Source organism: Mucilaginibacter sp. P2_A5, from assembly GCF_056404995.1.
Genome location: NZ_JBFUCY010000039.1, coordinates 1 through 57671, shown reverse-complemented (window position 1 = coordinate 57671; position 57671 = coordinate 1). Strand labels below are relative to the sequence as shown.

The 57671-nt window shown below is 43.3% G+C and carries 49 protein-coding genes (1 of these 49 running past the window's edge); 25 read left to right on the top strand and 24 right to left on the bottom strand.

The features are described from left to right. A protein-coding gene (locus tag AC1DXF_RS25825; protein WP_477451585.1) for a DUF433 domain-containing protein crosses the window boundary here: on the top strand, positions 1–32 show its 3' end. It extends 175 nt beyond the left edge of the window; 32 of the gene's 207 nt are visible here — the last part of the coding sequence; its start codon lies off the left edge, out of view; the stop codon is at positions 30–32. Between the two features lie 70 nt (positions 33–102). On the opposite strand, the gene AC1DXF_RS25820 is transcribed toward AC1DXF_RS25825, so the two are convergent. Further along, entirely contained in the window at positions 103–330 is a 228-nt protein-coding gene (locus AC1DXF_RS25820) for a hypothetical protein (protein ID WP_477451584.1), read from the bottom strand. A gap of 192 nt (positions 331–522) precedes the next feature. On the opposite strand from AC1DXF_RS25820, the gene lpxK reads away from it, so the two are divergent. Genes lpxK through AC1DXF_RS25805 form a run of 3 tightly spaced genes read left to right on the top strand, consistent with a single transcriptional unit; the run spans position 523 to position 4458 of the window. Beyond that, entirely contained in the window at positions 523–1563 is a 1041-nt protein-coding gene (gene lpxK / locus AC1DXF_RS25815; protein ID WP_477451583.1) for a tetraacyldisaccharide 4'-kinase, read from the top strand. Continuing rightward, positions 1547–2362: a purine-nucleoside phosphorylase gene (locus AC1DXF_RS25810; protein WP_477451582.1), complete on the top strand. Its 816-nt coding sequence runs from the start codon at positions 1547–1549 to the stop codon at positions 2360–2362. Before lpxK ends, AC1DXF_RS25810 begins: the two co-directional genes overlap by 17 nt. Then, positions 2362–4458, top strand: coding sequence for a putative porin (locus AC1DXF_RS25805; protein ID WP_477451581.1), 2097 nt, complete (start codon positions 2362–2364; stop codon positions 4456–4458). Before AC1DXF_RS25810 ends, AC1DXF_RS25805 begins: the two co-directional genes overlap by 1 nt. 388 nt (positions 4459–4846) lie before the next feature. Here the strand turns inward: AC1DXF_RS25805 and AC1DXF_RS25800 are convergent, their stop codons facing one another. Then, the gene (locus AC1DXF_RS25800; protein ID WP_477451593.1) at positions 4847–6028 is read right to left on the bottom strand and encodes an asparagine synthetase B; all 1182 of its coding nucleotides are present in this window, start codon (positions 6026–6028) and stop codon (positions 4847–4849) included. A gap of 337 nt (positions 6029–6365) precedes the next feature. On the opposite strand from AC1DXF_RS25800, the gene AC1DXF_RS25795 reads away from it, so the two are divergent. Together AC1DXF_RS25795 and AC1DXF_RS25790 are read left to right on the top strand one after the other, a co-directional pair. Further along, the gene (locus tag AC1DXF_RS25795; RefSeq protein WP_477451580.1) at positions 6366–6803 is read left to right on the top strand and encodes a peptidylprolyl isomerase; all 438 of its coding nucleotides are present in this window, start codon (positions 6366–6368) and stop codon (positions 6801–6803) included. Positions 6804–6885: 82 nt separating this feature from the next. Next, positions 6886–7404: a DUF5606 family protein gene (locus AC1DXF_RS25790; RefSeq protein ID WP_477451579.1), complete on the top strand. Its 519-nt coding sequence runs from the start codon at positions 6886–6888 to the stop codon at positions 7402–7404. A gap of 231 nt (positions 7405–7635) precedes the next feature. Here the strand turns inward: AC1DXF_RS25790 and AC1DXF_RS25785 are convergent, their stop codons facing one another. From AC1DXF_RS25785 to rlmH, 3 genes are all read right to left on the bottom strand, one after another. Next, complete coding sequence (locus AC1DXF_RS25785) at positions 7636–8046, bottom strand: Dabb family protein (protein WP_477451578.1); 411 nt, start codon at positions 8044–8046, stop codon at positions 7636–7638. Positions 8047–8721: 675 nt separating this feature from the next. Continuing rightward, complete coding sequence (locus AC1DXF_RS25780) at positions 8722–9654, bottom strand: cation diffusion facilitator family transporter (RefSeq protein ID WP_477451577.1); 933 nt, start codon at positions 9652–9654, stop codon at positions 8722–8724. A 231-nt stretch (positions 9655–9885) separates the two neighbouring features. Continuing rightward, complete coding sequence (gene rlmH / locus AC1DXF_RS25775; protein WP_477451576.1) at positions 9886–10359, bottom strand: 23S rRNA (pseudouridine(1915)-N(3))-methyltransferase RlmH; 474 nt, start codon at positions 10357–10359, stop codon at positions 9886–9888. A gap of 66 nt (positions 10360–10425) precedes the next feature. Here rlmH and AC1DXF_RS25770 point away from each other — a divergent pair, with 66 nt between their 5' ends. After that, complete coding sequence (locus tag AC1DXF_RS25770; RefSeq protein ID WP_477451575.1) at positions 10426–12234, top strand: MutS-related protein; 1809 nt, start codon at positions 10426–10428, stop codon at positions 12232–12234. A gap of 419 nt (positions 12235–12653) precedes the next feature. Here the strand turns inward: AC1DXF_RS25770 and AC1DXF_RS25765 are convergent, their stop codons facing one another. The 6 genes from AC1DXF_RS25765 to AC1DXF_RS25740 all read right to left on the bottom strand — a co-directional run bounded on the left by AC1DXF_RS25765 (position 12654) and on the right by AC1DXF_RS25740 (position 21587). Then, complete coding sequence (locus tag AC1DXF_RS25765) at positions 12654–15200, bottom strand: TonB-dependent receptor (RefSeq protein WP_477451574.1); 2547 nt, start codon at positions 15198–15200, stop codon at positions 12654–12656. A 130-nt stretch (positions 15201–15330) separates the two neighbouring features. Next, positions 15331–16278 carry an acyltransferase family protein gene (locus AC1DXF_RS25760; RefSeq protein ID WP_477451573.1) on the bottom strand — a complete coding sequence of 316 codons (948 nt, stop codon included), beginning with the start codon at positions 16276–16278 and terminating at the stop codon, positions 15331–15333. 316 nt (positions 16279–16594) lie between these two features. Then, on the bottom strand, positions 16595–16819 hold the full coding sequence (locus AC1DXF_RS25755; protein WP_477451572.1) for a cysteine-rich CWC family protein: 225 nt from the start codon (positions 16817–16819) through the stop codon (positions 16595–16597). Positions 16820–17026: 207 nt separating this feature from the next. Further along, positions 17027–19399 (bottom strand): ribonucleoside-diphosphate reductase subunit alpha, encoded by a 2373-nt coding sequence (locus AC1DXF_RS25750; RefSeq protein WP_090645134.1) that lies wholly within the window; start codon positions 19397–19399, stop codon positions 17027–17029. Positions 19400–19668: 269 nt separating this feature from the next. Continuing rightward, complete coding sequence (locus AC1DXF_RS25745; protein ID WP_274212393.1) at positions 19669–20640, bottom strand: ribonucleoside-diphosphate reductase small subunit; 972 nt, start codon at positions 20638–20640, stop codon at positions 19669–19671. A gap of 575 nt (positions 20641–21215) precedes the next feature. After that, entirely contained in the window at positions 21216–21587 is a 372-nt protein-coding gene (locus tag AC1DXF_RS25740; protein WP_477451571.1) for a methionine-R-sulfoxide reductase, read from the bottom strand. Positions 21588–21739: 152 nt separating this feature from the next. Here AC1DXF_RS25740 and AC1DXF_RS25735 point away from each other — a divergent pair, with 152 nt between their 5' ends. Then, positions 21740–22300, top strand: a complete 561-nt coding sequence (locus AC1DXF_RS25735) for a hypothetical protein (protein ID WP_477451570.1) — start codon at positions 21740–21742, stop codon at positions 22298–22300. Between the two features lie 308 nt (positions 22301–22608). Here AC1DXF_RS25735 and AC1DXF_RS25730 read toward each other — a convergent pair whose 3' ends face one another. Next, complete coding sequence (locus tag AC1DXF_RS25730; RefSeq protein ID WP_477451569.1) at positions 22609–24153, bottom strand: serine hydrolase domain-containing protein; 1545 nt, start codon at positions 24151–24153, stop codon at positions 22609–22611. Between the two features lie 181 nt (positions 24154–24334). Here AC1DXF_RS25730 and AC1DXF_RS25725 point away from each other — a divergent pair, with 181 nt between their 5' ends. After that, complete coding sequence (locus AC1DXF_RS25725) at positions 24335–25228, top strand: HNH endonuclease (protein ID WP_477451568.1); 894 nt, start codon at positions 24335–24337, stop codon at positions 25226–25228. An 11-nt stretch (positions 25229–25239) separates the two neighbouring features. Here AC1DXF_RS25725 and AC1DXF_RS25720 read toward each other — a convergent pair whose 3' ends face one another. From AC1DXF_RS25720 to AC1DXF_RS25695, 6 genes are all read right to left on the bottom strand, one after another. After that, the gene (locus AC1DXF_RS25720) at positions 25240–25485 is read right to left on the bottom strand and encodes a UPF0175 family protein (protein ID WP_477451567.1); all 246 of its coding nucleotides are present in this window, start codon (positions 25483–25485) and stop codon (positions 25240–25242) included. Between the two features lie 131 nt (positions 25486–25616). Next, entirely contained in the window at positions 25617–26495 is an 879-nt protein-coding gene (gene sucD, locus AC1DXF_RS25715; protein ID WP_274212389.1) for a succinate--CoA ligase subunit alpha, read from the bottom strand. 256 nt (positions 26496–26751) lie between these two features. Next, positions 26752–27081 carry a hypothetical protein gene (locus AC1DXF_RS25710; protein ID WP_477451566.1) on the bottom strand — a complete coding sequence of 110 codons (330 nt, stop codon included), beginning with the start codon at positions 27079–27081 and terminating at the stop codon, positions 26752–26754. A 170-nt stretch (positions 27082–27251) separates the two neighbouring features. Beyond that, a complete protein-coding gene (locus tag AC1DXF_RS25705; protein WP_477451565.1) occupies positions 27252–27650 on the bottom strand; it encodes a hypothetical protein in 399 nt (132 codons plus the stop codon). Positions 27651–27917: 267 nt separating this feature from the next. After that, entirely contained in the window at positions 27918–29183 is a 1266-nt protein-coding gene (gene dctA, locus AC1DXF_RS25700; RefSeq protein WP_477451564.1) for a C4-dicarboxylate transporter DctA, read from the bottom strand. A 128-nt stretch (positions 29184–29311) separates the two neighbouring features. After that, a complete protein-coding gene (locus AC1DXF_RS25695; RefSeq protein WP_477451563.1) occupies positions 29312–30100 on the bottom strand; it encodes a hypothetical protein in 789 nt (262 codons plus the stop codon). 344 nt (positions 30101–30444) lie between these two features. On the opposite strand from AC1DXF_RS25695, the gene leuS reads away from it, so the two are divergent. The 3 genes from leuS (at position 30445) to AC1DXF_RS25680 (ending at position 35250) form a co-directional block, all read left to right on the top strand. Then, positions 30445–33282, top strand: coding sequence for a leucine--tRNA ligase (gene leuS, locus AC1DXF_RS25690; RefSeq protein ID WP_477451562.1), 2838 nt, complete (start codon positions 30445–30447; stop codon positions 33280–33282). A 916-nt stretch (positions 33283–34198) separates the two neighbouring features. Beyond that, positions 34199–34705 carry a hypothetical protein gene (locus tag AC1DXF_RS25685; protein WP_477451561.1) on the top strand — a complete coding sequence of 169 codons (507 nt, stop codon included), beginning with the start codon at positions 34199–34201 and terminating at the stop codon, positions 34703–34705. Continuing rightward, a complete protein-coding gene (locus AC1DXF_RS25680) occupies positions 34705–35250 on the top strand; it encodes a GNAT family N-acetyltransferase (protein ID WP_477451560.1) in 546 nt (181 codons plus the stop codon). The genes AC1DXF_RS25685 and AC1DXF_RS25680 overlap by 1 nt, the downstream gene beginning before the upstream one ends. Positions 35251–35352: 102 nt before the next feature. Here AC1DXF_RS25680 and AC1DXF_RS25675 read toward each other — a convergent pair whose 3' ends face one another. After that, positions 35353–35931, bottom strand: coding sequence for a fasciclin domain-containing protein (locus AC1DXF_RS25675; RefSeq protein ID WP_477451559.1), 579 nt, complete (start codon positions 35929–35931; stop codon positions 35353–35355). A 431-nt stretch (positions 35932–36362) separates the two neighbouring features. Here AC1DXF_RS25675 and AC1DXF_RS25670 point away from each other — a divergent pair, with 431 nt between their 5' ends. From AC1DXF_RS25670 to AC1DXF_RS25635, 8 genes are all read left to right on the top strand, one after another. Beyond that, on the top strand, positions 36363–36758 hold the full coding sequence (locus tag AC1DXF_RS25670; RefSeq protein ID WP_477451558.1) for a hypothetical protein: 396 nt from the start codon (positions 36363–36365) through the stop codon (positions 36756–36758). 115 nt (positions 36759–36873) lie between these two features. Beyond that, positions 36874–37254: a hypothetical protein gene (locus AC1DXF_RS25665; RefSeq protein ID WP_477451557.1), complete on the top strand. Its 381-nt coding sequence runs from the start codon at positions 36874–36876 to the stop codon at positions 37252–37254. A gap of 63 nt (positions 37255–37317) precedes the next feature. After that, positions 37318–38457 carry a 5-(carboxyamino)imidazole ribonucleotide synthase gene (locus AC1DXF_RS25660; RefSeq protein WP_477451556.1) on the top strand — a complete coding sequence of 380 codons (1140 nt, stop codon included), beginning with the start codon at positions 37318–37320 and terminating at the stop codon, positions 38455–38457. 226 nt (positions 38458–38683) lie between these two features. Beyond that, positions 38684–39343 carry a hypothetical protein gene (locus AC1DXF_RS25655; RefSeq protein ID WP_477451555.1) on the top strand — a complete coding sequence of 220 codons (660 nt, stop codon included), beginning with the start codon at positions 38684–38686 and terminating at the stop codon, positions 39341–39343. A 112-nt stretch (positions 39344–39455) separates the two neighbouring features. Then, positions 39456–39947 carry a 5-(carboxyamino)imidazole ribonucleotide mutase gene (purE, locus tag AC1DXF_RS25650; RefSeq protein ID WP_477451554.1) on the top strand — a complete coding sequence of 164 codons (492 nt, stop codon included), beginning with the start codon at positions 39456–39458 and terminating at the stop codon, positions 39945–39947. 290 nt (positions 39948–40237) lie between these two features. Further along, entirely contained in the window at positions 40238–40927 is a 690-nt protein-coding gene (locus AC1DXF_RS25645) for an ABC transporter ATP-binding protein (RefSeq protein WP_477451553.1), read from the top strand. A 3-nt stretch (positions 40928–40930) separates the two neighbouring features. Beyond that, positions 40931–43489 carry an ABC transporter permease gene (locus AC1DXF_RS25640; RefSeq protein ID WP_477451552.1) on the top strand — a complete coding sequence of 853 codons (2559 nt, stop codon included), beginning with the start codon at positions 40931–40933 and terminating at the stop codon, positions 43487–43489. Positions 43490–43508: 19 nt separating this feature from the next. Beyond that, positions 43509–44213 (top strand): arylesterase, encoded by a 705-nt coding sequence (locus AC1DXF_RS25635; protein WP_477451551.1) that lies wholly within the window; start codon positions 43509–43511, stop codon positions 44211–44213. 45 nt (positions 44214–44258) lie between these two features. On the opposite strand, the gene AC1DXF_RS25630 is transcribed toward AC1DXF_RS25635, so the two are convergent. The 3 genes from AC1DXF_RS25630 to AC1DXF_RS25620 form a co-directional block, all read right to left on the bottom strand. Continuing rightward, positions 44259–45389 carry an IPT/TIG domain-containing protein gene (locus AC1DXF_RS25630; RefSeq protein WP_477451550.1) on the bottom strand — a complete coding sequence of 377 codons (1131 nt, stop codon included), beginning with the start codon at positions 45387–45389 and terminating at the stop codon, positions 44259–44261. 159 nt (positions 45390–45548) lie between these two features. Then, positions 45549–46829 carry a serine hydrolase domain-containing protein gene (locus AC1DXF_RS25625; RefSeq protein ID WP_477451549.1) on the bottom strand — a complete coding sequence of 427 codons (1281 nt, stop codon included), beginning with the start codon at positions 46827–46829 and terminating at the stop codon, positions 45549–45551. Positions 46830–47044: 215 nt separating this feature from the next. Continuing rightward, a complete protein-coding gene (locus tag AC1DXF_RS25620) occupies positions 47045–47809 on the bottom strand; it encodes a hypothetical protein (protein ID WP_477451548.1) in 765 nt (254 codons plus the stop codon). Between the two features lie 267 nt (positions 47810–48076). Here AC1DXF_RS25620 and AC1DXF_RS25615 point away from each other — a divergent pair, with 267 nt between their 5' ends. Then, the gene (locus AC1DXF_RS25615; RefSeq protein ID WP_477451547.1) at positions 48077–49384 is read left to right on the top strand and encodes a PQQ-dependent sugar dehydrogenase; all 1308 of its coding nucleotides are present in this window, start codon (positions 48077–48079) and stop codon (positions 49382–49384) included. A gap of 2 nt (positions 49385–49386) precedes the next feature. After that, the gene (locus AC1DXF_RS25610; protein ID WP_477451546.1) at positions 49387–49839 is read left to right on the top strand and encodes a c-type cytochrome; all 453 of its coding nucleotides are present in this window, start codon (positions 49387–49389) and stop codon (positions 49837–49839) included. Positions 49840–50005: 166 nt separating this feature from the next. On the opposite strand, the gene AC1DXF_RS25605 is transcribed toward AC1DXF_RS25610, so the two are convergent. Continuing rightward, positions 50006–50527, bottom strand: coding sequence for a tetratricopeptide repeat protein (locus AC1DXF_RS25605; protein WP_477451545.1), 522 nt, complete (start codon positions 50525–50527; stop codon positions 50006–50008). A gap of 672 nt (positions 50528–51199) precedes the next feature. Between AC1DXF_RS25605 and AC1DXF_RS25600 the strand changes: the two genes are divergently transcribed. Both AC1DXF_RS25600 and AC1DXF_RS25595 read left to right on the top strand, forming a co-directional pair. Further along, a complete protein-coding gene (locus AC1DXF_RS25600) occupies positions 51200–51772 on the top strand; it encodes a Crp/Fnr family transcriptional regulator (protein WP_477451544.1) in 573 nt (190 codons plus the stop codon). Between the two features lie 83 nt (positions 51773–51855). After that, the gene (locus AC1DXF_RS25595) at positions 51856–52296 is read left to right on the top strand and encodes a carboxymuconolactone decarboxylase family protein (protein ID WP_477451543.1); all 441 of its coding nucleotides are present in this window, start codon (positions 51856–51858) and stop codon (positions 52294–52296) included. Between the two features lie 129 nt (positions 52297–52425). Here AC1DXF_RS25595 and AC1DXF_RS25590 read toward each other — a convergent pair whose 3' ends face one another. Next, positions 52426–54999, bottom strand: a complete 2574-nt coding sequence (locus AC1DXF_RS25590) for a phosphoenolpyruvate carboxylase (RefSeq protein ID WP_477451542.1) — start codon at positions 54997–54999, stop codon at positions 52426–52428. Between the two features lie 282 nt (positions 55000–55281). Here AC1DXF_RS25590 and AC1DXF_RS25585 point away from each other — a divergent pair, with 282 nt between their 5' ends. Continuing rightward, the gene (locus AC1DXF_RS25585; RefSeq protein WP_477451541.1) at positions 55282–57432 is read left to right on the top strand and encodes an FUSC family membrane protein; all 2151 of its coding nucleotides are present in this window, start codon (positions 55282–55284) and stop codon (positions 57430–57432) included. Positions 57433–57671: the final 239 nt, after the last annotated feature.

Genomic DNA, 57671 nt, shown 5'->3' with positions numbered 1-57671 from the left:
TTGATAAACAACAGCAATTAGATTTTACCTAAGCTGTTTTGTCCAACATCCTATCGTAACGCTGCAACAAATAGCCTTTAAATTTTTAGATTTGTTTCTTCTTTAAAAGGATAAATGAATAAACCATCGATTCCATGTTATTGCAAGGAACAAAGCAATTGTAAGCAACGTATTGCAAGCCTGCACAGTTTGCAATTGCCAGGGTACGGTACTCATGATATAGGTGGCAATACAAACACCGGCGTTGAACGCAGGCGAAGACTCACCCGGCGAGGCTGCGCCCGCCACCCTCTCTCCGGCTTCGCCGCAAAGAGGGGCTTGAAATTTCATTATTTTAGTTTTTTCAATAACGTGCTATCCATCGTTCAAGCCCCTCTTTCCACCGCAGGTGAAGAGAGGGTGGCGGGCGCAGCCTCGCCGGGTGAGTCTTCGCCGCTATGCGATATCCCCCATTTCCGCTTTAGAACTTCGCAAAATTCCATTTACTCCTAAACAAATGAGGCCTAATACTATTTATCCCATATGAAACTCCTCCGCTGGCTTCTATTCCCATTTTCACTCGTTTACGGCCTGGTTGTTACCATACGTAACTGGTGTTATGATGCGGGGATATTTAAAAGCACCGGTTTTAACCGTCCAATTATTGTGGTAGGTAACCTTGATGTTGGCGGCGCGGGTAAAAGCCCGATGACAGAGTACCTGGTACACCTTTTCAAGAATGATAAACCAACCATCCTTAGCCGTGGCTATGGGCGCAAAACCAAAGGCTTTTTGCTGGCCGGCGATAAACCCCAGGCATCGGTTATTGGCGATGAGCCGGCCCAGTTTAAACATAAATTCCCGAAGGTTACCGTTGCCGTGTGCGAAAAACGGGTTGAGGGCATACGGCAGTTAAAAGATAAATACAGCCTGGTAATTTTAGATGATGCCTACCAGCACCGTGCGCTTAAGCCTGGTTTTAGCATCCTGTTGTTTGATTATAACCGCCTTAACCAACCGCGTTTGGTGTTGCCCGCCGGCAACCTGCGCGAGCCGTTTAGTGGCCGCGATAGGGCCGATGTGATTGTCATCAGCAAATGCCCGGCTATACTGGCAGATGCTGAAATGGCTCTGATAAAAAAACATATTAAGCCCCTGCCCCACCAGGCATTGTTTTTTACAACTATAAACTACATGGCCTTGCGCAATATGGAAGGCACAACCGTTTATCAAAACATTGATGAGCAAACTACGGTGTTCCTGCTCACAGGCATTGCCAATCCGGCGCCTTTATTGTCGCATTTAAAAAAGTTCACATCACTTGTCAATCACCATAATTATCCCGACCATCACGAGTTTAGCTTAAAAAATATCAGTAAACTTGCCGATGATTTCTTTGCCTGCACATCACAAAAAAAGTTAATCATCACAACAGAAAAGGATGCGCAACGTTTAGGGGAACAGGAATTGCAATCAGCCGTAAAAAAGCTACCTGTTTTGGTACTGCCAATAGGTATCAGTTTTTTAAATAACGGCAAACAGCAGTTTGATAATTTAGTAACCGAATATGTTAGACAATATTGAAAGCACCGCCCGGTATATAAAAAACCGCATAGGCGATTTTGAACCCGAGGTTGGTATAATTTTAGGCACAGGCCTGGGTGGCCTTGTTAAAGAAATTGTAGTTGAAAAACAACTCATGTACTCCAACATTCCCGATTTTCCAATCTCGACATTGGAGTTTCATTCGGGCAAATTAATATTCGGTACGCTGGGTGGTGTAAAGGTTGTGGCCATGCAGGGCCGCCTGCACTATTACGAAGGCTATAACATGCAACAAATCACCTTCCCGGTAAGGGTGATGAAATACCTGGGCATCAAAACATTGTATGTATCAAATGCCAGTGGCGCCCTTAATCCCGATTTTAAGAAAGGCGACCTGATGGTTATTGCCGATCATATTAACCTGCAACCGCAAAACCCGCTTATCGGCAGAAATTACGAAGAGCTTGGCCCACGTTTTCCGGATATGAGCCAGCCTTACAAACGCGCGTTAATTGACAATGCTTTAAGTATTGCTGCGGCAAACAATATTACCTGCCATAAAGGAGTTTATGTTGCTGTAACCGGTCCTAATTTAGAAACCAAGGCCGAGTACACTTATTTAAGGATCATTGGCGGCGACGCTGTTGGCATGAGCACCGTACCCGAAGTTATTGTGGCAAACCATATGGGCATACCTGTATTCGCCATATCGGTATTAACTGATGAAGGTTATACCGATGTGCTGGAGCCGGTATCATTAGAAGAAATTATAAGAGTAGCCGAAGAAGCAGAACCAAAACTGACCCTGATACTCAAAAATCTGATAGCGGGTAATTAATGCATCATAAGCTCAAATATATTTTATTATTCCTGCTATGCTTTGGCATACAGTCGGCTTTTGCGCAATATGGTCAAACAAACCGGGCAAGGCCGTTATCAACACGCGATACGGTAAAAACTCAACGAAAAGTCAGCGATGATGAACTGCTGGATAGCCTGCGTAAAAGAGAAGACAATAAAAAAGACTCGGTAGTTTTTAGTTCCAAATTTATCCGCGTGACGATGGAACGCTTCCTGAGCGATAGCACACAAACTTTTGCGCTGGATACCGGCCTTTATAATTTTGAAAACTTCAGCCCGTTGGTTGATCCGCGCCATCCGCGCATTAGCCTGGGCTACAATGGCGTATCACAACGAAGCATGCTGTTTGAGCCCGACCAAACCATTGGTTTCAACACAGGCCTGCATTCGCTGGATGTATATGCCCTAAAACCACAGGATATTAAATATTATAACGCCAGGGTGGCTTTATCCAACCTAACGTTGTTTAACGCCTTTGGGAGTTCGGCCGAGCAGGTTTTTAAAATCCTTCATACACAAAATATAAAACCAAACTGGAATGTTGGCTTTAACCTTAACTTCAACGGATCGCGCGGGTTTTATAGTACAAGCAGCGTTTTGCAGCAAAATGTAAGCGATGTAAATGCCGCGCTTTTCACCTGGTACCAATCGCCAGGCAAGCGTTATAACTTGCTGGCCAACATCATTTACAATAACTTAAAAGCCCCCGAAACAGGATCTATCCTCAACGATACCCTTTTTACAGGCCAAAGTAACTCTCTGTTTTTCAAAAATTCGGCTCCGGTAAGGCTTCAAAACAGTTACCAGCAATGGACGGATAGAAGCCTGTATATAAAACAATTTTACTACCTGGGCCGCATCGATAGCTTAAATAAAGGCAAGGATAATTCAAAAATTTTGCCTACCCAGCGTGTGGCACACACCTTATTTGTTCAAAACAGTTCTTATAATTACCTGCAAACAAACCAGCCCGATACCTATAATGTATTCCCCGACTATTATTACAGCTATAACCGGTCAAGAGACTCGCTGGCAGTAACACATATTCAAAACGAATTTTCATACAGTTTTTATCTCCGGAGCAAATCGGTAAAGTTTGTAAAAAACGAAGTAAAACTCGATCTGGGCCTGGTGCATGACTTATATAATTACGCGCAATATGTAAGCGATACTACGCTAAACCAGTATGGGTATAAATATATCCATCAAAATAAAATGCAGAATAGCACCTTCCAGGATATCACCCTGAAAGCTAAATTCAGTTATCGTTTTAGCGACCGGCTCGGTCTTGAGGGCGATTTTAGGCAGATAGCCCAGGGCCGCGATTTCGGCGATTATTTTTATGGCGCAAGGCTTAATGTTGCGGGCAACGATAAAGCAGGTAAAATTATTTTAGAAGCATATTCGCAAAACAGCTCGCCTCCGCTCATTTATACCAACTGGATAAGTAACCATTACATTTTTCATAATAGCTTCAAAAACCAAAAAACAACCAGCGCGTCGTTCACCTATATCAATAACCCCTTGCAGCTGGATATCAAGGCCGAATATTTTTTAATTGCCGGGTACATGTATTTTACCGCGCAGACCGGCGGTATCGACGCCCACCCGGCCCAGTTGAGTAATGATATCAACCTGCTTAAAATAAGCCTTGGTAAAAATTTAAGCTACCGCAGCCTGCACTTTGATAACTACATAGTTTACCAGAAAACAGATTATCAATCAACCCTGCGCACGCCCGAGGTTTATACGTATAGCAACCTGTATTTCAGCCAAACGCTTTTCAATGTGCTTAAATCAAACTTTGGGGTGAGTGTAAGGTATAACACACCGTATGTAGCACCTTCATACGCGGTAGGCATTGGCCAGTTTTACAACGGGCCCGACGTTACCTTTACATCGTATCCTGTAGCATCGGTTTACTTTAAAGCCACCCTGCAACGCACCAACCTGTTCCTGATGTATGATTATGCCAACCAGGGCCTGCAAAGCAGAGGTTTTTACACCGTAAACCGCTACCCCATGCAAGATCATTTGCTAAAGTTTGGCGTAAGCTGGACGTTTTATAATTAGTTGTTCAGTTTGCAGTGGGCGGTTTGCAGTGGGCAGTAATTAGCAAAGTGCGGTGGGCAGTTTGACCGTAAGCAGCCTGCATAGATTATCTGGGGCGTATCCCTGCGGGCCGGGCTAACCGCTCATACTGCACAGGCATTAGGCGCAGGGCCGGTATCCGCTTTTATCCCTTACGCATTTGTCTGAACCGGGATTCATCTGATTTGTTGGATTATTTGGATTATGAATGGATTGATAAAGATGTTTACTAATCCACGATGACCGCATACAAATCAAATCCAAATAATCCAACAAATCAGATGAATCCGAGTTCAGACAAAATCACCTGCACATCTATAACCTGCACATCAAAAAGTCTTGATACTTGATACTAACTACTTACTACTGCCTAAGTTTTTTGTTTCTTCTTTTTAGCGGCCGGGAAAAGCACATTATTGAGGATCAGCCTATACCCTGCCGAGTTTGGGTGCAGCTTTAAGTCGGTTGGCGGATCGCCTACGGCGTGTTGAAAATCTTCAGGGTCATGGCCGCCGTAAAATGTCCATTGGCCTTTACCGTATTCGCCGTGGATATAGCGGGCTTCGTTGGCTGTTTTCATTTCGCCCATGATGGTTACGCCGGGTTTCAGCATACTTTTATTGTAGGCTGTGGTGAGGCCCATAAAGCCTTTTATCACTTTATCATGATCCTGGGTGAGCATGCTGGGCACTACATCCCATTTGGCCGAAAAATCAAACAGTGTAAAAAAATCACGTGCACGTTCAACCTGGCGGGTAGTAGTTACGTCAATGTTGCTAAACTGGTGCGACATAGGGTTCATATCCAGCGTAAAATTCTGGAAAGCGAAAGTCTGTGTAAAATCCAGTTTCGATTGGGCATCCGGGTCGGCCGCATCGCCATCAAACATCCGTTCGCAAATATCAGTATTGGATGCGGCCAGCGCAATATCAAACGTGTCTGTACCTGAGCACATAGCAAACAAAAAGCCGCCGCCGGCGCAAAAATCGCGAATGTTTTTGGCCACAGCCAGTTTCATTTGCGATACCTTTTTAAAACCAAGCTTATGGGCCAGTGCTTCCTGCCCTTTTACATCATCATTATACCATTGTGCAAACCTAAAGGCGCCGTAAAACTTGCTGTACTGCCCGGTAAAATCCTCGTGATGCAGGTGCAGCCAATCATATTTAGGCAGGTCGCCCCTGATCACTTCTTCATCATAAACCACATCGTAAGGGATCTCGGCATACTTTAAAACCAGCGTTACGGCGTCATCCCAGGGCAGTTTATTTTTTGGCGAATAAACAGCCATCTTAGGTGCCTTCTCCAACTTAACCACATCCATATTTACCGATGGATCGCTTACCTCGGTAATAATCTCGCTCACCTTGGCATCGGCCAGCACCTGGTAGCTTACCCCACGGATTTTGCACTCCTCCTCCATCTTCTGGTCGTACTTCATCATAAAGCTGCCGCCGCGATAATTAAGCAACCAATCAACTTCCTCTCCATTTTTTAAAGCCAGGAAAGCGATGCCATATGATTTCAGGTGATCCTTTTGCTCGTCATCCATAGGGATAAGGATAGAGGCAGCTTTTGCGAAGAAAGGTAAAAGGAGAAAGGCGAAAAGCAGGAATATAGGTGAAAGGCGAAAGGTGAAAGGCGAAAGGTATTTTTTATGTGGCTGATTATGCACCATTCGGTATGTATGTTAAATTGATTCGATTTATCAAATGTAACGAATAAACGGGTAATGTATTACCATGCAACCTAGTTCCTTTTATCCTTTGGAAATTACGTTTCAGTCGCGTTGCCCTTTACCTTTCGCCTTTACCCTTTTGCCTTCAAAATCCTTTTCCCTTTCACCTCAAATCATTACCTTTGCCAACTGTTTTCAAAAAAACAAAGAAATGAGCAAAGCAATAATCAAAACTGAAAAAGGCGACATGACCGTAGAATTTTACGATCAGGATGCCCCAAATACTGTAGCTAACTTTAAAAAATTAGCAAAATCAAACTTTTACGATAACGTTATCTTTCACCGCGTTATCCCTAACTTTATGGTACAAGGCGGCGATCCAACCGGTACCGGTGCTGGTGGCGCAGGCTACAAAATTGATTGCGAGTTGACAGGCGAAAATCAATACCATGACCGTGGAGTGCTTTCAATGGCACATGCCGGCCGCAACACAGGCAGCTCACAGTTTTTCATCTGCCACAATCGCACAAACACCGCTCACTTAGACCGTAACCACACCGTGTTTGGTAAAGTGATTGAAAACGTTGACATTGTTGACGCTATCCGCCAGGGCGATAAAATTTTAAGCATCGAAGTAATAGAAGAATAATTAGTTAAGAGTTGGGAGTTTTGAGTGATGAGTTAAACCTTTCACTCAAAACTCAATACTCAAAACTCACAACTGATAAAACATGAATTTACAAGGAATTGTAGCTGTATCTGGTAAACCGGGCTTATGGCGCGCTTTGGCCCAAAACAAAACCGGGTATGTATTGGAAAGCCTGGATGCCCAGAAAACAAAACTGGTGGCTAACCTATCAACAGCTAAACTGGCTGCCCTTACCGAAATAACTATTTTCGGCGTTGAAAATGACATCAGGCTTACGGATATTTTTGAGCAAATGAAAGCTGCTGCAAACGTACCCGACGCTAAAGCTGATGGTAAAAAAATGCGCGCCTTCTTTTACGAAGTAGCCCCGCAGCACGACGAAGAGAAAGTATATGCATCTGATATGAAAAAGATCATCGCCTGGTTCCAGATCCTTAAAGATCTGCCATTATTTAATGAGCCCGACCCAACCCAGGCGCCAACTCCCGAGGCCGAACCAGCCGAAGTTGAAGCGCCCGTTGCCGAAGCTGTAACCGCCGAACCGGAACCAGCTCCCGCCCCAAAGGCAAAAGCTAAAAAAGCCACAAAAAAAGCCGGGTAACCGGCTTTTTGCTTTTATAGGCAATCTCTTTTTCTGCTGTCATCACAACAACCATGTCATTGCGAGCGCAGCGCGGCAATCGCGAACTGTGCAAGTCCGCCCTGTATAGTTCGCGATTGCTTCGTTCCTCGCAATGACATAGACTGCATTAAAAACACCTCTAATAATCAGTGACTTACAAACACATCAATTTAAGGAACGAAGCAATGAGGACTTATTTAGAATCTTCACCTATGCTTCCACAGCGTCATAAACGATCACCTTTTCCCAAAGGTGGCTGCAATTTTTGATGAATTCCAGGTGTAAGGGATGGGTTTGATAAGTTGCCTGCCCGGCCAGATCGCTGAAAAACATCAGTTCAGATACTCCCCAGCTGTTATCAACAACGTCGCGCTTTTCGGTGCTGGCAACAACACCTACACGCAGTTTTTTAACGGTTTCTATTTTCGACAGGGTTTTAACGCCTGCAACCAGTTTATCCCTGTCTTCAACCGAACCGGGATTTTTAAGCCAGAAAAACACATGGTGTATTACCGGCCACTCTTCTTTTTGATCTATCATTGGCATTGCTGATGCTACAGCTGTCCCTGCTGCCAGGGCGGCCGTAGTGGTTATAAATTTTCGTCTGTTGGTAGTGCTCATGATCAGGATAAATAATGAGCGGTAAATTAGGAAGAATTATTTAAAATTTGATAACATGAGGAATATCAAACCTCCTCTTCGAACATTTCTGGCTTAAGCTGTTAAAGTATAAACAATTCCATCAGTTTCTTAACTGGCAACAGGCGTATATTTAACCACAGCCATCTACAGGTCAGGCATCAGAGAGTACTGATCTGCGTATGACTGACTGTTAAGGCATAGTAGTTTTACGATATCACGGTATACAGAAGTACATAAATAACAATAGGCAGTACGTTAAGAACTACCCACATAGCAGTTTTGGGGTTAAGGGGTTTAGATTGTATAAACCGGGAAAGCGCGATCAAATAAAATATGTAATAGATAATCAGCGTACCAAACGTAAATCCAACAATTCCAGCCCCCAACTCGAGGTCATCTGTTGTTGAAAAAAGATAAACCGGGTAAATTATAAATATGAATATTTCAATACATGCAATAATTGAAATATAGTTTAAAACATTTGACTTTTTCATAGAATATGGTCTTCTTTTTAAGCAACGTTTTCACGTTATCCAATAAGTGCTTTAATCCCGACAAATATTCTCCAATCTAATAGACATTTGTTTTTTTATAAACTCAACGTCGCCGGTAACATTTGGTTAGTTTGATTGATAATCATTATCTATCTACTACCTACGCACACTCTGGCTGCCCGCACTTTTCATCGGCAAACTCCGGCTCAAAGGTGCTGTGGTTTATCTCCATGTGTTGCAAACGATGACGGAGGTCATGTTTAATACTATCAAAATCGGCCATATTCTCTGGTTTGATAACCAGGTGGGCGGTTAGCGCATTCTCAGTAGTGCTAAGCGCCCATACGTGCATGTGGTGCACATCTACCACACCTTTGCCTTTCATCAGCTCGGCTTTAATTTTTTCCACGTCCATTTCGGCAGGTACGCCGTCCATTTCCAGGCGCAAGCTGTCTTTTAACAGGCCCCAGGTGCCGCGTAATATCACAATGGCAATAACGATACTCACAACGCTATCTATCCAATACAGGCTGGTAAAATAGATGATAATGCCCGATACAACAACGCCAAGCGATACAATGGCATCTACCGCCATATGCAGGTAAGCGCCTTTAATATTCAGGTCGGTATCTTTATCCTTCACAAAAAGCCACGCTGTAAGGGCATTAATGCCGATGCCTATAAAAGCTACCCAGGCCATGGTACCGCCCGATACTGTCTGGGGGTTTAAAAAACGCATCACCGCTTCATAAACAATAAAGCCGACCGCTACAAACAGGATCACGGCATTAAAAAAAGACACAATGATGGTCGACCGTTTATAGCCGTAGGTATACTTGCTGTTGGCACTTACCTTAGTGAGCTTAAAAGCCAGCAGGGCTAAAGCCAGGGAAGCTACGTCGCTCAGGTTATGGCCGGCATCGGTTAACAACGACAGCGAATGTGTCATAAAACCGGCTATGGTTTCAATAATTACAAAAGCCGAGTTTAATATAATGCCTACAATAAAGGCCGTATTCAAATGGTCCAGCTTGGGGGCATGGTCATGATGATGCCCTCCGTGCGAGTGAGAATGTGAATGATCGTGACCCATAGCGCAAAGGTAGGGGATTAATTTGAGGATGTGCTAATTTGAAGATTTGAAAATGGCCGACTTAATCATAAATTCATGTAACCTGTACATATAATCATCATTTTTCTGAACCGGAATTTATAGAATTAAAGAATTAACATAATTCAGGAAACCAGTCAAATTTTAAAAATTTAAATAATTCCACTAATTCTATAAATTCTGGTTCAGACAATTTTCAAATTTTCAAATTCCCTACTCGTGATGATACGGCTCCCCCTTCAAAATGGTATACGCCCGGTAAAGCTGTTCTACAAAAAACAGGCGGACCATCTGGTGCGAGAAGGTCATTCTCGACAATGAAATTTTATCGTTGGCACGTTGGTATACCGATTGGTCGAACCCATAGGGACCGCCAATAACAAATATCAGGTTGGCCGATAAACTGATCTCCTTTTTATTAATATAGGCCGCAAACTGGGTCGATGTATATTCGTTTCCCTTCTCGTCCATCAAAACCACGTGATCAAGCGGACTTATCTTTTTCAGGATAAGCTCGGCCTCTTTTGCTTTTTGCTGGTCGGCGGTAAGTGCTTTGGTATTTTTTAGCTCATTAATTTCCACCAGTTCCAGTTTGGTGTAATGCTTCAGGCGCTTTACATATTTATCAATGCCCTCTTTTAAATAGGCATCTTCGGTTTTGCCAACGGTTAAAAACGTGATCTTCATATCTCAAACAAATAAACGTTTATTTAAAATATATGTGTTTATTTAGCCACAACTTTTTTACCAGGTATGCAACAGGATATTATCACGAATTATGAACAACGCGCCGATGCCGCACAGCAGGAAGCCGCCAAATATAAAAAGCTTGCCAATACGTATTCGTTATTGAGGCTCAGCATCTTCGCCCTTATTGTGGTGGCTATCAGTGTAGCTGTGCAACAGGATAATTTTACCATTGTGGCAGTGGCCTTTGTGGTGCTTGTTTTTGCATTTGCGTGGCTGGTATCGCGCCAGGGCCGGTTTGAAAAATTGAAACAGTATTACGACGACCTGCAAAAAGTAAACCTGAACGAGATTGCCAGCATCCAAACCCACGCCAATATGTATAACGATGGCGCCCGCTTTGGCAACGAAAAACACTATTACACCTCCGACCTGGATATTTTTGGCAATGCCTCGCTTTACCAATTGGTTAACCGCACAGCTACATCAACCGGCAATAATAAGCTTGCCGATTGGTTTGATAAGCCTGCAACCAAACCCATCATTTTACAACGGCAGGAAGCGGTTAAAGAAATAGCCACCAAAAACGACTGGAAACTGGCCATGCAAACCCGGTTGGTGTTTGCCATTCAGCAGGATGTAAACCAGCTTAAAAACCTGTTTAAGTACCTGCACCTGCCGCTTGATATGCCCGGCGAAAAATGGCTTGCCAAGTATGCCAAAATAGCGCCGTATTTATTCACTGGTGTTTTGATACTTACCTGGTTTACCCCTTATGCAAGGCTGGCTGCCATTATAATAGGTATTGCCAATATGGGTATTGTGTTTTCGAAAGCCATGTACATAAGCAAAGCCGACATGATTGCCGGCAAAATTGGCGATACCCTAAACAAATATGCCGACGTTTTTAAACAGGTAGAGGAAGAGCCATGGCAGGCAAGTTATAATGCCTCGCTTGCCGGATTGTTAAAAACGAGCCAAACCTCCAACAAAATAAAAGAGCTAGCCAACCTGATCAACAAACTCAATTATCATCTTAACATGATTGTTGGCTTTGTGCTTAACCTGTTCTTTTTGTGGGATATCCGCCAGGTTATTGCCATTGAAAACTGGAAACGCCAGAATAACGAAAGCCTGGAAGCCGCCTTTGATGTTATTGCCGAATTTGAAGCGCTTATTAGCCTGGCAGGTCTGGCCATTAACTACCCGGATTGGGCTTACCCGCAAATTGACGACAGGTCAGGTTACACGCTTATAGCCCAATCACTTGCCCACCCGCTTATTGACGCCACCAAGCGCATCGAAAATAACTATGAACTGGAGGATACGCACAAGATAGATATCATCACAGGCTCAAATATGGCGGGCAAGAGCACCTTTTTGCGCACCATAGGCATCAATACCGTACTGGCGCTTTGCGGCGCTCCTGTGTGCGCTAAAAGCATGCGCGTGTCGGTTATCACCATGATTAGCTACATGCGGATTAAAGATTCACTCAACGAAAGCACATCAACCTTCAAAGCCGAACTCGACCGCCTGCAAATGCTGCTGGCCGCGGTAGAGAATGAGCCTAAGATCTTTTTCCTGATTGACGAAATGCTGCGCGGCACCAATTCTGTTGATAAATACCTCGGTTCCAAAGCGGTTATCGAGCAGCTGATCCGCAAAAACGCGGTAGGCATGGTGGCCACGCATGATTTGCAGATTGCCCGGTTGGAAGATAAGTATCCCGATTATGTACGCAACTTCTATTTCGACATACAGGTAAAAGATGGCGAAATGCTGTTTGACTACAAGATCAAACACGGCGAGTGCAAAACCTTTAATGCATCGTTGCTTTTGAAACAGATAGGGATTGATGTGCAAGCGGAGTAGAACCAAGAGCCAAGAGTCAAGAGCCAGGACGCCTCCAGAACGGCATTGCGAATATCCATCAGGACGATCCTGAAAAAAATGGGGATTACGCGTTTGCTTTAGGGCCTCACAACAACCATGTCATTGCGAGCGCAGCGTGGCAATCGCGAACTATCCCGGTCCGCCCTGTATAGTTCGCGATTGCTTCGTTCCTCGCAATGACATAGATTATTAAAAAAACAACTCTGACAATCAGCATTTTGTAAACACACCATTACAAGAAGTAGCAACTTAGCAACAACATAATTACAAGTAAAAAAAGGGCCGGAAGATCAACTCTCCCGGCCCCTATATTTTCAAGTCTTAATTCTTGATTCTTAACTCTTGACTCTATTTTCCCCAAAAGTCTTGATACTTGATACAAACTACTTGATACTATCTTATCGTCCTCCCGCCGGTGTACCGCCCTGGCCACCGCCCTGGTCGCCTTGTTTAAGGTCATCGTTGTTTACGCCTTTTTTCTGTTGTTGCGGGTTGCTGAAGCTCAGCTTACCAAAGCTGTAGCTAAATGTGATACCAAACGAGCGGAAAGGGAACGCGGTTGAGCTTTTTAATGAGAACGCGTCGCTGCTTATGTTTTGGTCGAAGTGTTTGTCGCGGGCAAATGGCTGTACGGTGTTAAAGCCGATAGCCAGTTTTTTATCCATAAACTGTTTCTTTAAACCAAAGGCATAAATACCAAAAGCCGGGCTGGTACCTTGTATGGTACGGCGGGCCGAGTTGGTAAAGCCAAACAATTCGGCCAAAAAGTTATGCGGGAACTGGTATGATGCACTTCCGAAAGCTGAGTATTGGAAATAAACCCCCGTTGCCGAAGCTTTGTCTTTATAAGCATCAAATATGGTTGGGTTATAGGTATAACCATTGATGCTTGCCCTTATGGTTAAAGGTTTTATCGGGTTTATCGACCCAAAGAAGCTTGCGCCAAACGAGTTATTTTTACCAATATTCTGATAAGCGGTACGGGTTGCATGCACCACCTGGTTACGGATGGTTTCGGTAAGCGTATCGGCTATACCCTCAATCATGTTGTTGGTATTTTTGTAATAAACCGAGAAGTTGATAACCGATGATTTAACAAATTTGTTAATGTTCAGTTCTACTGTTTGTGATACTTCGGGCGCCAGGTTCACGTTACCAACCGATTGGCTTTGTATCGAGCTGCGGTTAATAAACGGATTTAAAAACTGCAGGCTTGGCCTTTGTATACGTTTGCTGTACGATAGTTTAAGCGTTTGGCTGCCCAGTTGTTTCTGTATAGTTAAACTTGGAATATAAGTTGTGTAGCTGGTGCTAAACGGACTTAAGTTTTGGTACAGGTCGCCCACCTTGTCCGGGTCCTGGTAAGGGTTCTGCGGATCGCCTTTTATCCTGGTATTTTCTACACGGCCACCTACCAGTAAAGAATAGCTTTTTGGCAAGGTGAAGGTTAAAACGGTATAACCGGCATATACATTCTGCGTATAATCGTACAGGTTCGAGTTCAATGAATCGCGTACCGCGTTATTACCGTCAGTATCTGTATCAAATATATCATAGTTACTGTTTATACGGCGTTGTATGGTTTTACCGCCGGCCTCAATTTTTACTACTTTACTTACCGGCAAAGTGTAATCGGCCTGGAAAGTATATTCGTTGTTTTTACCGTTGTTGGTGCCTGTTTGGCTTGGGTTAACCGCTTTAAATATGCTGCTATAATTTGTTTTGATAATACTGTGGCTCCACTGGCCCGAAAGCGTAAACTCCTCGCCCTCTTTTTTAAACTTGTGCGTATAATCCAAATTCCAATCAAAACCACCAAAATGATTGTTGGACCTGGTAGTACTGGTATAATGCGTTAGCAAGCTGCCCACTTGTATATTATTTTCACCGTCTCCCTTTATATTAAAACCACCATCATTAAGCCTGAAGGTACTGTTAAAGCTATTGAACGCGTTAACCTCATAGCCCATAGTTACCGAGCTTATGACGCCATGCCTTTTAATACGGCTTGTGGATTTGTTAAAGTTATGGCGGGTTATACTGCCATCGGCACCTTTAAACTGCTGATCGAATGTGGTGGTTGATGTTTGCGGCCAGGTTAAGTTACCGCCGGCATTAATGCCCAGGCTAAACCTGTTTTTGTTGTAGTTAAGGTTAACGTTGCCATTGTTTTGGCGTGTACCCACACCACCGCTTACCGAACCGCTGATGCCCGATACATTTTTTTGTTTGGTAATGATGTTGATGATACCACCAGAACCTTCGGCATCATATTTTGCAGATGGGGACGTCACTACCTCGATGCTCTTGATCTGATCGGCAGGGATGGTTTTCAACACATCCGATAAACTGGCCGATGTGGCGCCGGATGGTTTACCGTTAATCAAAACTTTAACATTCTGATCGCCGCGGATAGATACGTTACCGTTAATATCAACATTTACCAAAGGCACCTTTTGCAATACATCCGTAGCGTTGCCACCAGCAGATGTAAGGTCTTTTTCGGCATTGTAAACAATCTTATCTATCTTGTTTTCTACCAATGGCGCCTGGCCAACAACATTAACGGTTGCCAGTGTTTTTGATCCTGGCGACAAATAAACCGTATTCAGTTTAGCATCGGGTTTTGAAGCTGTAGTTACCACAGGATCTATGGTTTTTGATGGATAACCAAGAAAAGAAATTACCAGTTTGTAGCTTCCTGGCTTTACATTATCTATCTTAAAACTACCTTTCGAATCGGTTAAAACACCATTTATGGGCGATTTACCGCCGCTGCGATACAGGCCTACGGAGGTATAATCCATAGGTTGTTTGGTAACAGAATCTATTACAGTACCAGAAATGCGGCCAACAACAGTGGGGCCACCACCACCAACCCCAAATTGAGCTTTAGCCGAGATGGCAAAACAGATTAGAGCTATAAAAAAGTAAAAACGTTTCATTTGTGCGTATTTTCGTAATTGGAGGCGAAAATACTTCAAATGTTACACCCCAATCCTTTATTTTTTTGATAAAATGCTAATTGTCATGTACATGTTACACTAAGATGAGATAACAGCAAACGATAATAAACTATATGTTATAATTCACCTGTTTTGATAATTTCAAACAAGGCTTCTCAACCAGTAAATAAAATCCCCAGGCAAATAAAATGCTCACGCCAAGGCCCGTTAAAAATTCTATCCCTTTAAAAAACAATGATTTAGGCAACAGCATACCCAGGTAAACAACCAGGTTACTGCCAATGATATCATGGGTGAGGTACAGCGAAAATGAAATTTTAGAAAGAAAGCTGATAATGGGGTAACTTTTTAAAGGCAACAACAATATACCCAGGGCAAGTAATGCAGCGCAGGTTTGCGCCAAACCAACCGAATGCGCGCTGCAAACGGCAATTAAAACACCAAATAAAAGCGTCCCCATCAAAGTTTGCCCTTTTACCCGGTATAAATAATATAAAATACCCAGCGCGAACACCGGGAAGCTATTGATTAAAGTGTTGCCCGGCACCGTTAAAAATACCGGTAAAATACTTAGCAACAATAACAGCCAGGCCCCCCACCTACCCGTAAACCATGGAAAGCAAAGCGCCACGAACAGGTAAAATTGGAACTCGATGCCCAATGTCCAATAAACGGGGCTTAGGTATGGCTGCCCCAAAAAGCTATTAAGATAGGCCAGGTGACAAACCGCGTTAACCCAATCGGGCCGGTAATGGGCCACCCAAAAAAAGTTCATGATGATGGCCATTATTATTGAGATGATGTACGGCGGCTCGATCCGGATAACCCGCTTCAGGATAAAGCGGCCGCCCAGTTTCCAGCTATAATTTTCGGGGATGGCCCAGCAAATGATAAAACCCGATAACAGGAAAAACATATAAACACCCAGCCATCCATAATTTAAAACCGGCAAGGTTTTGCCACCCAAATGGTACAGCGTTACAACAAGCGAAGCTATCGCCCGGATATAATCAACCTGTTGTATGTGTGGTTTTTGTTTTGTGCTGATAGCGGCCATGGTTAACCGGCGGGATTGTTTATGCTGTTGGCGCTAAGATATTGTTTTTAAATTAGGAGATTGGGGTTAATAACAAAACAATCGCTTCTAAAAGGAGGCACCTACGGAGCCCAGATACAATAAAATAGTTTGCTATAAACACGTAACTCCGCTGGAGTTGAGAACAGCCAGCTATTGACTCCGTAGGAGTCCCGTGTTTATAGCTTATCACAAAAACCTTTATTTGGCTCCGTAGGTGCCTCCTATCGATTGTTAATTTTAAAAACTACGCTCTAAAAGGCAAAAATGATTAAGTTATAAACAGAGGTGCATCAAACTACCCTATAGCCGCCCTATATTCCTGCTGAACCAGCAACAAACAGTTAGCACATAAACACCCCTCATACAACTCACTCACATACTGCACCTCGTTTAGCGTAAGCTGCACGGTGCTACACTGGCACTTGGTGAATGAATTGGCTTTACATTCAAAAGGCGCCTCACAGCGTTCGCAACGGATGATTTCGTGTTTGGGGTGCATGCTTATTTGTTCATGGTTCATGGATAATAGTTCATGGCCATTTGCTGATACGAAAGTAGGGAATGTTGGTATGATTAATAAAATATCAATGTCATTAAAATAAAAGGATCGTTAACTATAGATTTTAACATTAATTCTATCGACTAAAAGGATGTTTTAAACAAAAAAGTCCATGAACTATAGCTTTTAAAACTATGGTCCATGGACTATCGTCTATCGACTAAAAACTTACGCCGAACAAGTAACGCAACCTTCTTCCATCGAGCAGCTTGGGCCTTCTGGTACGTTGTCGGCCATTTGGTCTACATGGTCTGGAATAACTGGCTCCATGTTTGATCCGCCCTGGTTTTCAACGGTAAACTTAACAGCTTGCGAAGCGGCTTGTGTACGCAGGTAGTACATACCTGTTTTTAAGCCTTTTTTCCATGCGTAAAAGTGCATTGAAGTTAGCTTTGAAGCATTTGGTGCGTTGATGAACAGGTTTAATGATTGCGACTGGCAAACATAAGCGCCCCTATCGGCAGCCATATCAATGATGTTACGCATCTTAATTTCCCAAACTGTTTTGTACAGTTCTTTAATAGCTGATGGTATCTCGGCAATATCCTGAACAGATCCGTTTGCAGTGATGATCTTATCTTTCATCGCAGGGGTCCATAAACCAAGGTTAACCAAATCGCGCAGCAGGTATTTATTTACCACAATAAACTCTCCACTTAATACACGGCGGGTGTAAATATTTGAGGTATATGGCTCAAAACACTCATTGTTACCCAATATTTGTGATGTTGATGCTGTTGGCATTGGCGCTACTAACAGCGAGTTACGCACACCATGGTTCATTACATCAAGGCGCAGGTTTTCCCAATCCCAACGGGTGCTTGCGGGGGCTACATTCCATAAATCAAACTGGAATTTACCTTTTGATAACGGCGAACCCTGGAAGGTTTCGTAAGGGCCATCTTTGATAGCCAAATCTTTTGAAGCCGTCATGGCAGCAAAGTAAATGGTTTCAAAAATCTCTTTGTTCAGTTGTTTAGCTTCATCGCTTTCAAACGGCATACGCAGCTGGATAAAAGTATCGGCCAAACCTTGCACACCTAAACCAATTGGGCGGTGACGCAGGTTGGAGTATTCAGCTTCTTTAACCGGGTAGTAGTTATAATCGATGATCTTGTTCAGGTTTAAAGTAGCCTGGTAAGTAACATCGTATAATTTGTTATGATCAAACGTGCCGTTGTTAATGTAGCGTGGCAATGCTAATGAAGCCAGGTTACAAACCGCAATCTCGTTAGCATCGGTGTACTCCATAATTTCGGTACAAAGGTTTGAGCTTTTGATAGTACCTAAATTTTGCTGGTTCGATTTGCTGTTGGCAGCATCTTTATACAACAGGTATGGTGTACCGGTTTCAACCTGGGCATCCAATACCGCAAACCACAACTCCTGTGCTTTGATGGTACGGCGCGCGCGGCCTTCTTTTTCGTATTTGGTATAAAGGGCCACAAACTCATCGCCAAAGCAATCGGCCAGGCCTGGTGCTTCATGCGGGCAAAACAAGCTCCACTCTTCGTTGGCTTCAACGCGCTGCATAAACAAGTCGGACACCCAAAGGGCGTAAAACAAATCGCGGGCGCGCATTTCTTCTTTACCGTGGTTTTTACGCAGATCTAAAAATTCAAAGATATCTGCATGCCATGGCTCTAAATAAATAGCGAAAGCGCCTTTACGCTTGCCACCACCCTGGTCAACATAACGGGCGGTATCGTTAAATACACGTAGCATAGGGATAATACCGTTGCTGGTGCCGTTGGTACCGCTGATGTATGAACCTGTAGCACGCACATTGTGGATGCTTAGGCCAATACCGCCTGCGCTTTGCGATATTTTTGCTGTTTGTTTTAAAGTATCGTAAATACCATCAATGCTATCATCTTTCATGGTTAACAGGAAGCATGACGACATCTGCGGTTTTGGCGTACCGGCATTAAATAAAGTAGGTGTAGCGTGTGTAAACCAACGCTCGCTCATCAGGTGGTAAGTTTTGATGGCGCTTTCCACATCCTCTTTATGGATACCAACAGATACGCGCATAAACAGGTGCTGCGGACGTTCAACAATTTTACCATCTACCTTTAACAGGTACGATTTTTCGAGGGTTTTAAAACCAAAATAATCAAAACCAAAGTCGCGGTCGTAAATGATGGTGCTATCCAACAGTTCGGCATTTTTCTCAATCACTTCCCAAACATCATCGGCAATTAACGAAGCATTTTTGCCGGTTTTGCTATCCACGTAATTGTACAGGATGCGCATAGTTTCAGAGAACGACTTGATGGTGTTTTTGTGCAGGTTTGATACTGCAATACGCGATGCCAGCAAAGCATAATCAGGATGCTTCGTTGTTAATGATGCAGCAGTTTCGGCAGCAAGGTTATCAAGTTCGGATGTGGTTACACCATCAAACAAACCTTCAATTACCTTTTTTGCCACATCAATCGGGTCAACCAGGTTGAACCCATAGCACAGTTTTTCAATACGTGCCGTGATCTTGTCGAATTTTACCGACTCTTTTCTACCGTCTCTTTTTACTACAAGCATTTTTAATGGGTATTTAGTAGTTAGTATCAAGTAGCAAGACTTGGTCTAACCTGTGTATATATGTATATGTTATTTTTAGTATCAAGTAATTAGTATCAAGTATCAAGACTTTCTATTAACCACCTTTTTTAGTATCAAGTAGTTAGTATCAAGTATCAAGACCTTTTATTAACCACTTAGTGTGATGTTTTCATTTGATTGTTGTAGTTAGTATCAAGTGTCCAGTTTCCCGCGTTCTCCAGTCTTGATACTTGATACTAACTACTCTCTTAAAAATCTTCGTCAAGCGAGAACGCTTTGCTTTCGGCATTGTTTAGCACGCCGCTTTTCTGGTAATCGCCAACACGTTTTTCGAAGAAGTTGGTTTTTCCTTGCAGCGATATCATCTCCATAAAGTCGAAAGGATTGCTGGCGCCGTAATGTTTTTCGTAGCCAAGTTCACCAAGCCACCTATCGGCAACAAACTCAATGTACTGGCCCATCATTTTGGCGTTCATACCAATCAGGTTAACAGGCAGCGCGTCGGTAACAAATTCTTTTTCTATTTCAACCGCATCAGTAATGATCTTGGTAACAGCTTCGGCGCTCAGGCGCTTGTTAAGCATTTTGTATAATAAACAGGCAAATTCGCAATGCGAACCTTCATCGCGCGAAATCAATTCGTTACTGAAAGTTAAGCCCGGCATCAGGCCACGTTTTTTAAGCCAGAAGATAGAGCAAAAGCTACCCGAGAAGAAAATACCTTCAACAGCGGCAAAAGCAACCAAACGCTCGGCAAAGTTGCCGTTGTTTATCCAGCGCAGTGCCCATTCGGCTTTTTTGGTTACACAAGGTATGGTATCAATAGCATGGAACAGGCGGTCTTTTTCGGCCGGGTCTTTGATGTACGTATCAATTAACAGGGCATAAGTTTCAGAGTGAATGTTCTCCATCATGATCTGGAAGCCGTAAAAACAACGGGCTTCGGGCAACTGCACCTCGCTCATGAAATTCACGGCCAGGTTTTCGTTCACAATGCCATCGCTGGCTGCAAAGAAAGCCAGTATGTGCGAAATAAAATGCTTCTCGCCCGAATTCAGGTTTTCCCAGTGCTTCATATCGTCCGAAAGATCGATCTCCTCGGCTGTCCAGAAACTGGCTTCAGCCTTTTTATACATTTCCCAAATAGCCGGATACTTAATAGGCAGTATCACAAACCTGTCCTTGTTCTCTTTCAGTAATATTTCGTCTTCCTGTATCATAGGGGTACCTGTTTTTTTTCGTTTTATTATTTACTTAGTGACATCAGACACCAACACCGGCCTTATTAAAAAATAAAGCTTTCATTTTGCTGCGACATGGCTTGCCAATCACAGTTTTTAGTATGTAAATTCCTGACAGTTAAGTGTTTGCATTATGGATGATGAATACATCCGACTGTCTGTTGAATACCTTTTTATTACCTTGTAGAACAAAGTTAATGTTTGAGTTGGTATGGTGTTAATGATAGTTTTTAACAAAGGCCCGAGTTATTAACACTTTGTCGATTTATTTTAAACGGGGCTTTGTTGAAAGAAAATTAAGAGACTTGATTACAGCTAATTAAAATAAGCCCATCAAATGCATAGTGTAAAAACAGGGCCGAACCAATAATTTAACATTACAAATTACTTTACTTAACACAGACAGTTATTAAAAAATAGATAACGCCTTTGCTAAAGGCCGGTATCAATCTCGAAATCGGACTAAAAAAGCCGCTCAAAAAACCAAATGTGGATAAACAAAATACCCCGCGGGATAAAAACCATACGGGGTATTCCTAAAAGTTTTAAGAAAGTTAGCCTACTTCGTTTACCGGAACAAATTTCATTGATACCGAGTTTACGCAATGGCGGGTGTTTTTTGGGGTGAGGTATTCGCCTTCGAAAACGTGGCCCAGGTGGGCGCCGCAATTGGCGCATACAATCTCCACGCGGCGTCCATCCGCATCGGGTACCCTTTTTACAGCGCCCGCAATCTCGTCGTCAAAACTTGGCCAGCCACAGTGCGATTCAAATTTCGACTCGGAGCTGTACAACGGTGTATCACAGCGTTTACAAACGTACAGGCCTTGCGCATGATTGTTTAATAACGAGCCTGTAAATGGCCTTTCGGTGCCTTTATGCAGTATAATGTATTCTTCTTCGGGTGTTAACTTGTTGTATTCCATTTTAATTATTGAATGACTGAATTAGTGATTTAAGCTCACTCTTCTACTACCTAAATATACGACAATTAAGGGGGATTGAATGTTTTGGGAATGATGTTTACATTGGGTTGACTTGCACAATAAATACCAAAAAATACGGTTATCTTGCTACCATGAATCCATACCTCCTATTATTGGCATTTGTGTTTACAGTAGGTAAACCAAAGCATGATTGGGCTTTAGCTTCCTCGGTTCATTTCTATAAACAGATAATTGATACCCCGCGGCTGGCTATTTTAAACCTGGAGAAAAACCTGGTAAGCAATTATTTTGATGAAGGCTCAAAACCTGCCGTGCTTGAGCCGGATGAGATAGAAAAAATAAATCTTTTGATTACCGAAGCGGTCACTCAATATAATATGGATAGCGAAAAAATTTACAGGCAAAACCAGGCAAATACAAAAAAATATCCTGGCTCGGTTGCTTATGATCCCAGGATTAAGGCGCTATCAAGCTATTACAAGCAAATTGTTGCGGTTACTAATGCAAAGGACGAAAAAGAAGTTTGGGTAAATTGCTTTTGTAAATTAGATGACTGGCGCCCCGACAATGACAAAAATTATTGGCGAAAAAGTATTGTCAGGATAATGGACGGAGGAAGCTGCTATTTCAATTTAAAGATAAACTTAACTACAGGAACTGTTATTTGGTTTAGAGTAAACGGCGTGGCCTGACCCGGCATAAACTACTGTCGTGTCAACGATAAATTGGCGGATATTCTTTAGCCCAAAGTCTTATGTTCTAAGAAGCTGTCTAAAATTAGAAAAACAGACCGTCATTGCGAGTTACGAAGCAATCCCGACTATGCAGATCGTACTTGCAAAGCTACCCTGTAAGTAGGGGATTGCTTCGTACCTCGCAATGACGCGTGGATATGTGCTTCATAAGAAGTATAAAAGCATTCATAAATCAAATTTAGACAGCTGCTAAGTCAAAAGAGAAAAAAACTTTAGGCTTACGACTTTTTACTGTTGACTTAATATTACTGCGTCACCACGTCCAAATGATACTCCTGTATCAACGGCGGGTTTTCGGGCGTCAGCGTAAAACTCACTTTAATATTGGCGTTCTCTCCCTTAATAATAAAATAACCGCGTAACTGGTTTTCCGGCACTACATCGCCCACGCTCACCGTTTTACCGGCCCTGGCAAAAGCATCCGCAGTTGCAACTTTCAATTTATCGGGGAAATAATCCATAAAAAAGTTATCGGCAAAAATGCCGCTTTCTTTGGCTTTGCTCCAATCGGCAATAACTTTCGACAGGTCGTTTTTGCGTTGTTCCAATATTAATGATGCCGGCAACTGGCGGGGTTTTATACCGGTTAAGGCCATTATGGTATCCAGCACCTGCGTATTGGGATAACCAGCCCGTGCATAAGTTAAATTGGCGAACGACACTACGCCGATACCATAATCGGGCATCATGTTCCATTGGCTGCCAAAGCCCGGCAAACCGCCGGTATGGCCAATATAAACCCGATTGTCGCAATCCTTTGCCCAGCGTAACCCGTAGGCGTAAGCGCTCACATTAGGGCAAGGGCGGCCTGTGGTTGTTTTGGCATTCGGTGTCAAATAGTTTACATCCCAGGGGTACTGCATCTCGCGGATAGAGCTGCGTTTGATGGGCCCGGTTTCGGCATCGTCCCTTGGCGGCCAGGCATCCAGGTGCAGGGCTATATATTTGCTAAAATCTTCAATACTGGTAATCAGTCCGCCCATGGCGCCGTATGCACCGTCGTGCAGTAAAGGCTGCTCAACCCATTGGTTATCCAGCCAGCGGTAGCCCAGGGCCAGTTGCTCTTTTGGTACTTTGGTGTATTCCCAGTATGTATGCGTCATACCCAGCGGCTTCAAAATATTATCGTTAATATAGGCCTCGTAGGTTTTGCCCGATACTTTTTTGACGATATAGCCCAGCGTGGCAAAGCCCAGGTTACTGTACTCATAACCCTGGCCGGGGTTATTGGAAAAAGAAACGCCTTTTTTGTATATGGCTACCAATTCGGCATCGCTTACGGCCAGTTGCCTGTCACCCCAGGGATTATCTTCCGGGTAACCGGCCGCATGGGTAAGCAGGTGACGTATGGTTATAGGCGTAGCATCCTTAGTCAGGTATTTGGTACCCTTCATTTCGGGAATGTACAGGTAAGCCGGATCATCCAGCTTAAGCTTACCTTCATCGCGCAGCTTTAAAATAGCCATAGCAGTGAGGCTTTTAGTCATAGATGCGATGCGAAAAGCCGATTTAGGCGTAGCCGGTATTTTATTTGGCACATCGGTATAACCAAGGCCTACGGTATGCACCAGTTTACCATCCACAATAATGCCATAAGCAACACCCGGCCAATGATTCTTTTCGGCGTAATCCTTATAAATCTGATCGATAACAGGGTAAGTAGCTTCAATCTTTTTCAGCCTGTCGGGGTCGGTGAAGACGCCAGGTTTGTAGGTTTGGGCATTGACTGTTGCGCAGCTGGCGGATAATAAAATTATGCTGAATATTTTATGCAGATGTTTTGCGATCATGACGGTTGTTTTGAAGCGTAATGTTTCTAAAATAATCTTTTCCAATGAGTTCTTAAAATTAGACAGAGTAATTGAACCAACAATCTTAAATAAGCCCAACCTGAATCAAGAAAATATGATTTACCAAAAGTAACTCACTCGGATTTTAATCTAATAAACTATATTGCCAGAAACCTAAAATATGTTTGCGATATCACCTACGGATAAAAGTTGGTTTGACCTTTTAAAAAAACAACAATTTAATTCTTACGTCAATTTTTGGACACCAACTCCTTGGAACATTAGAAAGCCAAGATTTGAGGATCGATGGTATTTTCTTTTGAAGTCGCCAATTAGAAAAATTGGCGGTTTTGGTGAACTGATAGAATATAAAAACATGACCATTGCGGATGCATGGAAGCATTATGGACTTCGAAATGGATGTGAGAGTTTTGAGAATATGTCAGCAAAAGTTCAATCTTATGTTAATAAGCACAGTAAAAGAAATGGGAAAAAGGACGTTAGCATTGAAGATTATAAAATTGGATGTCTCATTTTAAAGAACTGTCAGTTTTGGGACGAAGGAGATTATTTAGATCCCCTGGAATATAATGCTTCGGTAAAAGATCAAGTTGTAACTCGTAAGATATTCGATAGGTACGACCCTTTTCTTCATGATTCTAATAACAACTCTTTTCAGATTTTAAGTGAACCACGAGAGGACTATAAAGCACAAATTAACCAGAGACGAGGACAAGGAAAATTCCAAGGATTAATTCTTAAAGCATATAATAATGCTTGTTGCATTTCTGGCGAAACTTGCCCTGAACTATTAGATGCGGCGCACATTCAAAACTATTTAACCGAAAGTTCTAATCATGTTCAAAATGGACTTTTGCTAAGAGTCGATATTCATCGATTATATGACAATGGATTATTATATATCGACGATCAATTTAATATTTTAGTGAGTCCATTGCTTAAAGGAACAATGTATTGGCAATATAACAGAAAATCAATCAAATTACCTGGCGATATAAATGATTATCCGTCAAAGAATGCATTAAAATCAAAGCTGTCAAATTTTAGGAAGTAATTTTAAATTCTTTACAGAACAATTGATTTCAAAATGCCATCAAGCTCATCTTTCAGGTCTTCAACCGAATAGTTGATATAGGATACGCCATATTCATTAAGCAGCTCGGCAAAAGTACATTTGGTAAGGCCCGACATAACAGCGGCCTGCCCGAGTGATAATTTACCCGACTCATAAAGTTTGGCAGCGATAAAGCGCACAGTATCGTTTTTATACTCGCCAAGGCTGTCTGGAACTTCTAAAGTGATGGTTGTCATATTGTAAACATACAAATAGTTAAAAATTATGTAAGAAAGAACCAATAAAAAATCCCGGCCAAAATGACCAGGATTGAAATATGTTTACTTGCGAACCTTTCGCCTTTAACCTTTTAGCTTTCGCTTCAGCCTTAAGCTAACTTAGCCAATTCCTCAGCCATAGCAGCGCCAATTTCGGCAGGAGATTCTACCACGCGGATACCGCACTCGGTCATAATTTTCATTTTGGCTGCAGCTGTATCGTCGGCACCGCCAACAATTGCACCTGCGTGGCCCATCCTGCGACCCGGAGGCGCGGTTTGGCCGGCAATAAAGCCTACAACCGGCTTGGTACCAAATTCTTTAATCCAGCGGGCTGCATCGGCTTCCATACCACCGCCAATTTCGCCAATCATGATAATACCGTGTGTATCCGGGTCATTCATCAGCAATTCAACAGCTTCTTTGGTTGGGGTACCTATGATCGGGTCGCCACCAATGCCTATGGCAGTGGTAATACCTAAACCGGCCTTAACCACCTGGTCAACCGCCTCGTAAGTTAACGTGCCGGATTTTGAAACCACGCCTACATTGCCTTTTTTGAAGATAAAGCCAGGCATAATACCAATTTTACTTTCGTCGGCGGTAATAATGCCGGGGCAGTTGGGGCCAATAAGGCGCGCGTCCTTATCGGTTAAATATTCTTTTACCGCAATCATATCCTTTGTAGGGATACCTTCGGTAATACAAACAATAACTTTAATACCGGCCTCGGCAGCTTCCATAATGGCATCGGCGCCAAAAGCAGGAGGTACAAAAATGATAGATACATCGGCGCCGGTTTGGTCAACCGCGTCTTTAACAGTATTAAAAACAGGCCTGTCCAAATGGCTTTGGCCGCCTTTACCTGGTGTAACACCACCAACAAGCTGGGTACCATAAGCAATCATTTGCTCGGCATGGTAGCTGCCCTCTTTACCGGTGAAACCTTGTACAATAACTTTTGAATCTTTATTTACCAGAACACTCATTGGTTTTTTTCGTTTAGTACGGCAAATCTAAAGTTTTTGGCCGAATGTCAAACCCCATAATAATTTAATAGCACAATAATTTAATATGATAACATAAAAGTGACGTTTTGATATTGGACGGTTACCCGTGATGATGGTATCGGGATGAAGTCTCCCCGTTAATAAAACGGGGGTGGGCTTTACATACATATATCTATTTACCCGCCAATAAAAATGTATTAAACGAATCAGCCTTTAATAACGGACTGATTGAGCCTTAAGCCGGATTTGCCTTGGCGGTTATTTTCTTCCAGATGGAGAATCCTCCGTAAACAAACATCAAACCAATAAACACATATACCCAAACGGAAATATTGCGCCCGGCGATGATGAGGTAAAGGTAAGGCAGACTAAAACTAAGCGATGCCAGCAGCAGTGGAATAAGAATAGGCTTTTTTGCCCTGAAAACTTTGATGACCCAACCAAGGAACGAAAAAAAGCAGATCTTACTAACTAAATAAAGAATACCAATAAGCAAAGGATCAACCTCGTGCTTTTCGCCCAAGGCAATAACCCAGTCTTTAAATAGTGTGATATAATCCGTCATATATTGCAAGGTATGCATTAACTGGTATACATAGGCTGTATTTGCCAATTAATGTGTTCACCGGGGATCTTTTAAGCGGCAAATCAAAAGTTCCCCCTTCAGGGGGTTAGAGGGCTAAACTCCCTTTGGCAATTATAATAATAGCTATACGCCATTCACAGCCACATCTTTTACCAGCACTTATTGACGAGATAGCCTTCGTCTATTTTTTTAAATACTTGGTTTGTGGTAACCCCCAGCATGTCAAGATGATATTTAAATAAAACACGTTCATTTTTAAATATTTCAAGATTTATCCGGCTGCAGCCAAAGCAGATGTCCATGTGTGCATTAACTAAGCCGGCCTTATAAAACATAATACCCATCTGTGGTTCAAAGCACCCTACTGGCTCCATCCCTTCGTAGTTATCGTTGTGTATGTTTTTGAAGGTTGTAAGTATTTTATTAATATCATGTTGTTGGATAATTTTGCCCCCGTCAGATAGCAAGGGGAGCCAATGCTGAGTTGAATCGATAAACCCTTCGCCCAACATGAAACCACCGCTCGAACTGTTACTGGTCTTATACAAAAGCCCTGGCGGTTGTTTAAACCCATTCCCACATCCAAATGAAAATATTTTTACAGAATCGTATTTTAAAGTATCCAAATTCCTGATCAGATTGCTGTTTTTTGCAAAGTGAAAATTTGGTCTTTCGACAATTGGGCTTTCCCTATGTTTTTTTGACCGCTTATGTTGACCATAAACCGATGTGATACACGTAGCCATTATAACTAATAAAATAACTCTTTTCATCAATAAAGTATTAATCTTTGAATAAGATAAAACACTCCCCCTTCAGGGGGTTAGGGGGTTAAACTCCCCCTCGCTCTTCGCAATTACAATAGTAGCAACGCCATTGCCTATCACATTGGTAATGGCCCGCGCTTCCGACATAAATCTATCCACCCCAATCAATATAGCCAAACCCTCTACCGGGATAATTTTTATAGCCGCGAGCGTACTGCTTAGCACAATAAAACCGCTGCCGGTAACGCCGGCCGCACCCTTAGAGGTAATCATGAGGATACCTATAATAGTTAACTGCTGTGCCAGCGACAAAGGCACATTAAAAACCTGCGCTAAAAATATCACACACATGGATAGGTAAATGGTGGTACCATCTAAATTAAAGGAATATCCCGTTGGGATAACCAGCCCGACGACTGATTTGGAGCAGCCAAACTTTTCCAGTTTTTCCATCATGGCAGGCAAGGCCGATTCGGAAGAAGAGGTGCCTAACACAATCAGTATTTCTTCCTTAATATATTTGAGATATTGCCACAGGCTGAATTTATAAATGCGGCAGATGATATTGAGCACCACAAAAATAAACAGGAACATGGTAAGGTAAACCGAACCCATTAATATAAGCAGTGGCTGCAAAGTTTTTACACCGTATTTACTGATGGTAAATGCCATCCCTCCGAAAGCGCCCAAAGGGGCCACCTTCATTACTATTTTCATGATATTGAAAAACACTTTGGATAGCTTATCAAACAAACTGATAACATTCTGCCCCGTTTCGCCCATACGGCTCAGGCCAATGCCAAACAGGATGGCAAAAAACAGGATCTGTAAAATATCGCCTTTGGCAAATGCATCAAACACGTTGCCGGGTACTATGTGGGCTATAAAATCGCCCCAGTGCATTTCTGATGCTGCTTTTTCATATACGGCAAGTTTACCTGTTGTATCGGTAATGTTATGGTTTTGAAACCCGGCGCCGGGTTTAATAATATTGGCTACCGCAACCCCAATAATGAGGGCAAACGAAGTAACGATCTCGAAATAAAGCAAAGCCTTCCCTCCTACCCGGCCCACCTTCTTCATATCGCTCATACCGGCAATACCCAGCACAATCGTAAAAAATATGATTGGCGCAATCAGCATGGCTATTAAACTGATAAAGGTCTTACTGATCAGTTCGGCTGTTGGAGCAAAACCTTTAAAGTTTAACCCCACTACCACACCAAGCGCTATGGCAACAAGTACCTGGAAAGTGAGGTTTGAAATAAGGCGAAGCCCCCTGGCCCCCTGAAGGGGGAACTTTTTGATTGGCATTTGTTATCGGGCGTTTTTATGGTTTAACAAGTATACGGTTTTGGAGTTATAGTTTGTTCAAAACGCCTGTTAACAAAAATCCCCGCTTACCTTATTGGCAAGCGGGGATTTTAAATTGGCAAGGTGATTTATAACACCTGGCCGGTTTTGATATTTATAGTATAAACCTTACCATTAATGGTAAACTTGGCTTTATGGCTGCCCATGAAAGTTATCGTGCCAATATAGCTCCAGGTTTTACCTTCATAAGTGCCCTTGGTTGCAAAGGTGGCGGTGCCGCCTGTTATATCAGCATCGGCTGCCATGTCTATTAACAGGCCCGTTAGTTTATAGTTAAATGAAGCGGCAATGACTTGCTTTTTTCCGGCCTCGGTATAACTACCATTTAAATAGGCATTTAAAGCACCATCTAACTGAAGCTTTGTATTGCTTACACCCGGGTTAAGGCTTTTTAACACAAAGCTTTTACCGTATTTTTCGGTAATATTGGCGCCGCTGCCAACCAAAACCAGGTTTAAGCTGTCCTTAACATTTATGCTTGATGGCTTGTTGTTGGTACATAAAACCTCATATTTAATTTTCTCCCAAAGGTCGAGCTTTGATGTATCGCCATTATTAAAATTAAATGAAAACGCCGTGTCGATTTTGAAACCACAGCCAAAATCGTGGGCTGATTGAATCCTTGCTTTGCCTTTGGTTTTAAAAACAATGTTCGACGGATAATCCAACCCGTCTGAAATGCTGAAGCCACCTTCTTCACCATACAAAGCCTGGCTAAGGCTTGTAGCAATCTCTGTGCTTACCAATGCTGGGTCGGCTGTGTTTGTAGTAGTATCTTCTTTTAGTTTGCTGCAACCAAAATAGGTTAGCAAAATAGCCGCAGCGGCTATCAGGGTAAGTTTGTAATTGTGTTTCATGTTTAAGTTTTAAATATTAATGTCAAATTTAACGCTATTACGGCGAATTATAAAATAAGTTCTGCTTTTTTGGGTTCGGGGCTCGGGTTGCCTGGTTCGGGTACAAAGGGTACGGCTTTTCCGGCTTCAGGTTGAACCTTTTGAAGAGCAAGCAAGAAAGAAAGTTCAGGACACAGGTTCCATCAATCCTGGTAACTGCTTAATCCGCCCCCTGGCAACCCGAACCTGGCAACCCGCAACCCGAACCTCACACCCCGAACCCAAAACGTGAACTAATCGTCAATAAACTACCATACTAATAGAGATTTTCTTAATTTCGCAACCTCATACGTATAACCAACAAAATGGACTATCAATTTAAAGATATAGAGCAAAAGTGGCAGCAGTTTTGGGCCCAGAACAATACGTTTAAAGCCGAAGATAAAAGCGCCAAACCCAAGTATTATGTGCTGGATATGTTCCCTTACCCATCGGGTGCGGGGCTGCATGTGGGCCATCCGCTGGGGTACATTGCATCTGATATTTTTGCACGTTACAAACGCCTTAAAGGTTTTAACGTTTTGCACCCCATGGGTTATGATAGCTTTGGCTTACCGGCCGAGCAATATGCCATACAAACCGGGCAACACCCGGCGGTAACCACAGAAGATAATATTGCCACCTACCGCCGCCAATTGGACCAGATTGGCTTCTCGTTCGACTGGAGCCGCGAGGTGCGCACCAGCTCGCCCGATTATTATAAATGGACCCAGTGGATTTTTATGCAGCTGTTTAACAGTTGGTATAATAAGGATGCCGATAAAGCCGAAAGCATTGCCAAACTGGTTGAGCATTTTGAGCAAAACGGATCGGCAGGTATTAATGCCGTATGCGATGAAGAAATATTGAGTTTTACTGCCGCCGGATGGAAAGCGATGAGTAACCAGGACCAGCAGGCCGAACTATTGAAATACCGCCTAACCTACCTGCGCGAAAGTACCGTAAACTGGTGCCCCGCCCTTGGTACCGTATTGGCAAACGACGAAGTAAAAGACGGCTTTAGCGAGCGCGGCGGCTACCCCGTTGAGCAAAAAAAGATGATGCAATGGAGCATGCGCATCACCGCCTACGCCGAAAGATTGCTACAAGGCCTCGACACCATTGACTGGCCCGAACCACTGAAAGAAATGCAACGCAACTGGATAGGCAAAAGCACCGGAGCTTCTGTGAAATTTCCAATAGATAAAACCACTCTCCACTCACAACTCACCACTAACTATATAGAGGTTTTCACCACCCGTGTTGATACCATCTTCGGCGTAACCTTTGTGGTGATAGCGCCCGAGCATGAGTTGGTGGCCAGTTTAACTACGCCTGAGCAGAAGGCCGATATTGATGCCTACATTGCCGTTACCAAAAAGAAATCGGAGCTTGACAGGATGGCGGATGCCAAAACTGTATCGGGTGCTTTTACAGGCAGCTACGTATTAAACCCATTGAACGGCCAGCAAATCCCGATCTGGATTGCCGATTATGTGTTGGCAGGCTACGGAACCGGCGCCGTAATGGCTGTACCATCAGGCGACCAGCGCGATTATTTATTTGCCAAACATTTTAATTTGCCGATAGTGCAGATTCTCGACACCCAAAAAATAGATACCGAGGCCGACCCAACCAAGGAAGGCACCTACATCAACTCGGAATTTATGAACGGGTTGGATTATAAAGCGGGTACCGCGGTAGTTATTGCCAAACTGGAAGAGGTTGGCGTCGGCAAGGCCAAAATCAATTTCAGGATGCGCGACGCCATATTTGGCCGCCAACGCTACTGGGGCGAACCTGTACCTGTTTACTTTAAAGATGGTTTGCCGCATTTAATTGAGGAAAGCCACTTACCGCTGTTGTTACCTGAGGTTGATAAATATTTGCCGACTGAATCGGGCGAACCGCCGTTGGGTAGAGCCGAAAACTGGAGCTACAAGAGTCAAGAATCAAGAATCAAGAATCAAGACGAAGCCGGATACGCCTATGAGCTTTCGACCATGCCTGGCTGGGCAGGCAGCAGTTGGTACTGGTACCGTTATATGGATGCCCATAACGATAAAGAATTTGCATCACCTGAAGCTATCGCTTATTGGAAGGATGTTGATTTATACATCGGTGGCAGCGAACACGCTACCGGGCACTTGTTGTATAGCCGTTTCTGGAATAAGTTTTTGAAAGATATCGGCAAAGTTGGAGAGGAAGAACCTTTCAAAAAGTTGATTAACCAGGGGATGATTCAGGGCCGCAGTAATTTTGTTTATCGGTTGATAGATGACGAAGGCCGCGGAACCAACACTTTTGTATCTCATGGTTTGATTAAAGAATATAAAACATCGCCTTTGCATGTTGATGTAAACATTGTGGAGAACGAAGTGATGAACATTAACAAGTTCAAACAATGGCGGCCGGAATTTGCTGATGCTGAATTTATTTTAGAAAACGGCAAATATATCTGCGGCGTCGAGGTCGAAAAGATGTCAAAACGTTATTATAACGTTGTTAACCCGGACGACATTGCCCAACGTTACGGTGCTGATACCCTACGCATGTACGAGATGTTCCTTGGCCCGCTCGAGCAAAGCAAACCATGGAATACCAACGGTATCGAGGGGGTGTTTAAATTCCTGCGTAAATTCTGGCGGTTGTTTCATAACGATGCATGGGAATTTAGCGTATCCGGCGCCGAGCCTTCAAAAGCAGAGTTGAAATCGCTGCACAAGATCATCCGCAAGGTTGAGGAAGATATCGAGCGTTTCTCGTTCAATACTTCGGTATCCAGTTTCATGATCGCCGTAAATGAGTTAACGGATTTAAAATGTAATAACCGTGCGGTGTTACAAGATATGGTGATCATCCTATCTTCCTACGCGCCACACATTTGCGAGGAGTTGTGGACCTTGCTGGGCAATCCGGCCGGCACCTTATCATATGCGCCGTTCCCTAAGTTCAACAGCACTTATTTAATTGAGGATGATTTTGCTTACCCGATATCTATCAACGGTAAAATGAAAATGAACCTTAACATCCCGCTAAGCCTGGAGGTAAAAGAGATAGAAGAAACCGTATTGGCCAACGCCGACGTACAAAAATACCTTGACGGCAAAGCACCTAAAAAGGTGATTGTTGTTAAAGGCAGGATTGTGAATATGGTGGTGTAGGCCCCCCTCATAAGATAAAAAAAATGTCATTGTCGCGCTACGCTCGCAATGACATTTTTTTTGTGTTAAGCTTTCTGAAAATCCGCGGATTCTGAAGGGAAAAATGACATTCAAAAATAAAAGCTCTGTCATCCTGAGTGGTAAAATTTCGCGAAATTCTGAAGGGGAAATGACAAGCCGGCGAAAGACTTACGAAGTTTTTAAAACTTCGTAAGTCTGGGATTCTACAACATGTCATGGGTAGGTACGAAGGATTTCCTATTCGCGAACTTTTCTAGCGGTCATGCACAGCTGACAGATCCTTCGTCTTCAGGATGACAGAAAAATTAGATATGTCACGGGTAACCACGAAACAATCGCGAATTACTATATATCCGCGTGAATAGTTCGCGATTGCCGCGCTGCGCTTATAATGACATCGATATAAGTTATTGATTATCAAACATATTTTTTATTCCCCTCTCGAGAGGGGGCGGGATGGGGAGTGCGTTGGCAGGGGTGTGTTTTTCCGCGTTCATTGCGCGTGCATAAACACCCCCCTCCGCCCCTCTCAAGAGGGGAATCGCACATTTCCACCGCTTTTTAAAAGGGATCCGCAAAATTTTTCATCTCTACATTAAGTCCCATTCGCAATCATGTCATCCCCATTTTTTCCAGGTTTTACCTGATGGTTACTCGCAATTACATATTTTTGTCTTGAGCTTTCTGAAAGTTCTCGAAACATCCACATGCTAAGTGTACTTCATGCGGGTCACCTCTCCTGTGGGGTGCCGAAACAGGTTCGGCATGACATTGGGGATGAAATCGTTGTCATTTCTGCCTCAGAATTTTCGCGAAATTTAACTGATAAAAAATAAAAGGCCAGGTACGTCCGGTTTTTATAAAAAGTATAACTTTATACCATAAATACTCCGTTATGGCAGCACAAAACCAACAATCAACGCTAAAAGATGCCTTGCCCACTATTTTCTGGCTTGGTTTTTTAACCGGCACGCTCGATGGTATGGCAGCCATCATCTGGAGTTTCATCACCAACCCAAAGGCAGGCGCCGATATTATTTTTGAATTTATTGCGAGCGGCGTATTTGGCAAAGCAGCTTTTACCAGCGGCACTCAAATGATAGTGGCGGGTGTATTTTTTCACTACCTCATTGCGTTTTTGTTTACAGCAGCCTTTTACCTGCTTTACCCCTTTTTTGATAAGCTGATCCGTAATAAATACATTATTGCAGTTGTTTACGGCATTATCGTTTGGCTGGTAATGAACCTGGTTGTAGTGCCGCTAAGCAAAATTGGTTACCATCATATCAAAGTGCATGTGGCATTAACCGGATTAGTTATTCTCATCATTTGCATTGGTATACCTGTTGCGCTTATTGCCGATAATAAATACTGGAAGGCTAAATTTTCTCCAAAAAAATAATGGGCATCGTTTTTCCATCGGCCGTTTTCCCGCAATTAAAAACTGATAGATTGGTTTTGAGGGAACTTGTACCTGCAGATAGCGTGCAGCTTTTTGCCATCCGCAGCAACGCGGCCATAAACCGTTTCATAGGCCGCAGTAACGAGCAAACGATGGATGCCATTAATCAATTCATCGAAGACCGTAAACAGGATAGGCTTAACGGGAAAGGCGTGTACTGGGCTATCGAATTAAAAAACACCCCCGGCCTTATTGGCACCATTTGCTGTTGGAATTTTGATTACGACTCGGCAACAGCCGAGATTGGCTACGAGCTGCTGCCATTACACCAGGGCAAAGGCATTATGCGCGAGGCTATTGAAACAGTAATTTCCTTTGGGTTTAACGATATGCTGGTTGAAACCATAACCGCCGGGTCATCGCCCCAAAATGACCGCTCGGTAAAATTGTTAGATCGCAGCGGATTTATTTATTCTGAAACGACAGACGGGCTCCTGGTTTATAAATTGACCAAGGCGGCATGGTCAAACAATAGCAAGCGCTAAAAAGGGCCTGGCGCTTTACCGCCAAACCCTTTGGATTTAAAATTGATAATTAATCCCGTACTTATACCGGGATATCTTGTTTTAAGTGCGGCATTGCCTGGCTTATTGCGGCATAAGCACGCCATTTAAGCCGTGAATAACACCGTTAGATGCCATGGTATCAAACGAGACAACCAATGCTGTATTTCCTTTGGCATCTACTATTTGTAAATTGCTTTTATCGTTTACCGACAAGGTAAGGTTATCGCCGTCCACGGTTTTTAATACGGCCTTTCCTTTACCTGCAGTTAAAGCTTTGATAATATCGGCTTTGGTATATTTACCGGCAACTACATGGTAGTTTAGCACTTTAGCCAGTTTGCCATGGTCTTTAGTCAAATCGTCCATGGTAGGCTTTGGTACTTTGCTGAATGCAACATCATTTGGTGCAAATACGGTGAATGGGCCGGGGCCTTTTAATTCAGGTTCCAGTTCGGCAGTTTTAACGGCCAGTGCCAACGGGGCAAAATCGGTACTACTGCTTAAAACACCAACTACATCGCCGGATGCGGCCGATGGCGCGCCAGATGTTGTTGCCGGAGCGGCTTTGGTGGTATCTGTTTGTTGAGTTTGCGCTACGGCTTTGTTTGACAAAAATCCGATACCTAATGCGGCTACGGCAACTAAAACTGACTTTTTCATGTTCATCTTTCTTTTGATTTTGTTTATAAATTGAAATGTAATGAGTAGCAGTTTATCTTATATTTTTTTCTTTTAAGTTATATAATTAATCTTGCTTTGGAGGTATTATAACTAATAATTACATAAAAGGTTTTGAATTGACACGGATTTCACGAAGTAGGTCGAATTTCACGGATTGGAAAAGAAGGCGAATTTATTGAATCTGAGTAGGTTAAACGATTGTAGGTGCCGTGATTATTTTTAAAAAAAATCACGGCAAGGGCAGAAAACTGATTGCTGAATAAGGGGATCATCATACAACAAAACTATCTGAAAGCATTTTATCCCGGAGCGGTTTTAAGGATACTTTTTATTCGGTATTTCTACTTCGGCAATAAAAATGTAGTTTTAAAAACTTTGCCGCTCAGCTTCCGGGGCATGTTATATGTGTTATGAAAATCTGGAAATTACTTTTGTTGCTGTACCTGTTTTCGGTGCTATTATCCATCGTACTCAGTTTCGCATTCATTCTATTCACAGTTAAGGGCCAGTGGGATAGTCACCTCGTGCCATTAACCCTGGTTGGAGCATTAGTGCTTAATCTCCCGTTAACTCTGCTTTGGATCCCGGGCCTTTTTATGTCCATAAACTTTAAAAACGAAAAAAACAAGGCATTTATAGCGTGTTTTATAACGCCCGTAGCAATTTTAGGTTACATGCTGTTTGGCGCGAAGCTGCAATACGGCGATAAGGAATTTTACGCCATCCAGGTAATTTCGCAGATAATTGTACTTTGCTTTATGTTTTTCAGGAGGTTAACACCCGATAATATTGTTGAGGAAGATTGAAAATAGTACCGTGCATTAATTTTTGACATTGATATTAAAGCTTTAAGTAAGCTATTGCATTATTTTGCACCCGCATACAAAACACTGCCCGCGGGCTTACTCACAAATATTAATCATGAAAGTACACGCCAGACAACTTTTTAAAACATTTATATTTTCTGTTATCTTATCCATAGCTGCCAACAGCATTTACTATGCGGTAAATCAGAAAGGGGCCGACTATTCCCTCGCGCTGCCAAAAATTATTGAGGGGATAGTTTTGCTCAATATTATTGTATTCGTGATGTCGTTGCCATCGTTATTCCTGGTTAACCCTGCTTACTGGAATAACCTGCCGGTGCGCTTGCCTCTTTATTTTGGCGGCCCGGTAGCGTTTATAGTAACTATATTTACCATGCCCCTGCCACCGCAGTATAAAGTGATTTACCTGGTAACCGGGTTCATTTTTTTAACTGTGCATACGGTTTTCTATTACCTGAAGGTGAAAAAAGGATAACAAGGCAGATATGAAAGCAGGTTATGGGTTTTTGAAAGATTTCAGGTAAACTTGCAACATCAAATGAAAGCATTTTACGGAGATTTGAAATTGGGTATTCTGGGCGGCGGCCAGTTAGGTCGCATGCTGATACAACAGGCTATAAATTATAATGTTACGGTTAAAATCCTCGACCCCGACAGGGAAGCCCCCTGCCGTAAACTTTGCGACGAATTTACCGTAGGTTCACTGGGCGATTATGAAACCGTCTACAATTTCGGCAAAACTGTCGACCTGCTCACCATCGAGATTGAAAAGGTAAATGTAGACGCGCTGGAGCAATTGGAGAAAGAAGGTGTGCTGGTTTACCCGCAATCGCGCATCATCAGGCTGATACAGGATAAGGGGCTGCAAAAGCAGTTTTTTAAAGAAAACGATATCCCCACTGCCGATTTCCAGATTATCGCATCGCCACAGCAGTTAAAGCAAAGTCATATTCCGTTCCCCTACATCCAGAAGTTACGCAAGGATGGTTACGACGGGAAAGGCGTTTACAAGGTAGTTAATGAATCGTACCTTGATAAAGCCTTTAAAGAACCCAGCCTTATTGAGCGTTGGGTTGATTTTGAAAAAGAAATAGGTGTAATAGTAGCCCGGAATGAAAAGGGTGAAATAAGTGCCTTCCCGCTGGTTGAAATGGAGTTTAACCCAGAGGCCAACCTGGTGGAGTTTTTAATTTCGCCATCAACCTTACCTTTTGAAATACAACAACAAGCCGAGCAAATTGCCAAAAAAATAGCCGAAAGCCTCAATATTGTGGGCTTATTGGCAGTAGAAATGTTTTTGGATAAAACCGGGAAAATTCTCGTTAACGAGCTTGCCCCCCGCCCGCACAACAGCGGCCACCAGACTATCGAAGGCAACGTGGTTTCGCAATTTGAACAACATTTAAGGGCGATATTTAACCAGCCTTTAGGCGATACCGCCTGCCTTAACAACGCCATCATGATAAATGTATTAGGCGAGGCCGGTTACGAAGGCCCTGCAGTTTACCAGGGAATCGAAAAGGTGCTGAAAGTGCCTGGGGTGTATATCCATCTTTATGGCAAAGCGCTAACTAAACCATTTAGGAAAATGGGCCATGTAACGATAGTTGATGCGGATAGGGAAAAGGCGATAGAGAAAGCGAGATTTGTGCAGAAGACTTTGAAAGTAATAAGCTGACAACACGTGGAGACTTACGAAGTTTTTGAAACTTCGTAAGTCTGGAATTTTACAACCGTGTCATTGCGAGGAACGAAGCAATCGCGAACTTTGCAAATCCGCCATGCACTCGACGAGATTGCCGCGCTATTGCTCGCAATGACATAGTCTATGTAGTGGGTAGGTGCGGTTATTATCGATAAAGCGAAAAAAGTTGTGACTTATTGAATTGTTAAAACCCCTTATCATGAACATTAAAATAATTGTACTAACTGTTCTTGTTGGCTGTATTGCGACGGTTACTTTTGCTCAATACACTTATAAGCAAAGGCTTGGAGGGATAGCGAGAGTAATGTTGCCAGATAGCCCTGCATTCCAAAGGATAAGTGGTGTAAACGTTTACATGGTTAACCATAATGGGGTGACGTATACGGGAGCGATAGCAGACGCAGAAGGAGGACTATTGGATCTGTTTAAAAATGATAATGTCGACTCCGTTTACAACAACTACATAAGGGGGGCATTAAAAAGAACCGACAGCAAAACGTTTTATAAAAATAAAATAAAAATTAACGGACTCGACGGAGTTGAGTTTGGTTATAAAGCACATTATAACGGGTATGATACGTATGTATATCAACGTGTGGTATGTTTAAATGATTCCATGGCAATATGCTCATTATCTTGTTCCAATTTATTGCCGGGTACGGATAAGAATTTAAAGGTGTTTTTTGACGGTTTTAAAGTTTTAAATACATGGCATGCCCGGCAAGACATGTCTTCTTTGGACTACAAGTGGGGGAAATTGACACATTACCTGATGTTTTTATGCATCCCAATTTTGATTGGCCTTGGTATAGTATTTTTGATAAGAAGAATAGTTTACGAAAAAACAATGAATAAATAACACGTTGTCGCAAAGCGGGAAATCTTTTTACCTTGCATAATTGCCTTGCAAATCAAGAGATTGCTTCGTGCCTCGCAATCACGGTGCTAAATATATATACAATAACAACAACATGAGCCAACCAAAAGTAGCCATTATTATGGGCAGCAAATCTGATCTGCATATTATGCAGGATGCTGCCGATGTATTAAACGTATTAGGTGTTGATTACGAAATTACCGTAGTATCGGCACACCGTACGCCCGACAGGATGTTCAGTTACGCCCGCGCCGCGGCCGACCGGGGCATTAAGGTGATTATAGCCGGCGCCGGTGGCGCTGCCCACTTGCCTGGTATGGTAGCCTCGTTAACCCATTTGCCGGTTATCGGTGTGCCTGTAAAGTCAAGTAATTCTATCGACGGCTGGGATTCAATACTATCGATATTGCAAATGCCAAATGGTATCCCGGTTGCCACGGTAGCCCTGAATGCGGCCAAAAATGCAGGGATACTTGCAGCGCAAATTCTATCCACTGCCGACGAATACCTCGTTAAAAAACTAATCGACTTTAAAGAAGATCTGAAGAAAAAGGTTGAAGAATCGGCAAAGGAAATGGAGGGGTAGATTGCCGGAGGATATTTGAGGATTTGAAAATTTGAGGATTTGAAAATACTTTTAGCTTCGTTATCCGTTAGCCGGGCGGTCATACAATATTTTGTTAATTTCTGAATTAACGGAAACAGGTAACGGTTCTAATCTTTATTGGAGACATCGCTATCAAAAAACATGGCTATGTCATTAAATAAAAAAACGTAGCTCTCCACAGCTATAAGCAGGCCATTTCCCGGATATTTATGCAAACCGATGTGGTAACAAATTGGTTGGCAATTTATCAAAGTATAAAAATTTATCCGTTGGAAGCTATTCTTCATATTCAAAACCTGAGTAAAACATACCAAAGTGCCGGGCGTACGCTTACAGTGCTCGATGATATTAACTTTTCTATAACCGAAGGCTCTACCAACGCCATTGTTGGCCCATCGGGCAGCGGTAAAACTACCTTGCTGGGGCTTTGCGCGGGGCTCGACAGATCGAGCACGGGCTCTGTCGAACTGAACAGTATTAACCTGGGCAATTTAACCGAAGACCAGCGCGCGCAGGTGCGTAACCAGTACGTGGGTTTTATTTTCCAGAATTTTCAATTGCTGCCAACGCTTACCGCTTTGGAGAATGTGATGGTGCCGCTTGAGCTCCGGAACGAAAAAAACATCAAGGCAAGGGCATTGGATTTGTTGGATAAGGTGGGCCTTGCCGACCGCGGGCACCACTACCCTTCCCAACTATCCGGCGGCGAGCAGCAACGGGTTTCGCTGGCGCGTGCGTTTTCAAACGCGCCCAAAATACTGTTTGCCGATGAGCCAACCGGAAACCTGGATGCCGAGACCAGCGAAAAGGTAATTAAGCTCATCTTCGACCTGAACAAGGAAGCGGGCACTACCCTGGTTGTAGTAACCCATGACCTTGACCTGGCGGCCAAAACACAACGCATCATCAGGATAAAAGGCGGCAAACTGGTAGCCGACCAAAAAACAATTAACGGGTAAGTTATGGGTATCAATCCGGTTAATTATCAACGAAAAACAAATGTTGCCTGGCTGTTTAACATGGCCCTGCGCGATAGCAGGAAAAACCGCTCGAGGTTGTTCCTGTTCATATCGGCTATAGTATTTGGCATTGCGGCGCTGGTAGCCATCTACTCGTTCAGGTACAATGTACAAAACGATGTAAACGGCCAGGCAGCAACGCTCATCGGTGCCGATTTGCTGATATCGGGTAATAAACCTGTCGACCCGAAGCTGAAGAAAATGCTTGACTCGTTGGGCGATAAAAGATCAACCGAACGGAGTTTTGCATCGATGGCCTATTTCCCCAAAAGCAAAGGCACCAGGCTGGTACAGATCAGGGCTTTGCAGGGCGATTACCCTTATTATGGATCTATAGAAACCACGCCGGAAATTGCCGGTACATCCTTTAAACAAAGCCAAACCGCCCTGGTTGATAAAACGCTGATGCTACAATTTGGCGCAAAGGTTGGCGACTCGGTACGCATAGGTACCCTACATTTCCTGATAGCCGGCGCATTGGACAAAGCCCCCGGCCAAAGCGGCGCCATGGCGGGTATTGCCCCCGTGGTATACATACCCATGCGGTACCTGGAGCAAACCGGTTTGATGAAAACCGGTAGCCGCGTAAATTATACCTTTTACTACAAATACGACCATAAAGTTGATATGGAAAAGCTAACCAAAAAGCTCGACCCCATATTAGACAAAAATGGCATGAACTACGATACCATTGAAACCCGCAAGGAAAACACAGGCAGGGCCTTTGGCGACCTGGGCCGTTTTTTATCATTGGTAGGCTTTATAGCTTTACTGTTGGGCTGCGTAGGCGTAGCCAGCGCCATCCATATTTATGTGCGCGAAAAAATAGCATCAATAGCCATTATGCGCTGTTTAGGCGTTAAAGCATCCGAAGCGTTTTTGATTTACCTAATCCAGATTGTAGGTATCGGGCTTATTGGTTCCGTAGCTGGTGCAGCATTGGGCACGGCTATTCAGCATTTGCTGCCCTTGGTTTTTAAAGACTTTTTGCCTTTCACCATTTCTGTCGAGATCTCGTGGCTGGCTATTGGCCAGGGTATTTTATTAGGGGTCATCATATCCGTATTATTTGCTTTATTGCCGTTGATATCGGTGAGGAATATCTCGCCGTTGAATACCCTGCGCATGTCGTTTGATGAAACGGGCCGAAAGCGCGATCCTTTAAGCTGGCTGGTTTATTTGCTTATCGTCGCGTTTGTGCTGGGCTTTACTTATTTGCAATTGGATAGCTGGATAGGCAGCATTTTTTTCACTATCGGTATTTTAGTTGCCTTTATGATATTGGCCGGTGTGGCATGGTTGCTCATGCGCATCATGAAACTGGTAATAAACAGCAGCTGGAGCTATTTATGGCGACAGGGTTTTGCCAACTTGTACCGGCCGAATAACCAGACTTTGATCCTGATGGTTTCTATAGGGCTAAGTACTGCCTTTATTTGTACGCTTTTTTTTATTCAGAGCATCCTTATTGGCCAGGTAAATTTATCAAGCAGTGGCAATCAATCCAACATGATTTTGTTTGATATTCAAAAAAGCCAGAAAGATGCCGTGGCCGATGTAACCCGCAAAAATGGATTGCCGGTACTGCAGCAGGTGCCCATAGTTACGGTGAGGTTAGAGCAAATAAATGGCAAAACCGCTGCCGATGTAATTAAAGACACCACTATCAAAATCCCCCATGGCGTATTTGCCTGGGAGTATAGGGTAACGTTTAGGGATACCTTGTCATCATCAGAAAAACTGCTAGATGGTAAATGGATGGGTAAAGCCGAAGCAGGGAAAGATATTCCCGTTTCGGTAGAAGAGAACTTACAAAAACGTGCCCACCTTAAAATTGGCGATAAACTGGTATTTAATGTTCAGGGGGTGCCGATGCCTGCCTATGTAGCCAGTGTGCGTAAAGTTAACTGGGGCAAAGTGCAAACCAACTTCCAGGTGGTGTTTCCTACCGGCGTGCTGGAAGATGCGCCACAGTTCCAGGTGCTCATGACGCATGTGCCCTTAAACAAAGTATCGGCGGCTTTTCAACAGGCTGTAGTAAGGCAATTCCCCAACATATCAATTATCGATCTTGGCTTGGTTTTAGGCATCCTGGATGAGTTATTAAGCAAAATCAGTTATGTTATCCGTTTTATGAGCGCGTTCAGCATCATTACGGGTATTGTGGTACTCATCGCTTCGGTACGCATCAGCAAATACCAGCGTATACAGGAGAGCGTTTTGTTACGGACGCTTGGGGCCAGCCGCAAACAAATACTGGCTATAACCGCGTTGGAATACCTGTTTTTAGGCAGTCTATCGGCCTTAACAGGCATATTGATAGCGGTGGCCGGTACATGGTTTTTAGCAAAATATAGTTTCGAGATCCCTTATTCGGTTAGCTTTGTACCCGCGTTGATTTTATTTTTTATCATCGCTTTGCTAACTGTAATTATTGGTTTGTTAAACAGCCGGGGCGTGCTCAACAAGCCGCCTTTGGAGATATTAAGAACAAACGCCTAACCGCGTTGTATTTAACTTTATGAACAAAGTAAAGATCATTTTTATGCTTGCGGCCACATTTGCCCTGGCAGGTTGCGGCGGAAGCGATAAATCAACCACCGGCAATCCGGCATCTAAAGATACAGCTGCACAGGCTACTGCATCATCGCCGGTGCAAACAATTTTATTTTTTGGCGATAGCTTAACCGCGGGGTATGGATTAGACGACCCGGCAGACGCCTTTCCCGGTGTTATCGCAAAAAAAATAGATTCATTAAAATTACCTTATAAAGTAATTAATGCCGGGGTAAGCGGCGAAACATCTGCGGGCGGCGATGGCCGGATAGCCTGGACGTTAAAACAAAAAATTGATGTTTTTGTGCTGGAACTTGGCGCAAACGATGGCCTGCGCGGCATTTCGCCGGCCGAAACTACCAGGAACCTGCAATCCATCATCGATAGGGTAAAAGCAAAATACCCTAAAGCAAAACTGGTGATGCTGGGCATGCAGGTACCGCCAAATATGGGCGCCGATTACGTAAACAGGTTTAAAGCGGTATTCCCTACCCTTGCCGCCAAAAACAAAATGGCACTGGTACCATTCCTGCTGCAAGGCGTAGGCGGGCACCCCGATCTCAACCAGGGCGATGGCATCCATCCGACAGAAAAAGGCGCTAAAATTGTTGCTGAGAATGTTTGGGACGTGTTGAAAGGCGAATTGGACAATCCTAAGGCAACCTATTAAATATTCAAGCCGGCCATCAATAGCGGCCGGCTTGAGTAAATGCTTTTATTCAACCGGAAAAGTATGGGTATAAGGCTTCATACCATCGGGCGTTATTAAAAGTACCACTTTGGTTGCCCCAACTGCTGGCACGGGGTAGTTGATTTTTATTGAAGTTGCTGTAATTGTAACCTCTTTATCGTCAACCGGTTTTTTATCAAGGGTGATAGTTAATTTCTTTTTATCAAAATCGGTACCCGTAATTGTTATTACGCCAGCTGTATTGGCCTTAAATTTATCGGGCGCAATACCCGAAACAGCAAGCACGTCTGCCTTAGCCGGTACTGATGATTGGTTTTCTGATTTAGCTTTAAATACCACATCAAGTACATCCCTTAGCCTTCTTGTTACAACTTCGGTAAACAGGCCGGCCATGGCCGATATAGCCATAATTCCAAAGAGGTTTAAGTTGTTGCCACCATCGTTAGTACTCAAAAACCCGGCCCTGAATGTAAAATAAACCACAACGGCAAGCGCCGAAGCCGTAAACGGCTTTACAAAATACCAGAGTAGCCAGCTCTTTTTAAATTTTTCGAGACCTACAAAGGCGGTGAAAGACCCAGCTACATGGATCATATTGCCCAAAAAGCCTGCGGCCGCAACCAGTATGAGTAAAATGGTGTTAAACTGAATAGTATCGTCAATATCGTACAAAGCCGTCTTTTGTGCGGTATCATTGTATTTTACCGATTTTACAGAATCGACCTTAGCCAATGCTTTTTTTGCCTTTAATGTAGAATCACCAACCGCTTTGGCATGTTTGGTTTGATCGGCCTTCAACGCTGCTATTGTGCCTGAATCGGTTTTAGCAACCTTAGCCTGGCCGGCTTTGATCTTTTTGATCACACTATCCTGCTTATTTTTGAATGCTGCGGCTGCCGCTGTATCCTTTTCACTGCCAGGTTGTTTAATAGCAGCGCCACTGAGCAGCATGGTGTTATGACATTTATGATAATACCTTCCCGAATCTCCTGGCGGAGGTAACTTATCGGGCCAATAGCTGATGATCGTATTCATAGCTATTAACGTAAAAAGCGCGAGTAAAATTCCCGCTGCTACTTTTCCCCAGGTAGAAATCTGATTTTGAGACCCGGTTTCTGTCGAGTCGTCGTTTGATTTAGGTGTTGTGGTACTCATGATTTATTTGCGTTCAGGTTAAAAAAAGGTTTGGTGGAAGGTTCGATGTGTCAAATAATTTATTTTTATTAATGACTTTAAATCAAACACTTACAAAAGCTAAGATAACTACACCCTATGGATACGCCAAGGGTATTTTTACGGTATTTTACTATTTTATTAATCCGTAAGCGCCTGGTACACCATCGCCCTGAATTTATCCTGGAAAGTGTTGTGCGGCAATGGCCAGTTTTGAACAAACAACAGGCATACCAGGTGTTCTTTAGGGTCAACCCAGTACAGGGTGCCAAAAAAGCCGCCCCACGCAAATGAGCCTTCACTTATACCCAGCTTTTTTGAACTTACGTCGGTAGTTAAGCCAAAGCCAAGCCCAAATTTTTCTTTATTGGGGTTGATGAAGAGGTCGCCAATCTGGTTGGTGGTCATCAGCCCAATGGTATGCCGGGCTAATAAACGCTGGCCATTGTAAACGCCTCCATTCAGCAGCATTTGTAAAAAAGTGGCATAATCTTTAATGGTTGAGCTTAAACCGGCCCCGCCGGCATAATAGGTGCCGTTAACAGTTGGGTAATCGGCGCTAAGCCCCTCAAATGTAGCTGCGTTCCATTTAATAAGGTGATCTTTTTTATCGGGGGTATACACGGCTACCAGCCGGTTTTGCTTGGCCGCCGGAATATAAAAGTAAGTGTCCTTCATCCCCAGCGGGTCAAAAATGCGTTCTTTCATAAACTGATTTAAGCTTTTGCCCGATAACTTTTCAACCAGGTAGCCTAAAACATCTACGTTAAGGCCGTAAGTCCAGCGTTCGCCAGGCTGATGCTCCAACGGTAATGGGCCCAGTTTTTTCATGGCATCTGCCAGCAGTATTTTATCACTCACAAAACCTGCCGGAATATGGGCTTTGGCATAAACGGCATTCATTGTAGGCGAGCCGATCTGGGCATAGGCTATGCCCGAAGTATGGGTAAGTAAATCGCGAATGGTAATTTCTCTTTTGGCGGGTATAGTGGTATAAGTAGTATCTTTGGGGTTAAAGGTATCTATCACCTTTGGATGAGCAAATGCAGGCAGATATTTGGAGATAGGATCATCCAGCAGGAACTTACCTTCTTCAAACAACATCATAACCGCAACGCTGGTAATGGCTTTAGTTTGAGATGCTATGCGGAAGATAGCATCATTATTCATTAACTTTTTTTGTTCAACATCGGCCATACCGAATGATTTATAATAAACCATTTTACCATTGCGGGCTATCAACCCTACTGCTCCATTGATATAGCCTGAATCGATGGTTTGCTCAATCATATTATCAATCCGCTGCAAACGTTCGGCGGAAAATTTTTCATTGGCCGGTGTACCAACCTGTAAAGTATTAGCCTGCGCAAGGGCATCGGCGGCAAACGCCACAAATAACAATAAAGCAACAATCTTTTTCATCCCGGGGAGAGGTTTACAATTTGGATACAAAGTAGGATTTTTTCATTATTAAAAAGAAAAGTAAAACGGCGTCGGGTAAAGCGGGGCGCCATTATTTATTTGGGCCGCCGCCTTATTTTGGTGAGCACGCGGCATAAAAAAAGCCGCCCACAAAAGGCAGCCTTTTCATTTATATATAGGGATTAATTAGTGTTATATATTACCAGTGTTCCGGCTTATCGCCTTATACCAAAACCACCACGGCTTGCGGCAAAATCGCGTCCGCCGCCACGGTTACCATGGTCCTGGCCGTTACCGTTGTTTCCGCGGTCATGGCCACCCTGGTTTTGGTTGCCATGGTCTTGTCCGCCATGATTACCGCCGCCGTTGTTATTGTTGTTATTTGGCCTGCCACCCCAGTTGCCATGGTCGCCCCTGTTATCCGGCCTGCCGCCCCAGTTGCCACGGTCACGGTTGTTATCTCTTCCCCTGTCCCATCCACGGTTGTTGTTCCTGTTATCCCGGTTTTGGTAAGCATATCCTCCATCATGTCTTCTTTCAAAACGACGGCCCCAGTTACCGCGGTCGCCGGCGTAGCCGCCCCATCTTTGCCTGTATACATCATGATGCATATAGGGGCGGTTTCCACGTACCTCGTATCTTGTAGCAGTTCGCCAATCATAGTTGTGATAAGCGCCCGGCAGGTAAGCACAAGTTACCCAGTTGCGACCGTTATTGTAGTAATAATAATGATTTGAAACACTGTAATAAGCTTCTACTTCAGGTAAATAATAGTAATCATCACTATCGTCGTTGTAGTTTACCTGGCCATAATCGTCATTGTAAACCGGTTGCTCTTCAACCACAACTGGTGGCGGGCTTGGTGCATAAACACGATGAACAGGGACATTAAAGCCTACATGTATTGATAATTGAGCGTTTGCTTTATTAGCTATTAAACCACCCACTGCTATTGCTGATAATATGAATAACTTTTTCATTTTGTTAAATTTTATATAGCTATGACCTCCTGCAATGGCAATGGTTTAATCCATTGTTGCTATATATGTTACAACTGCTATAAATCGGTACTTAATTTTATATCGGTATCGATTGTGTAAAATTTAATTTGGCAAGCATAATCCACAACTATAGGTTAAAATTTACCCGGATAGATTGATTAAAAATCCTAATTGTCATACAATTACTACAAATCATATTTCGGGATTCCCTGTATATTTATTTATTTTGATCATCAATCAGAAGCCATGAAAAAAAGAAACATCGTATGGACAATGCTGCCTGCTGCAGCTATTGCCGGCGCTATACTGTTTAACAGTTGCAAAAGCGGCAACACCGATAATAAAAATGGTAGCGATACTACCGGCACAACAGCAATTACAGGTAATGCAGGCCTTAAGCTTCCGGCAGGTTTCAGCGCAGCCGCTATTGCCGAAAAGCTGGGCGGTACCAGGGAAATAGCCATTACGCCGCAAAACAACATTTACGTAAAGCTTAATACGGTAAAAGATGGCAAAACCGTTTTGTATTTAACCCAGGACGGCGATAAAGCAACTTTAAAAACAAGCTTTGGTGATTATAAGGGTACCGGCGCATATGTAAAAAATGGCTACCTGTACGCATCGTCTGACGAAGAGGTTTTCCGTTACAAACTGAATGATAAAAGTGAAGTAATAAACCCCGATCAGCCCGAAAAAATTGTAACCGGCTTGTTAAGCCGCAATGAGCATGAGGCCAAGGCCATTACACTTGATAACGATGGCAACCTGTATGTTAACATAGGCGCTTACTCCAACGCCTGCCAGGTAGAAGACCGTAAAAAAGGCTCGCCAGGCCAAAAAGGCTGTCCTATTTTAGATTCGGCCGGCGGCATATGGCAGTTTAAAGCCGATAAGCCAAACCAGCACTATGGCGATGGTATCCGTTATGCTACGGGCTTACGTAATGTGGTTGGCCTGGATTGGAACCAGCAAAACAACCAGCTTTTTGTAATGCAGCATGGCCGCGATCAGCTTCACGACCTGTTCCCTGAATATTTTACCACTAAACAATCGGCCGACTTGCCTGCCGAGTGTATGTATGCCATTAAAAAAGGCGATAACGCCGGCTGGCCATATATGTATTACGACTGGCAGCAAAACAAAAAAATATTAATGCCCGAGTATGGCGGCGATGGTAAAAAAGAAGGCGGCGAAACGGCTATTAACCCTGCCGCCGCATATCCTGGTCACCTTGCGCCCAATGGCTTATTGTTTTATACCGGCAGCCAATTCCCCGAGAAATATAAAAACGGCGCTTTCATAGCTTTCCATGGTTCGTGGAACCGTGCGCCAGAGCCGCAGGCCGGTTATTTTGTGGTTTTTCAGCCGTTTAAAGATGGCAAGCCAAGTGGCGCTTACGAGGTTTTTGCAGACAATTTTGCGGGCAGTGCCGAAAAAGCAGCCAAAGGCAGTGCCGAACACCGCCCATGCGGATTAGCTCAAGGACCAGACGGCTCGCTTTATGTAACCGACGACAACCAGGGAACCATTTACAAAATCACGTATAAAAAATAACAATGGACTTAAAAAAAGCCCTCATACTAATACCATTAATTACCCTTTTTACCATCACCGGCTTAAAGGCCCAAACCAAAAAACATAAGCCGGTTAACAGAACAGCTAATGCAGCAGCCTTAAAAGCATCTATGGATGCCGGGAGTAAGGTATTTATGGAATATTGTGTAACCTGCCACCAGGCCGACGGGATGGGCGTACCTAATATGAACCCGCCGCTGGCCAAAACCGTCTACGTTACCGGCGATAAAACACGGCTGATAAAGATTGTACTGAACGGCTTTAATGATGATGTGGACATTAACGGCGAACGCTACTCCAATACTATGGCCTCGCACGATTTTTTGCAGGATAAGGAAATTGCCGATGTACTTACTTATGTAAGGAATAGCTTTGGCAACAAAGCATCTGCAGTAAGCGCGGCGCAGATTAAGGCAGTAAGGGCAGCGAAATAGGTGAAAGGCGAAAGGTAAAAGGTAATAGGTGAAAGGTCAAAGGCGAAAGGTAAAAGGTTAAAACTGAGAAGTTTTTTTATAAAAAAAGGTATACTGCCATACAGTATACCTTTTGCTTTTGTCCTTTTATGTCGGACCTTTCACTTTCGACCTTTCGCCTTTGACCTTACTCGGTAATCTGGTAAGTATAAGCCAGCGTGTGCTTCATTTTTGAGCGGATGCGTTTGATGCTTTGTTCAATATCAATTTTGTCGTTATGGTCGGTTACTTCCATGAAAGCTTTTTGATAGTTAATTAAGGCTTTTGTCCAGTCTTTGCCTTTTTCGTGGAATAAGCCAAGCAGGCTGTAAACTTCCGCGGTATCAACTCCGGGTGTATTCAGGGCTTTAACAGATACGTTGTTTACCAGTTTTTCCATATTCAAAAACACAAGCAAATCAAGATAATGTGTATAGTTATCAGGAAATGAAGGTTCCAGTTCCATACAGGTTTTAAAATGGTAGCCGGCAGTTTGATAATCTTTAACTTCGTAATAATATAACATGCCCAGCTGGTGGTGCGCACGCGCGTATAAAGGATCGTTGCTGATAATTTCGTTCAGTAATTTAAGCCCTTTGGTAGTTTTACCATAAGAGAGTTTATCCACGGCCTGCAAATACTTTTCTTCGATAGTATAATAAGTGTCCATAAATTTTGTATTGTATAAAATTGTGCTAAAACTCAGCACTTGTTGTAATAAATAATGATGTGTAATAAAATCTGTCGGTATAAAAAGTATTGCCGCTATACCGGGGTGGAGAAGCGTATGACTGATGCATAACCCTTCTGCTGCGGCACCATGGGCCACATTATAGTTTTACAGAATGAATTTTTAAACAGCATCATTTATTTTTTTACAAATTTACAATTAATGTGGCAATTTGCAAAATGGGGGAAATTATGGTATCTCGTTTTAAAACGGACGCCCGCAGTGTGCTCATTTAAGCGCTGCAAACTAAAGTCTGCAGTACACTTCAAAGAGCATATAATTAAAATCCTGCCTTCGTCTAAAACCTAACTCATCCTGTCGTTCTGAGGTACGAAGAATCTATTAATGAACTTTGCATGGTTGGTTTGCATGGGGTACGATAGATGCATCGTACCGCAAGCATGGCATGTGCTAAAATCCCAGACTTACGAAGTTTTATTTAAAAACTTAGGTCTTTCGCCGGCTTGTTATTTCCCTTTCTGAATTTCCCGAAATTTTATCACTCAGGATGACAGTCATTCCCCACTTCAGAGCGCCCGGATTTTACAATGCGGGATAACCAGGAGGAAGACCACTTTTTGCGCAAACCAATCAATACCTGTATAATTGTATGTGCAATCTACCCTTACAAACCATATTAAAAAGTTCGTTCAACTTACCGCGGACGAGGAACAGCTGATCAACGCGGCGGTAACTGTAAAAACGGTTAAGAAAAAACACTTCCTACTGGAACCCGACCATGTTTGCAAGGAACTTTTTTTTGTAAGTAAAGGCTGCCTTCGCCTGTATTTCATCAACAAAAAACTGAATGAGCAAACCACCCTGTTTGCCATTGAAAACTGGTGGATGACCGATTTTGATAGCCTGGAAAGCGGCCGCCCATCTTCCTGCTACATCCAGGCGGTTGAAAACACGGAAGTTATCAGCATCAGCAGAAATAAACAGGAAGAATTGTTTGAGGCGATACCCAAGCTGGAACGCTATTTCAGAATAGTATACCAGCGTGCTTTCAGCGCTACCCAAACCCGCATCAAATACATTTACGGCATGAGCGATGAGGAGCGATATCGTCATTTCAGCAGCCTTTTCCCGGCATTTATGCAGCGCGTGCCTCAATATATGCTGGCATCGTACCTGGGTTTTACCCCACAGTTTTTGAGCAAAATAAGGGCGAAAAAAATTTAGCCACCCTGAATTTTCTTAATCCTGATTCATTTTTTGAAGCCGGTTTTGTCGCCACCTTTGGGGAATTAAAACATACACACAAAATGAAAACAAGAGTAAATATCGGTAAAACCGACCCGGAAGCCTACAAAATATTAATAAGCCTTGACCAGTACATTGTTAAAAGCAATGTAACTAAAACCCACCACGAACTGATCAAAATCCGCGCATCGCAAATAAACGGTTGTGCCTTTTGTATAGACATGCACACCAAAGACGCCCGCAAAGCTGGCGAAACCGAGCAACGCATTTATGCCCTGAACGCCTGGCGCGAAACGCCATTTTTTACCGAAGAAGAGCGGGCCATCCTTGTTTTAACCGAAGAGGTAACCCTGATACAACACCATGTATCTGATGCTACTTATGAAGCTGTTGCAAAGGTTTTGGATGAAGCTTATATAGCACAGGTAATCCTGGCTATCATCGCCATTAACGCCTGGAACAGGTTTGCAATTTCTACGGGGATGCAGCCGAGCCCCCTCTAAATCTCCCCCGGTAGGGGAGACTTTTATTAGCAGGCGGCTTTTAACACAAAACAAAAAGGCGGGACTTCTTTATGAAATCTCGCCGTTTTGTTTTCAAGTCTCCCCTACCGGGGGAGATTTAGAGGGGGCTTACGCCAAATTCCTTCCTGCGTTCACAATACCATAAACGGTACGGATTACCAGCTTACGATAAATTTCTGTCAGTTCGGGGTCCTCGCTGTAGTTTAAACACTGCAAGGCGTAATGCTGCATAATAACAAGCGGTAATACAATTTTTTCGCGGATGGCAATCGATTTACGTTCTACGGGATACTCCTCCATCAATACGGTGCTGCCGGTTAACTCCAGTAACATGGTACGGGTAAGTACAAACTCATCTTTCAGCATCTTCCAGAACTCGCCAAATTTTTTGTCTTTTTCCAGGTAAGCCGTAACCCTGAAATCGGATTTCGACATCGACATCATACAATTATCCAGCATGGTTTTAAAAAAGCCCGATGTTTTGTACAACTCCTGCACCTCCTGCCACTTACCTTCATCCTTCATCTTTTTTAATGAGGTACCTACCCCATAAAAGCCGGGAATACTTTGTTTAAGCTGGCTCCAGGAGGTTACAAAGCTAATGGCGCGCAAATCTTCCAGTTTCATTGGTCCGCCGCCGCCGCGTTTGGTTGGCCTGCTGCTGATATTGATTTTTGAAAGTAATTTAAGCGGACTGAATTTCTCCAGGTATTCTAAAAATAAGGGGTGCGCGCGCAGGGCCATAAAGAGCGAATAGCTTTCATCGGCCATTTCCGATATCAGTGTTTTATGCCTGTTATCTAACAAATCTTTACGATCAGGATGCAGGGCAGAAATAATTCCCGCGTTGAGCAGCTGCTCCATATTAAACCTTGCTGTTTCAACCGAGCCGTATTGCGAGCTTACAGTTTGGCCCTGTATGGTAAGCTGAATGTGCTCATTAGCAATATCGTTGCCCATTGACGCATAAAAACGGTGTGTTTTACCGCCGCCACGCGCCGGCGGGCCTCCCCTGCCGTCAAAAAATGCCAGGCTGATGCCATATTTACGGGCAATGGCCGTCATTTCAACTTTTGCTTTGTATATGCTCCAGTTGGCCATTAAATAGCCGCCGTCTTTAGTGCCGTCAGAGAAACCAAGCATAATGGTTTGCCTGTTGCCGCGTAATTTTAAATGTTCGGCGTAATAAGGGTGGGTATACAGTTGCTCCATGATCTCGCCTGCATTGGCAAGGTCGTTCACTGTTTCAAACAGCGGCATAAAATCAACCTTCAGGCTATCTTTTTTCCATCCGCTCCATAAAAACAAATGAATGAGCTGTAAAATATCTGATGCGCGCTGGCAATTACTGATAATAAAACGCTGGCAGGCTTTTTCGCCGTTGCTGTGCTGAATTTGTTTTATCAGCCTGATGGTGTCCAGCGTATCGCAGGTCATGGCATCGGCATCTTCGGGGCGATGATAATCAACCTCTTTAAAAGGCAGCTTTTCCAGCTTTTGTTTTTCTTCCAAATCGTTGTAGCCTTCAACAACGCCAGTATCGGCTTGCGAGGTTACAAAATCAAATACGTTGCGCAGCACACGGCTATCCTGCCTGATATCAATGGTAGCAAAATAGCAACCAAACAGGCGTATCTTTTGAATCAGGTTTTCTACAACATCTAAAAACAGGCCGCCGTGGTCGGTTACCAGCGTGTCTTTAATGGTTTGCAGCAATTCTAATAGCTCGCCCTGCAGGTCTTTTGGGTCCGACTGATTTTCGTTAGCGTTCCTGTAAATCAATTTTTCCAGCTTGGCCATAGGCTTTTCGACCCCGCGGAAAGTGATGCGGCGTTTAAGTACCCGGTAATCGCGGTAGTAACACCTGAACAGGCGCTGCCTTAAGTACCTGGCTACCTCTTTGGTACTTTCAGTGGTAACGTTGGGGTTGCCGTCCCTATCGCCGCCTGGCCAAAAGCCCATCTCCAGCAACTGGTTGGTGGTGTCAATATCAAACTCCTCTTCCAGTTTTGATTGGATGCCCGACACGGCATAGTAAAATATGTTTTCTAAAAACCAGGTAAGGCTAATGGCCTCATCAACCGGCGTTGGCGATGTTTTGTTAAAAAACGGTGTTTTGCCCAACTGCTGTAGCAACACATCAATAGTAGGGATATCGTTAACTTTTACGGCCTCGATAAGATCTGTCATAATACCCAGCACCGTGCCCGGATAAAATTGGGTTGGGTGGGCGGTAAGTACCAGTCTTAACGAAAAATCTTTCAGTTTTTCGCTGATACTTTTCCGGGTATCATCGCTTATGGCTGCTTGTTGCAACAGGCTTTGCAGGGTACCGGTATCATCAAATTTGCCTATTTTATTAAACGACGAATCTTCAATGGCATCAAACAAAACCACCTGCCGTTCTATATATTGTATAAAACGGAACATGCGGTTAATCTGCTCGCGGTGGTCAATATCCGGTACGTATTTTTTAAAAAAACTTTCGATAATTTCTGTAGGCGATGCGTTCATGGCGGCGCCCTTTTCGCAATGCGAGCTAAAAAAGGGCAGCAAAATTCCGGTATCCTTTACCTGGTAAAACGGCAGGGTTTGGAACAAACTATTATACAACTCAAAACGGGTTACAACTTCGCTATTAAAAGTTGTTTCCCTTTGGCTGAGTTTTAAATTTAACGACATGGCACAAATAAATTGAAGGTTAAAATTGATGGGTAAAGGGCCCGCCACAATACCGGGGGTGAATTTAATTTAATTTTGGCAAAAAATAGATAATTAGTAACAAAAAAGTGGTATTAATGCCATATTTATTAAAACAATGCCAAAATATTTAATTATTGTAAATTTACAGCACATTTTGAGCATAAAAAAAGCGTAATTGAAAACATAATATCTGTTTCAACAAAAAATCAATCATAAAAGTATTCATCGTAGCTTTATTGCGGATAAAAACGGACAAAAATAATGAAATTTAACACCCGCGAAATCAACAGCTTCTTCTACAGTCAGTATTTTTCTGATGGTTTACGGATCTCGGCAGGCATCCTGCTGCCATCGCTTTTGTTATTGGAGTTTGGCAAATTTGATCTTGGGCTTACCCTGTCATTAGGGGCGTTATGCATTTGTGTTATTGATACCCCCGGCCCCGCAACCCACAAGCGCAATGCTATGGCTGTTGGCAATTTGTGCCTGCTTATTGTAGCGGTTACCACGGGTTTTGCACGCCTTAATATTTACACCCTGGGTCTCGAGATTACTTTATTCTCCTTCCTGTTCAGCATGTTTACGGTTTATGGTAACAGGGCCGCCTCGGTTGGTACGTGTAGCTTGCTTATTATGATATTTATGATGGATAAGGCCCTGGCTCCATCAGATGTATTACTATATAGTCTGCAAATACTGGCAGGGGGACTATGGTACATGTTATTTAGCCTCATCTTCTTCGGCATCCGCCCCTACCGGGCAGCCCAGCAAACCCTTGGCGAAAACGTGGCCGATATTGCCAAATTCCTGCGCATTAAAGCCGAATTTTACAACCCTGAAAGCGATATTGACGAGAATTACCGCAAACTGGTAAGCCAGCAGATACAGGTAAGCCAGCACCAGGATGCCGTGCGCGAATTGTTATTTAAAAGCCGCCTGGTGGTAAGGGAATCAACCCCATCAAGCCGCATATTGGTTTTAACATTTGTTGACCTGGTAGATATGTTTGAGCAGATTATGGCTACGCATTATGATTATTACCAGATGCGTGAAAAGTTTAAGGATACAGGCGTGTTGAACGAGATTGCCCGCATTATTCACCACATGGCCGATGAGTTGGACGATGTGGCCTATATTGTACTATCAAATACCCGCCACCGCCATGTGATGGATTTTAATGTGGAACTTGAAAAGCTGAAATTAAAAATAGATGCCATAGGTAAAGATCAGCAGGAAACCAGCACCCTGGTACTAAAAAAAGTACTCATCAACCTGCGTAACCTTACCGAAAGTATTAATAACATTTACAACTACTACAATTCAAAAACCTTATTAAAATCCACAGAGATAAAAGGCGAAGTAGAGTACTCCCAGTTTGTAACCCACCAGGATTACGCACCACATATTTTCTTTGATAATTTCACATTCGGGTCGGGCGTTTTTAAACACGCGTTACGGGTATCGCTGGTTTGTTTGGTTGGCTTTATAACAGCCAAGACCATAGCACAAGGACACCATAGTTATTGGGTATTGCTAACTATCATTGTAATATTAAAACCGGGTTTTAGCCTATCCAAACAGCGTAATTACCAAAGACTGATAGGCACCATCGGCGGCGGGGCAATTGGCATACTCATCCTGAACTTTATACCCGACAGCACCGTTCAGTTTATCCTGCTTACCATATTCATGATAGGTACATACAGTTTTCAGCGGTTAAATTATGTGGTGAGCGTTATTTTCATGACGCCTTTTGTGCTTATTTTATTTAAGTTTTTAGGGGTAGGCCTGTTAAATATTGCGCAGGAACGCATCCTGGATACCGTGATAGGCTCATCTATCGCGTTTATTGCCAGCTACCTCATTTTTCCAACCTGGGAATTTGAAGTGATTGAAGAAACCCTGCGGGATGTAGTAGCGGCCAACATTAAATACCTGATTACCATTGCCGAAAGTTTATCGGGCAAAACCATAGGAACTACCGCCTTTAAGCTGGCCCGTAAGGATATCTATGTAAAATCGGCCAACTTATCGGCCACTTTTGAGCGCATGACATCCGAGCCCAAAAGCAAGCAGCGTAATGTAAAAGAGGTGCACAAATTTGTAGTACTTAACCATATTTTATCATCATATATAGCCGTTATACAGGCCGGCCTGGTAAGAAATGCGCAGCGACCGCACCCCGATGCACTGCGGCTGCTCAAAAAAAGCATATCGGTACTTAACGAAAGCAACAAAAAACTGCACGGTCAAAGTATCGATTTTAATGTAGGCAAAACCACCTCAACCCCCGAAATTGAAAAACCCGAACTTACCGCCGACGAAAACCTGCTGAAAGAACAGCTGGGTTTCATCAACAAAATAAGCTACGATATTGCGAAGGTTACGGATAGCATCATTAGTATCGAGTAGCAAGTATCAAGTAGCAAGATTTTTTTTTAATCTAATGCACTTGTCTGAACCGAATTAAAGAATTTCCAGAATTTCTTACCTTGTTCGCCAATTTAACTCACAACTCACAACTCACAACTCACAACTCACAACTCACAACTCACAACTCACAACTCACAACTCACAACTCACAACTCACAACTCACAACTCACAACTCACAACTCACAACTCACAACTCACAACTCACAACTCACAACAC

Excerpts from the sequence above, each read along its gene's own strand:
- AC1DXF_RS25665 (WP_477451557.1), top strand. The coding sequence starts at position 36,874 with ATGAAAGTACACGCCAGACAACTTTTTAAAACATTTATATTTTCTGTT.
- AC1DXF_RS25670 (WP_477451558.1), top strand. The coding sequence starts at position 36,363 with ATGAAAATCTGGAAATTACTTTTGTTGCTGTACCTGTTTTCGGTGCTA.
- AC1DXF_RS25805 (WP_477451581.1), top strand. The coding sequence starts at position 2,362 with ATGCATCATAAGCTCAAATATATTTTATTATTCCTGCTATGCTTTGGC.
- dctA (WP_477451564.1), bottom strand. The coding sequence starts at position 29,183 with ATGCCAATCAAAAAGTTCCCCCTTCAGGGGGCCAGGGGGCTTCGCCTT.
- AC1DXF_RS25640 (WP_477451552.1), top strand. The coding sequence starts at position 40,931 with ATGGGTATCAATCCGGTTAATTATCAACGAAAAACAAATGTTGCCTGG.
- sucD (WP_274212389.1), bottom strand. The coding sequence starts at position 26,495 with ATGAGTGTTCTGGTAAATAAAGATTCAAAAGTTATTGTACAAGGTTTC.
- AC1DXF_RS25800 (WP_477451593.1), bottom strand. The coding sequence starts at position 6,028 with ATGGATGACGAGCAAAAGGATCACCTGAAATCATATGGCATCGCTTTC.
- AC1DXF_RS25680 (WP_477451560.1), top strand. The coding sequence starts at position 34,705 with ATGGGCATCGTTTTTCCATCGGCCGTTTTCCCGCAATTAAAAACTGAT.
- AC1DXF_RS25820 (WP_477451584.1), bottom strand. The coding sequence starts at position 330 with ATGAAATTTCAAGCCCCTCTTTGCGGCGAAGCCGGAGAGAGGGTGGCG.
- AC1DXF_RS25790 (WP_477451579.1), top strand. The coding sequence starts at position 6,886 with ATGAATTTACAAGGAATTGTAGCTGTATCTGGTAAACCGGGCTTATGG.
- AC1DXF_RS25795 (WP_477451580.1), top strand. The coding sequence starts at position 6,366 with ATGAGCAAAGCAATAATCAAAACTGAAAAAGGCGACATGACCGTAGAA.
- AC1DXF_RS25760 (WP_477451573.1), bottom strand. The coding sequence starts at position 16,278 with ATGGCCGCTATCAGCACAAAACAAAAACCACACATACAACAGGTTGAT.
- AC1DXF_RS25660 (WP_477451556.1), top strand. The coding sequence starts at position 37,318 with ATGAAAGCATTTTACGGAGATTTGAAATTGGGTATTCTGGGCGGCGGC.
- AC1DXF_RS25655 (WP_477451555.1), top strand. The coding sequence starts at position 38,684 with ATGAACATTAAAATAATTGTACTAACTGTTCTTGTTGGCTGTATTGCG.
- AC1DXF_RS25710 (WP_477451566.1), bottom strand. The coding sequence starts at position 27,081 with ATGACGGATTATATCACACTATTTAAAGACTGGGTTATTGCCTTGGGC.
- AC1DXF_RS25745 (WP_274212393.1), bottom strand. The coding sequence starts at position 20,640 with ATGATACAGGAAGACGAAATATTACTGAAAGAGAACAAGGACAGGTTT.
- AC1DXF_RS25675 (WP_477451559.1), bottom strand. The coding sequence starts at position 35,931 with ATGAAAAAGTCAGTTTTAGTTGCCGTAGCCGCATTAGGTATCGGATTT.
- AC1DXF_RS25755 (WP_477451572.1), bottom strand. The coding sequence starts at position 16,819 with ATGAACCATGAACAAATAAGCATGCACCCCAAACACGAAATCATCCGT.
- lpxK (WP_477451583.1), top strand. The coding sequence starts at position 523 with ATGAAACTCCTCCGCTGGCTTCTATTCCCATTTTCACTCGTTTACGGC.
- AC1DXF_RS25620 (WP_477451548.1), bottom strand. The coding sequence starts at position 47,809 with ATGAAAAAGTTATTCATATTATCAGCAATAGCAGTGGGTGGTTTAATA.
- AC1DXF_RS25595 (WP_477451543.1), top strand. The coding sequence starts at position 51,856 with ATGAAAACAAGAGTAAATATCGGTAAAACCGACCCGGAAGCCTACAAA.
- purE (WP_477451554.1), top strand. The coding sequence starts at position 39,456 with ATGAGCCAACCAAAAGTAGCCATTATTATGGGCAGCAAATCTGATCTG.
- AC1DXF_RS25630 (WP_477451550.1), bottom strand. The coding sequence starts at position 45,389 with ATGAGTACCACAACACCTAAATCAAACGACGACTCGACAGAAACCGGG.
- leuS (WP_477451562.1), top strand. The coding sequence starts at position 30,445 with ATGGACTATCAATTTAAAGATATAGAGCAAAAGTGGCAGCAGTTTTGG.
- AC1DXF_RS25635 (WP_477451551.1), top strand. The coding sequence starts at position 43,509 with ATGAACAAAGTAAAGATCATTTTTATGCTTGCGGCCACATTTGCCCTG.
- AC1DXF_RS25625 (WP_477451549.1), bottom strand. The coding sequence starts at position 46,829 with ATGAAAAAGATTGTTGCTTTATTGTTATTTGTGGCGTTTGCCGCCGAT.
- AC1DXF_RS25730 (WP_477451569.1), bottom strand. The coding sequence starts at position 24,153 with ATGATCGCAAAACATCTGCATAAAATATTCAGCATAATTTTATTATCC.
- AC1DXF_RS25605 (WP_477451545.1), bottom strand. The coding sequence starts at position 50,527 with ATGGACACTTATTATACTATCGAAGAAAAGTATTTGCAGGCCGTGGAT.
- AC1DXF_RS25785 (WP_477451578.1), bottom strand. The coding sequence starts at position 8,046 with ATGAGCACTACCAACAGACGAAAATTTATAACCACTACGGCCGCCCTG.
- AC1DXF_RS25750 (WP_090645134.1), bottom strand. The coding sequence starts at position 19,399 with ATGCTTGTAGTAAAAAGAGACGGTAGAAAAGAGTCGGTAAAATTCGAC.
- AC1DXF_RS25770 (WP_477451575.1), top strand. The coding sequence starts at position 10,426 with ATGCAACAGGATATTATCACGAATTATGAACAACGCGCCGATGCCGCA.
- AC1DXF_RS25780 (WP_477451577.1), bottom strand. The coding sequence starts at position 9,654 with ATGGGTCACGATCATTCACATTCTCACTCGCACGGAGGGCATCATCAT.
- rlmH (WP_477451576.1), bottom strand. The coding sequence starts at position 10,359 with ATGAAGATCACGTTTTTAACCGTTGGCAAAACCGAAGATGCCTATTTA.
- AC1DXF_RS25735 (WP_477451570.1), top strand. The coding sequence starts at position 21,740 with ATGAATCCATACCTCCTATTATTGGCATTTGTGTTTACAGTAGGTAAA.
- AC1DXF_RS25765 (WP_477451574.1), bottom strand. The coding sequence starts at position 15,200 with ATGAAACGTTTTTACTTTTTTATAGCTCTAATCTGTTTTGCCATCTCG.
- AC1DXF_RS25585 (WP_477451541.1), top strand. The coding sequence starts at position 55,282 with ATGAAATTTAACACCCGCGAAATCAACAGCTTCTTCTACAGTCAGTAT.
- AC1DXF_RS25725 (WP_477451568.1), top strand. The coding sequence starts at position 24,335 with ATGTTTGCGATATCACCTACGGATAAAAGTTGGTTTGACCTTTTAAAA.
- AC1DXF_RS25590 (WP_477451542.1), bottom strand. The coding sequence starts at position 54,999 with ATGTCGTTAAATTTAAAACTCAGCCAAAGGGAAACAACTTTTAATAGC.
- AC1DXF_RS25740 (WP_477451571.1), bottom strand. The coding sequence starts at position 21,587 with ATGGAATACAACAAGTTAACACCCGAAGAAGAATACATTATACTGCAT.
- AC1DXF_RS25685 (WP_477451561.1), top strand. The coding sequence starts at position 34,199 with ATGGCAGCACAAAACCAACAATCAACGCTAAAAGATGCCTTGCCCACT.
- AC1DXF_RS25810 (WP_477451582.1), top strand. The coding sequence starts at position 1,547 with ATGTTAGACAATATTGAAAGCACCGCCCGGTATATAAAAAACCGCATA.
- AC1DXF_RS25695 (WP_477451563.1), bottom strand. The coding sequence starts at position 30,100 with ATGAAACACAATTACAAACTTACCCTGATAGCCGCTGCGGCTATTTTG.
- AC1DXF_RS25720 (WP_477451567.1), bottom strand. The coding sequence starts at position 25,485 with ATGACAACCATCACTTTAGAAGTTCCAGACAGCCTTGGCGAGTATAAA.
- AC1DXF_RS25615 (WP_477451547.1), top strand. The coding sequence starts at position 48,077 with ATGAAAAAAAGAAACATCGTATGGACAATGCTGCCTGCTGCAGCTATT.
- AC1DXF_RS25610 (WP_477451546.1), top strand. The coding sequence starts at position 49,387 with ATGGACTTAAAAAAAGCCCTCATACTAATACCATTAATTACCCTTTTT.